The following is a 54,028-nucleotide window of genomic DNA, read 5'->3' on the forward strand; positions in this document are numbered from 1 at the left end:
AGCTCGTTACTTTAGTGACGAGTAGTTCACGAAAACATGTAAGAAATTAGTCTGCTCGTCATCATTGATGATTAATTGAAAGGATCGAGGAGATTATTTTGAAGAATCAGAAAACCCAAGCAGCTTTTACCCAAACACTAAAACATCTTCGAAGAGTAGCGTAATAGTTAAATTTAGTTATTTAAATAGCGCACCTGGTTCCCTCAACATGGGAATTCGGTGCGCTATTTTATATTGCCAAGAAAAGGCTTCAATAGTCCCAGTACAGTAACTGATGAAGACTTTCAGTAGGCCGAGCTACTCGGATTCCAACAGCCAATCGATAATATTAATAATTGGAATGCCATCTATTTCTTTAAATTCATAATGTTGTTGTGTAATGACAAGCTTGCGATAATTATCCTTGATCTCTAAAAGATTATCGGTTTCATGAGTATTTTTCGGCAGTTCATAAGTTACTTGGACGTAAAGGATCTCATCGATTTTTCTTGCAACAAAGTCAACTTCTTTGGTGTTGAGCTTACCGACGTTAACTTTATAGCCCCTACGGATTAATTCAAGATAGACAATGTTTTCAAGCTGACCACCATAGTTACCAGGACGGCGGCCAATTGCATTTCTTCTTAGGCCCGCATCCACTATGTAGTATTTACCACTAGTTCTGAGGTATTCGCGACCACGAATGTCATATTGGCGGGCACGATAAAAAAGAAATGCGTTTTCCAGAAGTGATAAATAGCGTTCAACCGTGTGATTAGTTGTCTTAATTCCCTCACTGGAAAGAGTTCTAGCAACCTTTGCCGGCTGAATGAGTTGACCAATATTATCGGCTAGAAAGGCGACTAAGGATTTAAGAATGTCAGTGTCCCTAACATTAGCCCGCATCGAAACATCGTTTAAAATGATGGTATCGTATATGCCAGATAAGATGGTATCTTTAATTGGCGTATCTGCTAAAACGACTGATGGGAACCCGCCATACTGCTCATATTCGGTAAACGATGAATCGACTTTTCTGGAATCTGGATCAATGTTTTTAGCCTGTAAAAATTCCTTAAAGGAAAATGGGTAAATTGGAATTTCTACGTAACGCCCGCTTAATAAGGTTGCTAACTCTCCAGAGAGCATGTGCGCGTTGGAGCCGGTTAGAACGATATCACTATCATAGCTCACCCGAACGCCATTAATCACGCGTTGCCAACCATCGACCATCTGAATCTCATCTAACAGTAGATACGTTCGAACGTTTTTATCAAGCCTATTTGCTAATAAACCCCGAAGCTGGTCTGCAGTTTGAATTTTAAGGAGAGAAAAATCTTCAAAGTTGAAATAGATAATGTTGTCTGCTGGAATTCCTTGCGATAACAAGTAATCCCGATAAAGCATTAGTAGCACCGATTTTCCTGCTCGGCGAACGCCTGTGATAATTTTGATGTTTTCGTTATCTTTAAGTTGGATTAATCGTTTTAAATAAGTTGGCCGCTGAATCATGACTGATCATCTCCAATGGAAGTATCCCTCCATTATAACTGAATTGATAGTGATATGGAAGTATAGTTCCATTTAATCACAAAATCCCAAAAAGTGGAAGGGTACTTCCATCTAACTGTTAAACTAAAAAATATGGAAGTATCCTTCCTAATTATTAATAAACGATTACTGATCTCTAGTCCTAATAAGTTATGAATCCTGTTGCTCAATATTGGTCATATCCAGTGGTTTCATCCACTTATCAAAATCAGTGCCACTTACATAGCCTAATTTGATTGCGGCGTCCTTTAACTTGGTACCATCTTGATGAGCTAACTGAGCGATCTCTGCCGCCTTATGATAACCAATGTGTGGCGACAGTGCCGTGACCGTCATCAGCGAATTATCCACGAGTTCCTGCATTCTGTCGGCGTTAACGGTCATGCCAGCCACTAGTTTGTCAGTGAAATGATGGAGAATGCCAGTGAGTAGCGTGGTTGATTCGAGAAAACTGAAGATAATTACCGGTTTGTACACGTTCATTTCGAAATTTCCTTGACTAGCAGCTACTTCGATTGTTGTATCGTTACCCATTACTCGGGTGGCCGCCATCGTGATGGCTTCTGCCTGAGTTGGGTTGACCTTGCCGGGCATGATTGAGGAACCAGGTTCGTTGGCGGGAATCGTTAATTCACCATAACCGGCCCTGGGACCGCTGGCTAAAAAGCGGATGTCGTTAGCAATTTTTAATAAGTCACCAGCCAGTGTTCTGATTGCACCGTGAGTGACCGTTAATCCGGAATGATTACTCAAGCCAAAAAATTTATTTTGAGTTCTAAACGGCAGTGAATAGTTATCGCTTAACATTGCAACCATCTTGGTATCAAATCCTGGTAAGGTGTTAAGGCCAGTGCCCACTGCAGTTCCGCCAATCGGTAATTCTAGTAAGGTATCACTGGTTTCCGTAATGTAGTGACGGTCGTGTTCTAGTGTGCTTACCCAACCACTGATTTCTTGACCAAAGGTAAGCGGGGTCGCGTCCTGTAAATGGGTGCGGCCAATTTTAACAACTTGCCAGTACTGTTGCTGTTTGTCTTTAAGAACCGCAATCAGGTGTTTGATTTCAGTTTCCAATTTAGTGACTGATTGATAGGCGGCAATGTTCATTGCTGAAGGAAATGTATCGTTAGAACTCTGGGAATGATTGACATCATCGTTCGGTAGGATTTCAATCCTTGAATCGAGTTGTTTGCAAAGGTTTGCGATCACTTCGTTCACGTTCATGTTGGTTTGCGTTCCTGATCCCGTTTGAAAGACGCGAAGAGGGAAATCAGCCATGAGATTTTGGTCAGTTAGTGATAATAATTGGCGGCAAACTTTTTCAATCAAGGTTGCTTTGTCAGCTGCTAAGCTACCCTGTGCTTGATTCACTTTAGCGGCAGCCAACTTAATGGTAATCAGTGATTTAATGATTTGAACGGGCATCACTGGCCCGGTTGGGAAATTATTGCGGCTACGTTCAGTTTGTGGTCCCCACAAAGCATTCTTTGGCACCTTTACTTTACCCAATGTATCTTCTTCAATTCGATAGTCAGTCATGTTGTTCGCTCCTTATTCATACTTTGGTTTCCATTTTACCGCATTGATGGCTGATTTGACCGATTGAATTGGCCGTTTATTTAATTTTTGGTCGATGGTACTTTGAGCAACGGCAATTTTGTTGGGTTGGAAACTGGGAAGATCACTGGGCGATCAGTGTGGGTAGCCATTCAAGCTGAATTAAGGAAAGCTGTTTTTGACAAGCAGTCTTAAATGAGGTATGTTATCAGCGAATTCTAACTATTTTATAATAGTGAAATTAGCCAAAAACGGATCGAGCTGGTGACATGATGAAGAAAATTTTAGCGTTTAATATCTTGGATTACGAAAAAGAATTCGTGGGTCAATGGGCGACTGACCACCCTGACGTTCAGGTTGATTTTAATCAGATTGAACTGCATGACGATACGGTTGACTTGGTAAAGGGCTATGACGGTATTGATTACCGCCAGCGCAGTAAGGTTAGTACAACACCGGATTTGTATCGAAAGCTTCACAACTATGGGATTAAGCAGCTGGCACTGCGGTCGGCGGGCGTTGATTCCTGTCAACTGCAATGGGCTAAACATTACGGGCTCACCGTTACAAACGTGCCGTCCTACTCACCAGAGGCGGTCGCTGAAATGACGTTGACCCACGCAATGAATTTGGTTCGCCACATTCCCCAATTTCAATCCAGAATGCAACGGAATGATTACATCGTCGAAGGTTTGAGATCCCGTGAATTATCGGAATTAACGATTGGCATTATTGGCGTTGGCCGAATTGGCAGTACGGTTGCCCGAATTTTTAACCAGTTTGGTGCCACGGTGCTCGGTAATGATTACAAAGAAAATCCAGCGTTAAAGGGGATTGTGACCTATACTTCCAAAGAAAAAATTTATCGAACAGCCGATATTGTGACGATGCACGTTTATATGAGCGAAGACAACTATCACATGGTTAGCAAGGAGCAGTTTACCATGATGAAACCATCTGCATTTCTGATTAACTGTTCTAGAGGGCCGGTGGTGGATACGGATGCATTGATTGCCGCCCTTGAAAACAAGCAGATCGCCGGTGCCGGCATTGATGTAATTGAAGATGAAACTCAGATTTTTAACCAAACCTTTGAAGGTCAGCGGGAAATTCCGTTGAAGGCTTACGAAAAATTAAAAGCCTTTGATAATGTCTTTTTGACACCTCACGTGGCGTTTTATACGGATATTGCCGTTGAAAATATGGTCAAGCAGTCATTGGATGACACGCTGAAATTAATTAGTGGTGGGCAGAGTGATCATGTGATTAAGGCGGTTTAGTAGTCTGAATGAGTTGAGTAGTATGACACTTAAAAATGGGAAGAGAGTCCTCGTGATGCGGGGGCTTTTTGTTTACGACAATTTGGGACTGACCTTAATGATATTTTTCATATCGAGTGTAAAAGTCATGTAAAAAGACACCTAATGAGTTAATTTACGGTTGCAAGAATAAAAACTAATGTTATAGTGTAGCAGTTATATATAACACTAGTATTAGTCCTAAAGCTAATTAATAGATTAGGTACTTTATGCTAATAAGAAGATATGGGGGAACATCAGCCAAAGGAGTGCGAGTTTTAAATGAAACGTTGGGTTAGAAACGTTGTATTACCAGTTGTCGGGTTACTAGCAATGGGCGTTAGTAGTCAGGCGGCTGCCGCCAAAGCACCGAATGCCATTGATAAGGCCTACAGTCAGGTGACTTCAGCGCCACTAATTAAGCCTGATCATGTGACTGCTAATACGGTAACGACGTTTGATATTGTGTTGCAGCCTAGAAATAAATCAGGATTTTTCAAACAAGCAATGGCGGTTAATACGCCGGGGAGTTCTCAATTTAAGCATTACCTGACGCCATCTGGTATTAGGGAGAGCTATGGGCAGTCTAAGCAGGTAACCAATCAGTGGCAAGCCTATTTAAAAAAGCGCCACTTAAAAGCGTTTGTTTATGATAATGGGTTGTTGCTGAGCGTTTCTGGCAAGGTTAAATATATTGATAAGTTATTTAAAGTCAACTTAAATCAGGCAACCTACCACACTGATCCACTGCAGTTTGGTAAAGCCAAGCCGCATATCCCTGATCGTTTGGCTAAAACTGTCTGGACGGTTTTAGGAATGGGTGACCATAACAAAAAGTTTGTTTTTCCAGACGCAAGCGTTCAAATGATGAAGAAAGCCAATCGCGTTCCAAAAGATGTGGATTCAACCAAGCAGTTTGCAAGTGATTACAACGTCAATCCGCTATATAAACAGGGATTAACGGGAAAGGGCCAAACGGTTGGTATCATCAGCTTTGGTGACCTAGTTAAATCAAATGCATTCAAATTCTGGCAAAACCAAGGTGCCAGCACTAGGCGAAACCGGCTAAAAGTTGAATCCGTCCCTGGAAATCTATTTAAAAAAGGCTTCATCAGTCGGGATGAATCGGAAACAACAATGGACGTTGAATATGCTGGGGCGGTGGCACCAAAAGCTAACATTAAGGTTTATTGGGAACATAATGTCGCCCCAACGTTTATGAATACCATCAACGCCTATTCAACAGCCTTCAATGAAAATCAAGTTGGATCAATCTCGAATAGTTGGGGACTGGCGCCGAGTTCAATATCTAACTTGTTAGTCCATCGAAAAGTACTGCCCACCAACTATCTACAGGTATTGAATCTCATTATTGCGCAAGGTGCCCTACAAGGAATCTCTTGTTTCACTGCTTCAGGAGATACGGGTGCGTTGATCAATTCAATCCATGGCGTTTCTGGTAACAAAGCGATCCTTAATCGAACCGTCAGCGATTCAGATCCAATTAGTGCCAATCCCTGGATAACGTCATGTGGCGGAACCATACCAGCGGAAACAAGCAAAAATCTCTGGTTAAATTCGATTAAATTAGGCAATGTATCAATCAAAAAGGAACGATCATGGGGATTCGATTGGGCGTGGCATTATCTTGAAAATCATTCAACTAATCGGGTGATGCTAAGAAGTGTTCATGGCTTTGCGGCTGGAGGCGGTGGCTTTAGTCATTTAAATCCGACACCAGCTTACCAATTAGGCGTTCCCGGGGTTAATACCTTTAATGCCCGCCAATATATTTCGTACCTGGCGCAGCCAATCTTTAATTCACCGCTAATTCACGGAAAAGATTCTGGCCGCAACTATCCAGATGTCTCAGCGAACACTGGTGGCTTAAAGGGATACCTAATTTATCAAAAGGAAAAGAAGCAGTCTCCCTGGGTTGAAGGGGGAGGCACCAGCATCGTGTCGCCACAATACGCGGGGATAACGGCACTGATTAATAGCCAATCAGGAAGACAACGGATGGGTTTTTGGAACGCTCAGATTTATCAATTAGCCCAGCAATCGGATTCACCGTTTCACCCGTTGAATGATACAACCAATAATTCGAATATGTACTATACGGGTCAGCCTGGGACCGTTTATAACCAGGCGAGTGGTCTCGGGACGACCGATTTTGCAAAATTATCAAAGGCTTACCAATAACTTTGAGACTTGGAATAGATATTTAAAGCCAAAATAAGCGGGTTATCCAGACAGTTGTGATTTTGACTGTTTGGATAACCCGCTTGTATTATGAAGAAGAGCTAACTATTTTTGGACTTGTAGATAGTTGGTTAATTAGACTATTTTTTGGCTGCTTCTGCTCGGTGGATAAAGTTTTTAAATAACGCGGCCATTTGCTCGTTGTTTTCAAACATAAATTCTGGATGCCACTGGACTGCCAGGATGAGATCGTCGTTCTCGCTCTCCAACCCTTCAATGACGCCATCCTTGGCGAGGGCAGTTAATTTAAGGCCGGGTGCCAGGGCTTTGACGGCCTCATGGTGATGGCTGTTAACCAGCGTCTGGTCGCCCCCGCCAATGATTGATTCCAGTTGGGTTTCTGGTGTGATTGAAATGGTGTGTGTCCCCTGATTCATCGGGGCCTTTTGGAAGTGTTGGAACGTTTGGCGGTCACGTTGACTTTCCAAGTCTTGGTAAACACTGCCGCCAAGGGCTACGTTGATAATCTGCATGCCACGGCACAGACCCAAGAGTGGCACTTTGTTTGCGGCTGCTAGTTTAACTAATTGAATTTCACTCTCATCTAGCAATGCGTCGGTGTCGCCAAGCTTGGATAATGGTTCCTCACCATAGAAACGGGGCGCAACATCTGGTCCTCCCGGTAGCATGATACCAGCACATAAATTAAGATAAGTGCTCATTAATTCGGGCTGGCGAGTGGGAATCGGCACGGCAACGCCACCGGCAGCAGTAACTGCGCTAATGTCAGCTTGATTAACGCTATTGCGTTGCAGGCCGTTAACGATGCGGATTTCGGCTGGGATGCCGATGATTGGTTTATGAGTCATAGTAGGACCTCCTTAGGGTTATATGAGTATCTGCTTGAATGGTACAACATATCTGCAACTAATGGGTAAATATGGAATGCAAACGGCAGCCAGATAGATCACCGGCTGCCGTCTTGTTTAATTATAGTAGGACAATTTCTAACCGCTTTGCTTTACTCACTCTTGTTAATCATTAACTAAGTTTACTCAGCTCTTCATCATAACCATCCAAGAAGTTGGCATATCGAGCCAGCATAAACAGATAGTCTGACAGCCGATTTAAGTAACTGAGACTATCAGCCGAAATTTCCTGTTCCTTATCGTTGAGTTCAATGACTTGGCGTTCAGCCTTTCGGGCAAGTGAACGGGCGTATTGAAGAGCAGCACCACTTTGGTTACCACCTGGTAAAATGAACGCCTTGATTCGTGGGAATTTAGTCGAAATGTCATCAATTTCATCTTCTAGCTGTTTGGTGGTGTCAGCGGTGATATTATGATGCCGCTTAACGGTGATGTCAGCTTGTAGCTCATAAAGATTACGTTGCAGCCGCTTTAGTTTGGGTGCTAGTTCTTGGGCTTTAGGTGACAGAATCGAAATGACGTAGCCGATCCATGATTCAAGCTCGTCAAGTGATCCCAACGCGCTAATTTGTAGGTCATACTTTGGAACCATTTTACCGGTGACTTGCTTGGTCTTACCATGGTCGCCGACCTTTGTATAAATTTTAACCATTGTGCATCTCCTCCGTTTCCAAATCCATTTTACAAAGAAAAACGGCCAAAAACAAAGTTATTTTTGGTCGTTTTTGGATAGTTAGAATGTATAGATATTATTCGCTGTGGTGGTGAACCATAGAACATACTATGCGGACGTTCTATGCAACATAGTAGAAACGTGCTACACCAGGCAGAAGCTTGCGCATAAGCACCTTTAGCAAAAATCCCAGAACCGGGGATTTCCGCTAAAGGAGACTTATGCTCCAGCTTCTAACCGCCTGGTTCCGCACTCTGACCGCTTTGCTCCGCTCACTACCTTATTGGGCAAGCACCGCCTGCACAATCAGTTTGATCTACCAACTCAACGTCCTTCTGATCATGATTATCATTTTGTTGGGCGAAGACCTTGGCGACGTCTCCTGAAATTTGGAGAACCCGTTTTTCGTATTCTTTTTGATCAATTGGTTCCTTAGGTGCTTGTTTGAAGCCGGCACCTGAGTAGGGCAGCAATGAAGTTGACTTTGTCGTATGCCGATATTGCTTCATCAATGGGGCGATTTGGTCGCCTTCTTCTGGTTGGAAGGTAACGGTACAACTAACCGCGTTATCTGACCAGTAAGTCTGCAAGAATGCTTGGGTTGCAAATTGTTCTGCAATCGAAACATTTCCGGCTGAAGCAAAGTCTTTACTGTCGGCGTGGGCAGCTCTAACTGGGAATTCAACGACCATGGTGTTCTTGGTATAAACATCTGGCTCAACCTTGTAACCAACGGCTTTAAGGGCTGGCAACAATGGGTCTGTGTCTTGGAAACGAATTCGTTGAATTAAGTAACCAGCATAGTGGAAATGCATCCCTTCGGAAACCCCTGCTAATTTGGCAACGGTTCCTGAAGGTTTAACTGTCGTGTGCTTGATTGAAGGATTGCAGCCAAGCGTGTCTGAATAGTCTTTATCAGCCTTAACAACGGCTTTGTACAAACCATCAAATTCTTTAACGGCATTCTGATCATAAATTGGCTTCTTGATTGCTTCACCAGTTTCAGGATCAGTTGCATCTTCATAGCCAGTCACAACCCGGTTACCGAAACGTGATAGGATCCAATCTTGAATGCCTGACATGGAGATTCCGATTCGGCGGTTCTTTTCAATGGCGTTACGTGAAACTTCCCAATCATAGTTACTGAAGGTTACTCGTTTTGAATAACGGGTTCCCAGGGTAAAGGCTTCGTTAAGATCCCAGCCCTCTTGTTCAGCAACCGTTGGAAAGACTTCAAACAGGTTGCAGGGTTCACCGTTTGCTAATGAAATTTCACCACATGGGTTAGTTCCTTCAACACTGCCATCAATGTTTTCTTGCCGACCGTCAATCTTACGGCCATAGTTTCTTGAAAGTTCCAAGTTAACAATTCCGGGTTCACCATTGTGACGAATTGAATCCGCAACCGGACCGTAGTTTGTAAATGATGAGTCAACGGCAACACTATTGTTAGATGCCCAACGATGGTGATAAAGCTTGTCTTTATCCTGCTTCATCGTAATGAAGGCTTCATCGTCGGCAGAACCCAATGCTAATTCGGCTGACCGACGAACGTTACCAGCAACCACTGTTTTACCAATTAAGTTACCAATATCAGTGCAGTCAACGGATGAAAGCTTCTGGCCAACGTGATCGTTCAAGAGGTTGTTAATGTCGAATAACATTTCGATTAATGGCATTGGACCAGAAGCGGTACCACCGAAGCCCTTGATCTTGGCACCCTTTGGTCGGATGTCGCTCATATCAAGTACAAGATCTAGCTGTTGGGTTGGATTGGTCTGGTTAAAGTGCTGGTCAATCAAATGCGCGTTTGAAACGACCCAACCTTCACGAGTATCTGGCAGTCGGTAGTAACGAACGTCCTTAATTGAGTGGTTCTTTAACCAGTCTTCACGATCAGTTGCGCCCATTTTGAGAGAGTCGTCATAAGAGGCACTGTTCTTATCGATTAAAACGGTTAAATTAATATTGAAGTCAACTTGGGGAATCTGTTCAACGTTATCTCTGGTGACAGAAAAACCGACCCCGCCGCCCTTCATCAATTGATCAAACATAAATGAGTAAGGCATTGAAACAGCCTTTTGACGACCATTCAAGTATTCAGGAATAATGTGGCTATCACCATATGGTTGTGGCCGAACGGCGATAAACCAACAGTTGTTCAGGGCATCACCGTTACGATCTTGATAGCTTGAACCAGAAATCCAAAGGTTCCGGCCGGATGGGGTGGCGCCAAGGCCATAAATTAACTTGTAGAGCTTTTGCGCTTCGTCAGTTAAATCGTCAACCACTTTAGGGTCAACGTTATCCTCATGCAAACGCGGATCTAAGTTGATGTTACCCTCAACGACTCGCTTAACGGTTTCATCCCAGTTTTCGGTTCGTTGCTTTTCTGGAATCCACCGAGCATACGTCCGTTTATATGTAACCCAACCTAATTCACCCCAGTGAGGTGTTACTTCATCTTTAATTTTGTTTATAAATTCGTCAGAGAGTGAGACTGACGAAAGTTTCATAGCTTGCATATTCCGTTCCTCCAGTACCTATTATAAATCGTTTCGTTTGAATTAACACTATATATAGTATCTCCTACACTTCCAATAAGCAATATATGGTATTTGAAGAAAAACTGGTTGTAGTCAGCATAATGGCGAGCCAACACGGTTTTGAGCAAGTAAAATTTTTTTGCTTTTTTGATTTGGACGGCAAAAATCTCACTTTACGTTACCTCAATGAGCACTAAAAAACGCCATCACCACAATATCTGGGGATGACGTCTTGATTGGAAGCTAACGTTTTGTTTTACTAATGAGCGGCCATTTTGCCCTTAATTTCGTGGGCTCTTGAGCGCATGTACACCGCTGCGACGATGTTAGCTAGCATCGCTGCCAGTAAGATGAATTGAACCCCTAAGCTCACCCGAAACTGTTCAGGAAGAACTTGGGGAGCAAACTCATTGAGCGTCAAAAAGATGAATAGAATGGTACTACTCATGGTTGGCCCAAAGAATTGATACAAGTGATTCCTCGATAGCTCTGCTAGTTGTTCCTTATCTTTATAATCATTCACGATACCAGATCCTTTCACCAACAAATTGTCTAGCGAAAGATGATAGAGTTGACTCAGATTAATTAGGCTTTCAATGTCAGGGAAGGTTTTGCCACGTTCCCAATTAGAGATTGTTTTGGGGGATACGTAAATTTTCTCGGCCAATTGTTCCTGGGTTAAATTGAAGGCTAATCGCTTCTGTTTCAACAAATCATTTAATGTCATCTTTCTGCCTCTCACTTTATGATTTTAGGGATCTGGTCACCACCCAATATACGTTAAGTTGGTTAAATCGTCACTAGAAAGCTGTTTCTAGTATGACAAGGTTTGCGCTAGTTTGTCATATAAGTTTTGCCAAAAACTGCCATCAGGAAACTCACCGTTAATGCCAGAATAGCAAATATTGAACCAATGGCATCACCCATAGCATAAGCGGAAATATTTGGCATTTGGAGTATCGTTAACATGATTAGTACCGCCAGAAATATCATTCCGATAGTAAAGAATGCAACCTTACACCGCTTATTGCTGAAGAAATTGTGAAAATCAAAGTAGCTGACTAACACAACTAAATTAATTAAAAGAAGCAACCCTGCGTATTTTAATTCGGGGTGTAAAAGTTTGGTTCGTGCTAAAAGGGTAACTAATAGTAGTAACACGTTTAAATAATAACTGCCTCTACCTAATAAAATATCGTGGCGAGTAGCTGCATTTTGTTTATCATAGTGTTTGATCATTGTTGAATCCTCCCGTAATAGTTTATCGAGAGATATCTGGTAAATGTCGCTAAGTTTGACTAAGGTTCCAATGTCCGGATAACTGCGACCGGTTTCCCAACTGGAGATTGTTTTTCGCGAAACGTGGAGCTTTTCAGCAATCTCTTTTTGAGTGAACCCATTGTCTTGTCTAGCTGCTTTAATTTTACTGCCAAAATCCATTTACCATCACCTCACTTTCAATATAGGGCCGACCAAGCGATGGCACAAGCTAAGAACTGTAGCCATCGCGAACTCAACCGGAAAGTTTGCGTTTTGTCAAAAGTTAAATTGCTAAGTGTTTATGCAACCATTAAGTGCTACTCATCTATCATATAATATGATTATACTGAAATCATCACAAAGGAGGCATCATCTTGAAAATCGCGGAACAGCTTCAAATGCAACGTCAAATTCATGGGTTATCCCAAACCGATCTGGCCGAAAAATTACATATTTCCCGCCAATCAATTTCTAAATGGGAGAATGGGACAACCTTACCGAGCTTTTCAAATGTGGTGGCAATTAGTGACTTGTTTGGAATTTCGCTTGATGACTTGATTAAAGGAGATGTCCAGTTAATGGAAAGATTAGAGAAGGACAACAGCGTAAACAAGGTTTCAAGGATATTATTGTTTGGTATCGCGATTGCTATTGTGGGATATACGTGTTATCAACTAGTTGGTATCAGTGCGAACACACTGGAAAGTTGGTTGGTTATACCGGTTCTTGTTAGTTTCTTCTTCATGCTCAGATCAGTTAAATGGCGTGAGTTTAACCAAGCATTAACCAAGCCAACGATTATTTGGGGTGCGATTTGGCTGGGGTTGATCTTGATTCCTGAAATTATTGGTTTCGTGAGTGGATATGTGCAAGGAATGAACGAATAATACTGGTTTCCTAGAGGCTACCCTATAGACAAAAATGCTTGTTAATTTGGATAAAAGCTGAAAATTAGTAATCGTCAGAACACTGATAATAAAAGGACTGAAATCCTGTTGTACAAGATTTCAGTCCTTATTTTTGTAAAGATATTCGCCTATTTGTCATTATCAAGTAAATCATGCTGTTTTCCTGTTCCATCTTCTAATTGATTGATCGACTTACGCAAGCTCTCTTGATTTTCTGTCGAATAAAATGGATCTGATTGTAATTTGAAAGGTATTTTTCCTTCGTTAACAATGGCCTTTGAAAACAAAGTGATCGCATCTGAGTAAGTTAATCCCATACTGCTCAACAGTTTTTCGGTTTCTGCTTTTAGGTGGGAATTTATTCTGACTTTGATGATATCTTTTTTCTTGGCCCCTATCTTTATCACCTCTATGGCTGATTTTAACAAAAGTTGCTATCTAAGAAATAAAAGTACGTTAACAAAAACGTTTCATAACCGATTGAATGACGCGGCTGATACCTCAACAGCCTTAATCCATCAACCGAATTGACCTCTGAATATTACTGGCTGCCCGGGTAATTTCATTGGTAGGCACCGAGTAGCCATTTTGGTTCAGCCACTTCGCAAGCCATTGGGTACTTTCATCAAGACTGGTCCCTCTATGGAAGAGAAAATGTTGCAGAATAGTGGCGCTTTCGTCCTGGGTCAGGCCAATTGTCAACTGGAAAGGTAATTCAAAGTTCGGGTCAGTTGATTTCAGCCGATCAACGATATCGACCATAACACTGTTAATTTGAAATAAAACTGCTTGCAATGCGACCTGACTTTTTGGATCAGGCAACTGAATCTCTTGCCAGTGGTTAGGCATCAATTCGACCTCCTCATAGTTGACCATGAACCATTTTCGGTAAGCATGGGTCATTCGTAAAACAAAGTCAGCTGGCATTTCGTAAATGTTGTTGTTAAGCCAGTTGTTAAGCCAAATTTGATTAGCGGTCAGACTGTCGTTGTGGTGATTGCTAAAATAGCGCGTTAGTGCGCGGTGGTCTGTCCTTGTCAGATTAAGATTGTCGATGAAAAAACCTGGGCGGTTGAACTTGGAACTTTCACCTTGGATTTCATCAATCAGGCTGCTAAGACCAACAGTTATTTGATATAGGGCGGCTTGTAGTTTCTCTTCAGATTGGGGATTGGGTAACTTGACGTCAAGATAGCTGTAGGGCATTAAAGCTACTCCTCTCTATTCAGGATGGGATGTGATGGTAAAGGCATCCTTCACTAGAAACGTGATGACAGCCGCAATGGTTCCCGGCCAGTAGGTTTGGGGAACGATGCCCAAAAATAAGTAAAAGGAAATCAGGATTCCAATTGCAGTTAGGCCGGCCCCTATCTTAGTGATTTGGTGGTGGTTGGGATTGTAACTGGGATGCATTTGGTACCAGTACTTGAAGCAGAAGTAATGGATTGGCCAGATTAGAATGGCAGTTAAGAGCAGCGCATCAGTTATATTGGTCAGGGCTTGGAGGCCTTGAATGCCTTGAAAGGTCTGGTTGGCCCATTCCTGAACATTTAATAAGCCAAAAATGATGAGGATAGGAATGTTGCGGAGAAGGCTATATTTCCAAGCCATTTAGCGACCTCCTTGATGACCTTGAGCCGATTTGGTAGTTGTAAAGACATCTTTCAGGAAGAAGGTTGCAATTAAAACTAATATGGTTGGAAGGTAGGCAGCCAACTGACTTCCAAAAAATAACAATGCTGCCGCAATTAGGCCAAATCCGAGAATCGCATAGCCGAGTTTCGTAAGGTGGCGATTAGCAGGATCATATTCAGGGTGTCGCTGGAACCATCGCCTAAAGGCAAGGCTATAAATGACCCAGAGTAAGCCAATGGCGAATAAAAGAATCGTCATGGTGTGAGATGAGATGGAAATCAGTTCTTGAATAACAACTAAAACAAAAATTAAAAATTCGGGAATGTTATTGAGAAGGCTATATTTCCAAGCAACTATCATGCGTTTCGCTCCTTTTTCATTGGCGCTTTAAATCCTTCCACGAGAATCATCATAATCGTGAAAACCAGAAAGAAAAGCTCACCGTTTTGAAGTAGTGAAAACGAAACAAGGACCAGCAAAATGACCGCGCCAATGATTAGACAAAGGTTGGCGGCCAAAGTGAATGTTCGGTTCGTTCGATCGTATTCGGGATGTTGCTTGAAGAATTGTTGACCAAACGATTTGCTAATGATCACTTCGACACCAGTGGTAACGGCGATCAAAATGATCAGGTTGATCAGATCATTGGTCCCAAATAATTGGATAACTGGGTATAGAATCAAGATGACATATAATAAGTAGTTTGTAATTAGAGCATATTTCAAATCAAATTGCATAATAATGGCCTCTCTATAAAATAAATTCTCCCCAAGTTCCCCTCAAAAAAGCTGTTAACAGCGTATCATGAGAAACCAAATTGTTGCAAGTCGACAACCGTGGTACACTTTGGGTATTCAAATGAGACCACTAGGGGTGCTATATGCTGAGATGGCGCAATGCCAATCCCTTTGAACCTGATTTGGTTAATACCAACGTAGGGAAGTGACAAAATTGAGAATAGGAATTACCAAGTCCGGTAACGGTTTATTTGAAAATTTTTGTAAGAGGAGTTTCACCCAATGAAATTTTCAGAGCAGTTACTGGCGGCTGGGCAGCCAATTTTACAGGAAATCTATCAACATCCTTTTGTCGAAGGGATTGGCAACGGGGATTTACCAAAAGCGGCACTGACCTTTTACGTGGGCCAGGACTACAATTACCTGAATGCGTTTATCAAAGTATACGCAGCGGCAATTCAGAAGTCGCAGACCCGGGCTGATATGGCGATCTTTGCAACCCAAATTGATTTTATTTTAAATAGTGAGATTCACCCGCACCATAATTTTTGTAATGTTGCCGGCGTGAAGTACGAAACTTTGCAGCATGAACCCCAGGCGCCGGGAACGTATCTGTACAATGAGCATATGTATCGAGCCGCTAGAACTGGGGATCTGATCGACATCGTGGCAGCAATGACCCCGTGTCCGTGGACGTATTTAGAAATCGCAAACCGGTTTGTGAAGCAGGGTAAGAATACTGATGATAATGTTTTCAAACCTTGGATTGATTTTTACGCTGATATGGGCGATAGCGAGGACAGCATCCTCCAACAAATGTATGATTTAATTGATCGGGAAGCCGTTAAATACGATCAACACCGTTTAGACGTGGTTAAAGAGGAATTCTTGAAGAGCTGTGAAATGGAATGGAAATTCTGGGATCAAGCTTACAAGCAAACGGGGTGGCGGTTTGTGAAACCGATGAAGCAGTATTATTAGATTAAGAGTGCGGAACCAAGCGGTTAGAGACTGGAGCCTAAGTTTTCTCCGCCAGAAATCCTGGGCTTGGATTTTTGGCGGAGAAGGCTTAGGTGCAAGTCTCTGCTTGGTGGAGCACGTTTCCACAATGTTGTTTAGAACCAGAAATCCCTGGCTTTTGAGAGAGTTACCTGAGGTGCTTACGCGCAGATACCTGCTTTGCGGAGCTATCCTAATCTATATAAGGGAGAATCTTCACGAAGTAATCCACTGCATTAACACAGATTGTATCCCTAGAATATGTTTCAGCTAAAACCAACAAAACCAACTATGAGTCCCAGGAGAAATCCTGAGACTTTTTTAATGAGGTAATGATTTAGAATCAAGTAAGCAGGATAATTATTTTAACATCTGCATTCCCACCCCGTTCCAGCAAGTAATAACCGTTCCATCATGGTACTATTAAGAAAAACAAGGAGGCGGTCGCATTGCTGGAAATTCAACATCTCCATAAACAGTTTGGCTCGGTAACGGCGCTTGACGATGTTAGTTTTAATGTTGAGGATGGTCAAATTACGGGTTTGATTGGTCAAAATGGATCGGGGAAATCAACAACGTTCCATAGTATTTTGAACTTCTTGAAGTATGACGGCACCATTCGCTGGCAGAATAAGCCGGTAACCGAATCGGTGTTTGATCGGATTGGTTATTTACCTGAGGAGCGCAGCTTGATGCCTAAGTTAACCGTTGAGCAGCAGATTGTTTATTTGGCACGATTAAAAAACAAACCAGCTAGAGAAATTCGGCCGCAAATCGATAACTGGCTAGAAAAGTTTGCGGTTAAGGGTAAGAAAACTGATCAGATTAAAAGCTTGTCAAAGGGAAACCAACAGAAGGTGCAGCTGATTGTAACCCTTATTCATCAGCCGGAATTAATTATTTTAGATGAGCCCTTTAGTGGCCTCGATCCAGTTAATGCCGATTTGCTTAAGAATGCGATCCTTGAGGCGAGAGATCAAGGTGCAGCAATTATCTTTTCCAGTCATAACATGGCAAACGTTGAGAGTGTTTGTGACCGGCTGGTGATGTTGCGGACTGGTGAGTTGGTGTTGAATGGTAGCATTGAGGAAGTTCGTAATCAATTTGGGAAGTCCGAAGTCTATGTCACGACCCCATGGCCCGAAACCCGGTTAGCGAAGTTGCCCCACGTTGTTCAAGTTACTCATATACGTGATCGGCGGTTTGTCTTACATTTAGATGATCCCACGGCTGGACCAGAAGTGTTTGAGCAGTTAACAAACGGCAAGTACATTGAAGAATTCAGTCAACAGCCGCCAACCCTAGATGAAATTTTTAGAATGAAAGCGGGGATTGACCATGAATAAGACTTGGATTGTAGCCGCGGAAACTTACCTGCGGCAGGTTAAATCGTGGAGCTTTGTGATTCTGGTTCTATCGCCGTTTTTCCTACTGGGAATTTCATTAGGGGTTGGCTACATGAGCGCTTCAACTGGCAGCAATCAGCAACGGATTGCGGTTATTTCGGATCGACCGGCGCTTCGCAAGCAGTTCATCAAACAAAATAAGGATGATATTGATGCGAAGGTCCAAACTGTGTCGGCAGCTAAGAAAAAGAGTGCTAAGAATAAGTTGGCAGGATACTTAGTTCTCTCGACCAACCAGCAGCGAGTCTCAGCAGTTTATCACTCGGATGATTCGATTGACAGCTCATTAAAGATCCAGATTACGAGCTTCTTAGGAAAAAGCCAGCAGATGCTGAACGTGCAGAATGCTAAGCTGAGTTCTAAGCAGTTGACCTCTTTGTCGCAACAACCCGTCTTCCAGCAAAAAATCAAAAAGCAATCAGGCGGCTCGAATATCGCTAAGATTGCTTCGTTCTGGATTATTGTCGTCATGATTTACATGATTATGGTCACCTATTCATCCGTAACCGCCCAAGAGATTGCTTCTGAAAAGGGCACCAAGATTATGGAGATTATTTTCTCGAGCACAACAGCTACCTGCTATTTCTTCGGTAAAATCATTGGCGTCATGATGGTGATTCTCACCCAAATTGTCGTCTACCTAGTTGGTGGGTTTGCGTTTCTTGAAGCCGCCATGCAACTAGATAAAATCAAGGATCTCATTAATCAGAACGCGTCGTTACTAAAGTCGATTGTGGGTAACTTGCTGAACGTTAACCTGTTGTTTATGTTTTTGGGAGTGGTGATTTACACGATTGTGTCAGCGTTTAGTGGCGCGTTAGTTGCCAAGGCAGAAGATGCACCGAAAGCAGCTCAGCCAGCAATTTATTTGAGCATGATCGCATTTTTCCTAACGATTCCATTTGAAAGTAACTCAGAAGCGTTAGTTGCCAAAATCCTGTCATACGTGCCATTCTTTTCATCTTACTTTATGCCGTTAAGAATTATCAATGGCAATGCGAGTGCCCTAGAAATCAGCATTTCATTACTGGTCCTGATCGTAAGTATTGGCTTGTTAATGACGTACATTAGCCGAATTTATGAGGGACTGATTTTGCAAACGGATGATACCAGTTTCTTTAGGCGGTTGAGAAGGGGGTTAAGCTATAAGTGAACGGAGCAAAGCGGCAAGAGTGCGGAACCAAGCGGTTAGAGACTGGAGCCTAAGTTTTCTCCGCCAGAAATCCTGGGCTTGGATTTTTGGCGGAGAGAGCTTAGGTGCAAGTCTCTGCTTGGTGGAGCACGTTTCCGCAATGTTGCCAATATTCTGGGATTTTTGCAGGAGTGACTTAGGTGCAGTTTCCTGCTTTGCGGAGCGTTTCTGCTCTATGTAGCAGTAAAGTGGGGCGCTGCACCAAATTGGTTAGGCGTTTTCCTATTCCATGTCACCAAGAAGACCAATTAATACAAACGTATAAATTCCAAAGGGCCTCGAGATTATCAATTCATTTCGAGGCTCTTTTTTGACGATGATGAAGTTACTATTGCTTTTTTCTCATAATCCTTTAACATGATAAGAAAAGAATGCTGTTGGAATGGTTAGAGACTAATAAACTGGTTGATACTTAATTCGTATAATCACCTGTTATTCTAATAATTTCTAGTTTAGGACAGCTGCGCAAAGCAAGGATCTGCGCGTAAGCACCTCTGCCGAAAATCCTAGAACCAGGGATTTTTGGTAGAGGAGACTTACACCCCGATCCTTAACCGCTTTGCTCCGCTCACTTATTGTTAGGACAGCTCCGCAAAGCAGAAACTTCCATATAAGCACCTCGACCAAAAATTCCAAAACCAGGAATTTCTGGTCGAGGAGACTTATATTCCAGTTTCTAACCGCTTTGCTCCGCTCACTTATTTTCAGAAAGGAATTCATATGATCAGAAAGCTCTATGCACTTAGTAAGTTTGAAACGCGGATCGTCCTGAGTGATAAGGCGATATTTTTGTTTACCCTCATATTTCCAACTGTTTACTTTCTATTTATTGCCTTGACGAGAGGTGTTAACGCGTCAGGCCAGGCCTTTTACAGCGTTATTCCAGGTTTTTGGACGTACATGGTTTTGGTGGGGGTTGTCAATCAGATTACGTCAGCAATTGTTACAATGCGGGAGAATAACTTCTTAAAAATGTTTACGTTCATCGCTGGGGATAAACGATTAATTTATTATGCAAATTTAATTCCGCAAGTCGTCATTATTCAAGCTGAAATTTTAATTTTTGACGTGGTGGCGGCAGTTATCTACCATGCGAATCCAGCGGTTTTAAAGTTCATGGCAGCTGCCTGGCTAGCCAACTTTATCATTATTCCGGTTGTCTCGTTCTTCACTAGCCTAATCCTAATTATTCCAGTTAAGGTTCAAACAATGGGGGCATTGATGACTGGTTATATCTTTCTAGGGCTAGCATTGGCCTATGTTCAAACAAGTTCAATGACTATCAAGACATTATTGACGGCTATCAACCCAGGCAACTTTATCATTAATATGTATTTACTACTGATTCCCGGTAATGGTCGGCTTGACAACTTAGTGATGCTAGTTGTGGTTGCGATTGTTTATTTGGCTGTCAGCAATATTGTCATTTCGCGAATGAGCCTGAATTCAGCAACTACTCGCGCCTAGAAGGAGAAGTTATGATGGAAATCACTAATTTTAATTATGCCTTACCGGATGGCCGGCAACTTTACGATAATCTAAGCGCAACCTTTGTGGATGATAAGGTTAATGTCTTATTGGGGCCAAACGGGGTGGGAAAAACAACGTTATTAGATTTCATTTCCACCGTTAATTTACGTCCTGATGAGAACTTCCTTGGGTTCCCAGCCTTCAAGCAAATTGCATATCAATTACAGGGAGTGCCATTTATTCCAGAAGCAACTGTGGCTGACACATTTAAAATGGTAATGGCAATCGAAAACCCAAAGAATCAGTTTGCGATTGACAATCTGCCCGATGGGTTGGTAAAAGTTGCGAACACTAAGTTTGGTCAATTGTCTGGTGGGCAAAAACGGTTAGTGATCATTGATATTATTTCCCAACTGAATCGCGAACTATATTTGTTTGATGAACCAGAAAGTGGCTTGGACCCTCAAATGGCAAGTCAGGCAATTGCAAGGATTCATGACCTCAATCAAAAGGGGAAGAAGGTCATTATGACCTCGCATCAATTTCAAAATATTAATAATGATGATTACAACCTGCTATTCATGGCAGAAGGTAAAATTCGGTTTAACGGCACGCCAACGGACTTCCTCCATGCAAAGGGAACGGACAATCTCGTGGATGCCTATATTAAACAAGCGGGCATGATGGGGTGACTTCTGATATTTCTTGCTGACCTGGCAATAGAATCTGATAGAATAGGAATGAGGAATGGAGTGGAACACAAGTTGATTTCGCCTTATTTCTCAACACTATTTTGAAGGAGTGTTACCGTGTTAGCTAATCTTAAGCTGCATCGTTTTACATACATAGTTTTACTTATCTGGGCCATTCTCATTATTGCTTTTTGTGTCACAACTTATAAAATGCAGCCACTGACGGTTATTTTCATGAAAAATGATAGTCGAATCCTGCAGGGGTTATTGCGAGGCAGTTTGTTACTAGTGGTATACATTGCCTTCTCGATGATTCCGCTTCGTTTTGCGATTTTAATTCCTAATTTAGCCTATTTTGGATTGCTCATTGGTTATATTTGGCAACTGGTTTTCGTTGCTTTAGGTAGTAGCGTTGCTGGGATCGGTGCCGATATTGCTTTTGTTTTGGTATACGCATTACTAGTGTACTGCGCGACCGTGACCGCTTTTCAAATTATTGAGCGGGTCAAATCACACCATCGAGCCTATTATTTTCATAATTGGCTAGTGACGACCAAAAAAGTTGTCCGGGCTCATTGGCTACCCTTAGTTGTCCTAGTTTGTGGTTATGCGTTTTTATGGGCAACGGTTAGTCCACGTTAGCTAACTGGCCAAAAAGAAGTCACCAGGGGGGCGATTACCCCGGTTTCTGTAGCGCGTCAAAATAGTTAACCATGGGGGATTATAATGAAAAGATTTGTCATTATCGCAGTTGCGGCATTGAGTGTGTTGGCTGCTGGATGCAGTTCAAAAAAGGCCACTAGCAAGCCGGCCGCGGATCGAATTGCCCAGACGGCTGCCAGGAAGGTTAAAACCATTAATAGTGGTCATACACGCCTGGTGATTAAAACAATCTCAACCGGGAAAGTAACGACTGGCCTCATTGCCGGTAAATTTCATTTAGGCCCAACAATGATGAAAGTGACCGTGGGCAATGGCGGTAAATTAGTCGATCATTATTATTTTGACAAGAACGAAATGTACATGAAATCTGAAAACACCTGGTACAAGGGTAAGGTTGACGAGAAGAGTGAATTGGTCAAACAAATAAAGCGTCAATTGACAGGCTCTGCCAATGCTCAAGTATTGACGAATTTAAAGCAAGATCTGAAATTAAAAGAAAACGACAAAACGGATACCCTTTCATTTAAGGGGGTTAATCCGGTCGGGGTAAAGGCTGCTAAGCAAGTGATTCTTTCCGAAGCGGGCAGGCAAGCCCAAAAGACGCTCAAGGATGTTCGAATTACTCACTTTGAGTATCGATATACGTTGGATAAAAAGACGTTTTTGCCAACCAAGACGTTTATCTCGATGAAATATCGAAATACGCGGACGAAAAAAGCCGTTACCGAAAAAGTAACGGGAACCTTCACAGATATTAACCATGTTCAAAAGTTTGGTGTCCCGGCCTCAGTCCGGCAAAATATCCAGAACTTTTAATGCCGACAATTAACAAAGTTTAATTCAAATCTAATCAGGCTGGAATCCTAACAAGCTATACTATTCTTAAAACACATAGTTATAGGGGATAGCGCCATGACAATCGATCAATCATTAATTACAAGGCATCCACAAATCAAACAGCTCATTTCACGAACACCAATCTTTTGGCAAAACCCGGATTACGGGCAATCAGCCAACCTGCCGTTCAGCAAGGCGGATATTTTTGATGCGGTGGCCCGCTGGGAAAGGTTTGCGCCATACCTAGCACTTGCATTCCCGGAAACTGCTAAAATGCACGGTGTCATTGAATCGCCGCTCATTGAACTAGATCAGATGAAACAACGGTGGAACGAAGATCATCTTAATAAGTTGGCCGGTCAATTGTATTTGAAAGCTGATAATCAACTCCCGATTTCTGGATCCATCAAATCCCGGGGTGGCATTTATGAGGTTCTTAAGTTTGCCGAAAAGGTGGCCATGGACCATACTGACCTTGCCTATATGGATAACTACGCCGTTTTAGCATCTGATCGGTATAAAAAGTTGTTTGCCAACTATGGGATTGCCGTTGCATCGACAGGTAACCTGGCGTTAAGTGTCGGCATTGTAGCGGCCACCTTTGGTTTTAAGACCACGGTCTATATGTCACACGACGCTAAGCAATGGAAAAAGGACGAATTGCGGGCAAATGGCGTGACGGTCATGGAATACGATACGAATTTTTCAGCGGTTGTTTCGATTGCCCGAGCAGCGGCCAAGCAGGATCCCAAAGTTCATTTTATTGATGACGAAGGCTCCATTGACTTGTTCTTGGGTTATGCGGTCGCTGGGGTTCGGCTACAGGAACAGCTGAAACAGCACCACATTAAGGTCGACCGTGACCATCCAGTTGTGGTCTATTTGCCGGCTGGAGTTGGTGGTAGCCCAAGTGGGGTTACATTTGGGTTAAAGGAAATTATTGGTCCGTATATTCACGCGGTATTTTGTGAGCCAACCCATGTGCCGTCGGTGACGTTAGGGATGATGACTGGGTTAAATGAGAAAATTTCCGTTTATGATATTGGCTTGGATGGGTTGACTGCCGCAGATGGCTTAGCAGTTGGTAGGCCATCCCGTTTGGCAGGAAAGGTGATGCGGACTTTGCTGCTTGGCAGTGTCACCTTTGAGGATAACGTTATTTACCGCTACCTCACGCAATTAATGGATACGCAACAAATTACCGTGGAGCCTTCCGCAGCAGCTGGATTTACGGCAATCGAACCGTTAATTGATCACGTCCCCGCATTTAATTCCCAGAATGCGACTCACATTGTTTGGGCAACCGGTGGTGATATGATGCCTACAGATGAGCAAAAGGCTGATTATTTGAAAGGCCAGGCACTTCTAAATAAATAAAGGAAATCAATTAAGGAATCGGCTGGATAAACAAAATTAGCTGGTTTCTTTTTTTGTTTTCACTTCTTTGTGTCGTTCTTTGTCAGTAGGTAGTAGGTGCCAAAGCCTCCGATCAGTGCCGCGATGATGCAGAGGGGAATCATAATCCATAGGAACAATGATTTTGGTAGCAGGGGTTTTGTTAACCACTCATCAACAACGGGAAGTCGGGTGCCGATGCCTAAAAGGGCGTAAATGCCGATAACGGCGTAGATAATTGTTGCTGGGAGGTCATGATGAAAGACTTTGATATAAAGGTATGTGGCGAAGATAAACAGAGCGGCAATCACGCTAATGCCAATCCAGCCATTTAGATGAAGGACAACTGGTGTTTTGATAAATATTCCACCAATGCTAATGATTATAAAAGCGACCATGCCAATGCCGTAACCAAGTATCTTGAAGGCCCGTCTCTCTTGATAAATACTTTGGTTAATAAGCCGGAGAACAAGAAGCGCAAACGCTAATCCTAATATTGCCATGATTGCTAAATTACCCAAATCAAGGCCAGCTACCGGTGAAATTAGTGCGGGGATTGCAAAAACGAGCACGTAACAGGCGATTATTGCGAGACCAAATTTAAGGCTTTCAGCAAAGCTTCGTGGCAAGGACTTTAGAATGGCATCTGCGGACGTTTTTGGATCATGACCAAAATAGTTGCGGGCACTTTGACCATTTGATTGAGCATCAATGATATCTGTGAGGATGTCAAAAAGGATCTGTTCAATGTCACTTTCACGTTTGAAGGTTGATTTACTGCGAATATATACCATGAGATCTTCGTAATATTTCTTGTTTTCCGATGTTAATTCTTCTCTTAGCTGATTGTTTCTAGTGATGAGAGTTGCTGAATTCATGATTACTCACTTCCTTTATGGATTAGGTTATTGACGCCTGCTGAAAGGGTTGCCCATTGGTCGATGAACCGATCCTTTTCTGTTTTCCCTGCGTCAGTTAGGTAGTAATATTTTCGCTGGGGGCCTTCGTTGGATGGTTGGCGTTTTCCCCAAATAAGCCCCTTTTTTTCCATACTAATCAGCAGCGGATAAATGGTGCCCTTGGGGATGTCCGCAAAGCCAGATTTTGAAAGTTCTTGGCTAATTGAATAACCGTAAAATGGCTTTTCGTTAATTAAAATCAGAAGGCACCCTTGTAAGATCCCTTTTAGCATTTGGCTTGATGGATCAGTTTGTGCCAAGTAATCACTTCCCACTAGTTTGTAATGCATATTAGCAGGTTATCTTATTTTTAGTAGTTTGTAAAGCAAGATAGTCAATTAACAAAAAATCAGTTCAATTTACGAACTGATTTCTTAGCTTGGTACCCTTGAATCTTAAAGATGAACCCGAAAAGTTCGTTGCATCACGATCAAAATGCCAATAATAACAAGTCCAATTGATCCAAACGCCACTGAGAAGCCGCTACGCTGGACCAACCAGCCCATAATCGGGAACATGCCAATCATCACAAATGAGAATAGGATGCTGGCAACGCTTAATAACGTTGCCCGTTGCTCAGAGGCGATCATGGTGTTGTAGTAGTTGCTAAAAATTGGCGTGATGAGTGATCCCAACAACTGTGAGGCTAGGAATAGGGCAATTAGCAGCGGTGTCCAGGTTATCCAGCTCAAAATGAGGACAATTGCCAAACTGCAGCTCAATAGTAAAATTAAGGCTTGTTTTGAAAATTGCCTTTGGATTCGTGGTGTCAACCGGATGCCAATAATATTAATCAAGGCGGACAGAACCATTAAAGCTGAGATCATCCACCCAGAAAAATGAGTGGTTTCCATAAATGATTGAAAATAATAAAAATAGGTTGTACAAACGCCGGCAAAAAAGGCATCGAACAGCATTAAATTTCGTAGCTGCTGGTTTCGTTTAAATACTTGATAGGCCGTTTTCACGATAACGCTAATAGTTTGCTTATCGATTGGGTTAGTTGATTTACCAACTTGAGGTTCTTTGAAGAGCAACACGGTGATAATACCAAAAATACTAGTAAAAATCGCAATCACGTAAGTTAATTCAAAATGCCAGTGGACGAGAAACCCAGCGATGACAACCCCACCCGTTTGGGCAAATTCAATGACAACATCGATATTGCTGGTAACTTGGGGGTATTTGGCGGTTAGCTTATCCGTGATTAGCGAATCATACAGTAGCGCGTCGATCGTACCAGATTGTAAATTATATGACAATGCGCTTAAGACGAACCCCAATGCAAACAGCCAAAAATGATGACTGAGTAAAATAATCAAGGCAGATGCAATCGCTGCTACGCGACCCCAGAAAAGGCCAAAACGATACGAGAAACGATCGGCAATAATGCCTGAAGGAACTTCGAAGATAAAGCTAGCTACGTGAAAAATACTTTCGCATAGCCCGACTTCGACTAGGTTTAAGCCCTTGGTTTGCAGGTACATGACCCATAGGCCTGTAATCCCAAACCATGATAAAAAGCTGTACGTGTAACCTTTGGCAATGTTTGCCGGATATTTAGTTTTCATTTAAATGCACTCCAGTTCAGATGATGACTTAGAAAAATAGCAACTGAAGTGCACGAAGCTCTGTGATGCTATGTTGCAGTCCTATCCAGGCAAGCAAAAGATCATCTCATTTATAATTAGTCACTATTGATAGCTTATCATCTAATCGAATTCACATCAAAATAAAATAAAGCTATCATAACAAATCACCTTTTATGCCTTGTATCTGTGGCTAAAATTGATATACTAAAACTTGTTTTTGATGAGAAAAAACAATCAATATGTGTAAGTTATTAATCTATCCCAGTTAATGCGGTACAATTATTCGTAACGGGTCTTAGTGAAGGAGTGATACTATCTTTGATTCAAAAGTACTGGTTGCCGAGGACCTTTCGGCGGTTGGACGGATGTCAATGACCGCTGCCCTTGCGACCTTTGCGGCGTTCGGAATTCAAACGGCTGCCGTACCAACCAAAATTTTATCAACTCAAAGTGAAGGATTTGGCCAACCCGCTGGACTTGATGTGACTAATTGGATGGATCAGGCTTTTACTCATTGGCAACAAATTTCTGATTTGAATATTAGTTCTGCAGTTGTCGGTTACGTTGGGGATTCTAAAACATGCCGTCAGTTAGGAAATCAATTGGCCAATTTAAAGTTGAAACGGGTGTTAATCGATCCAGTAATGGGGGATCGGGGGAAAATGTACGCTGGCTTTGATAATGATTATCTTGATTCAATCAAACAGCTTGTCAAGTTTGCGACCGTCATCACCCCTAACGTGACCGAACTAGGCCTGTTAAGTCATGTAACGGTAACGGAACATTCTGACGACGCCCAACTTATTAAGGCAATTCGAGCTTGCAAGCTTACCGCCACGATTATTGTGACGGGCATTAAGCGTGATGGTGCCATTGGTAGCTGCTTTCTAAGTGATGGTAAGCTTATTTGGATTAGTTCCCCGCTGATTCCCGGTCACTTTTATGGAACGGGGGATTTGTTTGCGGCCTTATTATGCGGTTATTTAGCCTTTGAAATGAACTTTGAGGCGGCGGTTAAACGGGCGGTTTTTGGTACCTATGAGGCGGTCGTGCAAACAAATCAATTACCAGAGAATGAACGGAAGTACGGGTTAGACTTAACCAAGACCCTATATAACGTTGCTAGATTTACCCTCGGTCAAAACCGGGAAGAAGTTTGATTAGTTACTAAAATGGGTCATTATGAGAAATAATAGATTGGAGAATCAGTATATGGATCGAAAAAGTGTAGGTGGCAAGGTCAGTACGGATGTTTTTAAAGTGGTACTAACGGCGATGTTTATTGCGGTAACGGTGGCGATTAGCCGGTTCTTTATCATTCCGGTGCCGATGACTCACGGCAACGTTAATCTATGTGACGCGGGAATCTTTATTAGTGCGTTGCTATTGGGACCAAGGGTCGGTGGTGTCGTTGGTGGCGCCAGCGGATTCTTGCTGGATTTGATTTCAGGTTATGGTCAATATATGTGGTTCTCACTCATTGTCCATGGCGCTGAAGGCTTGGTTGTTGGCTCAATTGCTGGGAGAAAAGCCGATAAAAAGTGGACAAAATTAATTGCGGTAACTGTGGGAATTGTCATTATGGTCATCGGCTACTTTGTCGCTGATTCCATTTTGTATACCATGTACGCGGGCTTTATCGGGATTGGGACTAACCTCATTCAGGGATTGGTCGGCGCGGTGATTGCCTACTTAGTAACCCCTAAATTGAAGAAAAGAATTTAATCATAATCACTCAGAAAGGCTGATTTAAGTGCAAAATCCAGATAATACATTGGGCAGTAAGGACTTTACCCAATTACATAAAGACTTTAAGAATACACCAAAGAGCGATTTGTTAACCCGAATTGTGGCTCAAAACGGGATTAATCAAGCGGCTCAGGATCCAGATGCGGCAGTTCGGTTGGATCCCGTCTTTTCGGTTGACCTCCAAACTGGTACGGTCACGAATCAAAAACAGAGTGGGCGCTGCTGGTTGTTTTCTTTGGTGAACACGTTACGGCATGCGTTTGCTAAAAAGTACAAGGTGAAAGACTTCAACCTATCCCAAAAGTATTTATTCTTCTGGGATAAAATTGAAGAAGCTAATATTTTCTACGACCATATCTTAGCAACCGCAACCCGGCCAGCTGATGACCGGGAAGTCGCATTTTATCTCAGCCTTCCTGGCGGTGATGGCGGTCAATGGGCGATGGCAGCTGCTCTGGTTCAAAAGTATGGTGTTATGCCAGCTAGTCAGTATCCAGAAACTAGTAACGTTGAAAATACCGGGGCATTTGATACGGTGATGAGCCGGAAGTTGCGAATTGATGGCATGAAACTACGGGATATGGTTAATGCTAAGAAGACCGACAAAGAGATTGCAGCCGCTCGTAAGCAAATGCTAAGTGAGGTTTACCGAATCACGGCCTATTCATTTGGGGAGCCGCCAACAACGGTTAACTTTGAATATCGTGATGATGATAAGAATTATCATCAAGTTTCGGGTTTAACTCCTCAGAAATTTTATGATCAGTATTTTGGCGTTGACCTGGACGATTACGTGGTTGCCACAAATTCGCCGGATAAGGCGTTAAACAAACTGTATTCAATGCCAAGTGAAGATAACGTGGTTGGTGGTAGGCACATTGAATTTTTGAATCTCCCAATGATGACGCTGAAAAAGGCCGCCATTGCACAATTGCAAGCCGGTGAAACGGTTTGGTTTGGTAATGACGTGTTAGAGCAGATGGATCGCAAAAAAGGGTATTTGGACAGTCATTTGTACCGCTACTCTGAGTTATTTGATGCTGACTTGGAAATGGATAAGGCTAAACGCTTGGCCTACCATCAGGCAATGGTATCACACGCCATGACGTTAGCTGGTGTCGACTTAGTAGCTGGGAAGCCAACCAAGTGGAAGGTGGAAAATTCCTGGGGTGATAAGAATGGCGTCAAAGGGTACTTTACGATGAGTGACGACTGGATGGATGACTATGTTTATGAGGTTGTTGTTCATAAGAAGTATTTGAGTAAAGCGCAACAAGAATTGTTGAAGCAAGCGCCCATTGAGCTGCCGGCTTGGGATTCATTGGCGTAGAGTGTGGAACCAAGCGGTTAGAGACTGGAGCCTAATCCCTCCCCGCCAGAAATCCCGGTTTTGGATTTTTGGTGGGGAGGGATTAGGTGCAAGTCTCTGCTTGGTGTAGCACGTTTTCGCTATGTTGCTACGGCATTCCCACAACACGGTGTTTACGCGCAGTTCCTGTTTTGCGCCAAGCAGGCTAGGCGTTCTGCGGCCGTTGGAGCGTTCCTAATCTATGTAAGCATAAAACGACATTCAAACGGTTTCCGTATTGAGCCGTTGTTACTTATAGAGAAAAGAGAATTAACCATACTAACAAAACAGTATTCAAATCAGACACTACCCGGACGCACCAGTCATCCCGAGTAGTGTCTTTAGTATTTTCTGGTTCAACTAATGATTAACTAACACATTATTGTGCAGTTGCACTGAGGTAGATTGATGCAATTGTAATCGGTTTCGCATATGGGTAAACTGAATTCGTGAGACTAAATTTATTGCTGAAGAGGGAAAATCATTATGCAAAAATCATTTGATAACGTCAAACTTCATTCAATTTCGAAGGAAGCCCAGACAAAGATGCAGGATAAGCTGGATAATTTGTCAAAGCCAATTAAAGGACTTGGACAGCTAGAATATTTAGCCGATAAGCTGGCCGGGATTGAAGGGACTACTGATTTAAAGATCGCTAAACGGACTTGCTTGGTTTACGTAGCGGATCACGGGATTGTTACCGAAGCGGTATCAGCAACTTCAGAACCGATTTCAAACGTCTTGTCAGAAAACGTTGCGGAAGGCCATGCTTGTGTGAATGCCTTAGCAATGCGGAACAATTGTGACGTCAAAGTGATTGATGTCGGCTTAGCTGGCGATTACAAAACAACCAAAATGGCTAACGAAAAGATTCAACGGGGAACTAAGAATATGCTGACAAGTGATGCCATGACCAGAGAAGACGCCGTCAAGTCAATCCAGATTGGCTATGATACCGCTAAGCAAGCGATTGCTGACGGCAACGAAATGCTGTTGCTAGGCGAAGTTGGCCTTGGTAATACCAGTGCGTCATCGGCAATTGTTGCGACAATGCTGTCTCTGACAGTTGATGAGGTCGTTGATAAAGGATCGGATATTTCCGTTAAGCAGTTTGAACACAAAAAGCAAGTTATTAAGGATATCTTGGCGGCTCGCAAGCCTGATCAATCAGACGCACTGGGTGTTTTGAGCAAGGTTGGTGGGTTTGAAATTGGGGCTACCATTGGGACAATGATTGCCGGTGCTGAGACCGGTGTGCCAGTTGTAATGGACGGGTTTATCTCAGATGCTGCCGCGGTTTTGGCAAAGGCCATCTACCCGGAGATTGCTGACCATCTGATTGCATCGCATCTATCTGGTGAAAAGGGTGCTCAACGGGTTCTCGATTACCTGGGATTAAAACCATTATTGCAACTTGGAATGGCAGTTGGCGAGGGTTCTGGTGCAGTGGTTGCCTTAGCATTAATTGACGACATTCAATCCGTTTTGGTTAATATGAACACACTACAGGATTTGAATTTTGAGTATGAGAATTAACCAGTCATGATTCTGCTTATTTAAGCGAATTATTAATAAAATTATGTGATAAAAGCATCACTTTCAACTCATTGATTTAAGTGAGCTAACAGTGATGCTTTTTTGAGTTATACAGGAGGTCCTAGTTCCAAGAAAAACGTTGAATAACATTTAAGACGAGTGAGGCAACTACTGTGGCCAAAATGGTAATTCCAATTGAGGAGAATGAAATAATTGCAATTCCCCACCCGAAAGTTGAAGCTAGGATAGCAATCGCAAGGTTGGCCGAAGTTGCGGTAAGAACCGCGCTGCTGGGCCGTCCCAACCAGAATAATTTGGTCGTTCGGGTCATTAGGATTGTTAACATGGCGCTTGCGATTAGAAAGAGGAATAAAATTGAACTGATTTTACTTGCTGGCAGATGCTGAACGAGCATTACCAAGATCGCGAGCGCCACAACGGTCCAGCCAATTGTCAAAACGCTGGCTTGGTTAATTATCTTCTTGAAGCCCCACTTTTCTGGATGATACGTAATTTGGGTATTATCAGTCCCCAGTACCATTGTTACAAGGTCGTTCAAAATAGCAATTAAGACTAGTGCATTCAGTGAAAGGGGGATGAACCTAAAGAACAAATAGCCAAGGGTTAACAGGATGGTTAATTCAGCGGTCCTGACAAGCTTAGTGATGGTCCAAGTCATCATTCGTTGATAAACACGGTGCCCGCTATCAATGATATTGGTGATTGATAGGAGGCTGTCTTTCATTAAAATTAGCTTAGCTGCCTGCTTTGCAATATCAGTTGCGTTGGCGGTTGCAATGCCAATGTTTGCTAGCTTCAAGGCTGGTGCATCGTTGATACCATCGCCAATCATCCCAACGGTAAAGCCGAGCTCCTGGCACTTTTTAACAGCGGCTAACTTGTTTTCAGGTAGTACCTCAGAAATTGCTGTGATACCGTCGATGGACTTTAAATGATCAAGTTCTTTACCAGTAATGACCTTACCGCTCAAACCAGTTTGTTGGATAATTTGTTCGGTTGATTGATGGTAATCACCTGTTAAGATCATTATTCTAACTCCTCGGCGCTTAAGCTTCTCAAGCGTGGATAGCGCATCCGGGCGAAGCTGGCTGCCTAAGATATAAAACCCAAGGAGCTGATTGTCTAAGCTTAGAGCTACCGTGTGGCCTTGAATATCGGTATCATTAACTTCTTGCCCACTCTTTTTTGCTAGGATTTTTAGCGATCCTAATCTAACCCGTTTCTTTTCATGATTAACGTTAATTGTTGCGGCAGAGTAGCCGATATTCGGATTGAATGCCTGGTAGGACTTAATTGCTAGGTGGCTGGTATTTGGACCAATAAAATTTAGTAGGGCTGTATCTGTTTGGCTGGGTTGACGTGTATCCATTGCCGCTAGCGCCAACTGGTTAATTTCAGATTGGCTGTAATTACTAAAGCTATGAAATTCTTTAACCGATGTCGGAGCGGTTGTGATCGTCCCGGTCTTATCCATTAGCAGCAAGTTCATATTGGCTGCCTCCTGAATACCAGTTAAGTCCCTAACTAATATTGATTGATTGCTTAGAACATTTGCCTCAATTGAATTTGCCACCGAGAAACTTGATGGCATTGCAATTGGAATGGTCGCAATGACTAGCATTGCCAAGAATGGCATGAGTGAAACGATGTTTTCATGTCGAAGTAGGGCAAAAAGCAGTAGGATCACAATTAGACAGGCGTCGAGAATCGCTAAATATTTGATGACCCTGCCCAATAAAACTTGAAGTTGACCAGGCGCTTTAGCTTCTAGAGTTAGTTGGGAAGTTTTTCCCGCCCGGCTCCTCAAACCGGTTTGACTAACGGTTGCCAGGCAGTTTCCGCCGAGAACTTCTGTTCCTGAAAAAGCATTGGAGCCAGCCGCTCGGGTGACCGGTGTAGCTTCGCCGGTGATACTACTCTCATTGACGTAAATAGATTTGTTTAATACTTTGACGTCGGCCGGAATAATATTTCCGGGTTTTAAACTAATTAAGTCGCCGGGGACAAGCTCTCTTGAAGGAATCCTCAACCAATGATTATCCCGTTTAACTGATATAAATAGGGTCAAGTTATCTGATAGTAGGTTGAGAACGTGATTGGATCGGTACTCTTGAATTGCACCGTTGACGGCGGCAAAGAGTAACATTAACACAATGAAAACCGCTTGGATTTCTTTCCCAAGAATTAATTCAAGCAACAGGGCAAGCTCTAAAATCCATGCCGTGGGTTCCCAGAGCCGATTGAGAACGGCCTTGTAAAAGCTAAAGTGGTATTTGGGGATTTCGTTATAACCCTCAGATTGAAGCCGACTTTTAACGGTTTTACTTGAAAGGCCAGCTGCTGATTGTTCCATTATTTTCACCTCAAAAAATAAAATGACGTCTACCGTAGTAAAAGCTCACTACAGTAGACGTCATCAAATTAGAATTAATTATTACGCGAACGTCATCGCGTTTTGCTATGAATATATGCATAGCTTAGCATACTTTAGTTATTTAGCAAAGGTGGTGTTTTTTGGAAGTAAGTTTCCAACCGCTTTGCACCGCTCACTATTTGGATAATGATAATGTACTTTCCTGAACTTTCAGGCTACTATAATGGTGGTAACGGTTCCATTTAAAATGTTTGAAAGAAGGCTAGTCTATGTTCTTTATTGATACGTCTAGAAATGGTAAGCCAGTTTACGATCCGATTGTGAATCAATCGTTAGATAATTACTTAGTGAATGATTTAAAGCTACCTGGTCATGGGTTGATAATGTATGTTAACCAACCAGCGGTTATTATTGGGGTTAATCAAAACGCTTATGCCGAAGTTAATCTGCCATATTTAAAAGCAAATCATATCAAACTCGTTAGAAGAACATCCGGTGGTGGTGCAGTTTATCATGATTTTGGAAATATCATCTTTGAAAATATTGTGATTAATGACGATGAGCATTTTGGTGATTTTAATTACTTTGCCCAACCGATTATTAATGCGCTTCATGATATGGGCGCTACGGATGCCCAGATGCGTGGGCGCAATGATATGGTGATTGGTGATCAGAAGTTTTCCGGCATGACCATGTTTAAAGTCGGCAAATCATATGCGGCTGGTGGCACGTTGATGTTTGATTTGGATATGGACGTTGCAACTAACGTGTTGACGCCAGAAAAGGATAAGCTGGCATCAAAGGGTGTCAAATCCGTCCACAGCAGGGTAACGAATGTTAAGCCGTTTTTAAAACCAACGTACCAAAAGCTGGATACTGAGGGCTTTAAAGAGCAGCTACTACTAAGGCTGTTCAACGTTAAGTCAATGGCCGATATCGAAACTTATCACTTAAACGACCACGACTGGTCAATTATTGATGAACGGTTGCAAGGAAAGTATGATACCGATGAATGGAATTACGGTAAGAATCCTGGCTTTGATTACTATGTTTCTAAGCATTACGATATTGGGACGGTAAGTTTCAATTTCTCACTGAAGGGTAACAAAATTTCTGATATCAAGCTGTACGGTGATTTCATTACTGGTGGCAACGTTGATGTGATTGAAAAAGCGCTGGCTGGTGTTACATTTGAGCGAAAAGACCTGGTCCACGCGTTAAGTCAAGTGGATATTAAAGGTAATCTAGGTGACATCTCACCTGAAACATTGGCAGATCTATTATTAGAAAAAACGCGAGTAACTAAATAGAAGCTGATAAAAACACCTTGATTCCAGAAAGTAGTGGGATCAAGGTGTTTTAGTTAGTAGTTAAAAAATTTTGAAGAATGGGCGAAACGGATCAGAGATACCTTATTTCGCTCACTTAGGTGTCACAAGGACCTGTTTGGCCGGATCATCATCCAGATTCCGGACAACTTGATAACCGGTAACTTTTAAGTTAGCCGCCTTATACGTTCCGGCAACTTCACTCTTAACGGAAACGGTTTGATCCATTGGAATGTCCGATAGCTTACCCTTCATATAAATGACTGGTTGGCTATCAGAATCATTCTTAAAGGAGTAGGTCAAAGTTCCTTGCTTATTTAAATCATTAGCCTTTTTGGCTTCATTATAGGTCTTATACATTTTATTGACACTGTAGATGGTGACCGTATTAGCTTGCTTATCAAATTTGTAGGCGTCGATGCCGGATTTGCTCTTGTAATTAATTGAACCATTCATGTACCAAAGATTGTCGTTAGAGACTAATGCCTCTTTAGCAGGTTTATCCTTAACGGGATTTTGCATGCTGGCTTTACTACTATCGTTATCAGCAGATCCCTTTTTGGAAGCATTCCCGCAACCGGCAAGAAATAAGCTAAGGGTGGCAACTAGTGCTAAAATAGTGGCTAATGATCTGTTTTTTTTCATATTCGTAATCACCTCATATGATGAAATTATCACACAATACTTGCAAAATCTAGTGGTTTGGCTGAATATTAACAAAAGATAAAATAAGTGAGCGGAGCAGAGTGCGGAACCAAGCGGTTAGAAAGCGGAGCCTAAGTTAGGCCGTTCAGAAATCCTGGGCTTGGATTTTTGAACGGAGTGGCTTAGGTGCAGCTTTCTGCTTGGTGTAGCACGTTTCCACAATGTTGCATGATGATTGCCCTTCCCGGTTCTGGGATTTTTGTCGGAGGTGCTTATGTGGAAGCTTCTGCTTTGTGGAGCGGTCCTAAAGTGAGTGAGCGGATCCAGGTGCTTATATGGAAGCTTCTGCCTGGAGGAGCGGTCCTACTCCATGAAGCCCCGGAGACTAGCTCAAGGTAAAATAGAAATAAGCTCCCAATTCTAGGAATTTTGTTAGTGGTGCTTATGCGCAGATCCCTATTCTTTTAAGTAATCCTACGCCAGCGTATTTAAAACGCAACCACTACCTAAACCAGAAATCACAGCTACAGTTTTGCATTCCAGACTTACAATACATAAAAAATAAAGAGATGAGAGGTACAAAGTGATGGCGACGATTCGCGATATTGCTAAAAAAATGGGATTATCGGTTTCCACCGTTTCAAGGGCCTTAAATGATAATCAACGGATTAGCTTGCAAACTCGAAGACAGGTTAAGGAAGTTGCTGAAGCGCTTGGTTATCAGCCTAATTATAATGCCCGGAACTTGACGAACCAGGAAGCCAATTCGGTTGGCGTGATTTTTCCGGTTAATAATCGGGTGGTTGATAATATTTTTTACGTTGGCCTGCTACGGGGAATTAACGAACAGCTTAACGCCAGGAATTATGTGTTGGCCGTTGCGGTCGGTGAATCTAGTGATCAAGTTTTGGAAAATGTCCGTTCAATGATTAACCGGGCCCAGATCAAGCGGTTTATTTTGCTATATTCGCATGTCAATGATCCGGTTATTGACTTATTAAAAAGTGCCTCAGTTGAATTTGTGACCGTTGGGAAACCAGCTGCTGGCCAGGACTGGCTTTACGTTGATAATGATAACGTGGAGGCTGGAGCGGATGGAACCAGATACCTAATGAAGAAGTTGCACGTTAGTACACCGGTATTTGCTGAGTCAACAAATGATTGGCCCTATGAAGTTGATCGGAAAACCGGCTATCTGCGAGAGATGAGCTTGGCTAAGAAATCCCCAGTAGTTTTTTCCGTTCCTGATAACGATGATTCGGTTGTAAATCAGTTTATTGAGGAGAACCCGCAGATGGACGGGGTTGTCGCTGTTGACGATTATACTGGGCTTAAAGTTTATCATCGGTTCAAATTACTTCACCCAGGAAGAGAGATTGAAGTGGTTGGCTATAATAACTCCCTCCCCAATGAATTAACTGACCAACACTTTCACTCAGTTGACTTAAACCCCAATGAAATGGGGCGGGCGGCGGTTAAGCTATTATTTCAACCAGAAACAGAAAAATTGCGACACATCATCGTCAGTCACATTATCCAAAAGAGCTGACTTAAAGGGGTAGATAGGCACAATGAAACAACAGAATCAATGGATTTTACTGATGTCAACGTCGATCGTCTCGTTCATGTCGACGATTGATGCCAGCATTGTTAACATCGCGATTCCCAAGATGTCCCGTGATTTGAACGTTCTTAATAATCAAGCTGAGTGGATCGTTTCAGTTTATTTAGTATTGATTTGTGTTCTGCTGCTTTTCTTTGGCAAGCTGTCAGACCAAATTGGGCGGGTCAGAATCTTTCAAATCGGGACATTAATTTTTGTGTTGGGGTCACTTTTCTGTGGCCTCAGTGTTAATTTGCCAATGATTTTGGGCTCAAGAGTGGTCCAGGCACTTGGCGCATCGATGACCATGGCGACTAATTTTAGTATCATTACCGATATTTTTCCACCAAGCAGGCATGGACTGGCACTTGGGGTGAACAGTTCTTTTGTTCAAATTGGCAATATTGCCGGCCCCGGTGTCGGTGGTCTGATCCTGACGTGGTTTAACTGGCACTTTATCTTTTTTGTCAACGTACCGATTGGCATTATTGCTTACATATTGGGCCATCACTTCTTCCCCCATACGCCGTTACAGCGTCACCAAGTTAAGATAGATTTGCCAGGATTTTTGGCGTATGCGGCGATGGTAGTCTCATTTTTTGTGATGATCTTCTGGGGTCAAGTAGTGGGCTTTACTGATCTGAGAATTGTTGGGCTGCTTGTATTAACTGCGTTTTTGGTAGCGGGATTCATTCTAATTGAACACCGTGTTTCAGAACCGATGATTGAGTTGCGGGTATTTCACAATCTCGGATTTAGCTTCGGTATTCTATCGGCTATGCTAGTATACGCCTGTGGGTATTTCAATAACGTCATCATGCCATTCTATCTACAAGACCGCTTGTTATTGTCGTCAGCGGCTGCGGGTGTTATTTTAATGGCCGTTCCCTTGCTAAATATTTTCAGTGCGCCGACCGGTGGCTACATTGCTGATCGGATTGGGGCCGAGAAGGTTTCGTTTTACGCCTTATTTATCTTTTTGGTGCCAGAAGTTATTTTTATCTTAGTGCGACCTCAATGGTCAATTATTTGGCTAATCGTGGGTTTAGCAATGTTTGGCACGGCAAATGGTGCGTTTCAGAACAATCCAATGATTATGGGGAATGCTGCTCCGGAGTTTCAGGGGATTGCTGGATCAATTGCTGCACTGGGTCGAAACCTGGGGATGGCAATTGGATTGGCTTTGGCAACGTCGCTACTGTACTTTGGAATTAGCCAGCAAGGTGGTAAACGAATTACAACGTATCCTGATGCTCACCCGGATTGGTTTGTTGATGGTATGCATTTTGCTTATCAAGTGGCTTTAGGGATGATCTTAGTCGCAATTTGCCTGCTGGCAGTTGTATTGAAGAGAAAAAAGAAAGCGGAATAATAAAAATCGGCAATGTGAACATCAATTTGTTCATCATTGCCGATTTTATTATGAGCATTTGTTAAAGCGTTAGGGTTATTCTTTTACAAAATTTTCTAGCACTTTACCATCTTCAACGGTCAGTAGGGTTTGTTTGGATGGGATTGGGGCAACCACTCGGAACTTATACCCCGAGCCGGCAGTCTTTTTGATGACCAGGCTAGTTTTAGTGAATCCTTTGACACTGGCTGGCCATCGAACGGTTTTTGACTGACTCGGATTGGCTTTAAGGTAAGTCATTGCTTTATTAAAGTTAGAATTGGTAATCGTTAAGGTATAGACTCTTGTTTTGACATTGAAGGAAATTTTTCCCAACTTGCGATAACTGCTAACGAGCGTTTTCTCAACATTAGCTTCGTTCAATTGCCGGCGGGCCGCAGCCTGTTTTCGCTGGCCAGCGTCAAAGACAAGGTTATTGTTATGGCTGGTCATTGACGACATTTGTTTTCGTTGCTGTGTTGGGGGCGTTTCTTTAGATTGGTGCTGGTCCCGAATGGCGCCGGGCATGATGGCACCACCAATGCCAATCATGATAACGGCCGCAGCCATTAATCCAATAATAAGGCCGCGGCTTTCATTTTTATAGGTTGCGGTCCGAAATGAGAAGATCCCAAGTAAGATCATGATAACACCGACAACGCATAAGAAAACTGATAAATATAGCAAATGACTTTCCCCCATAAAGTGATGGCCTGCTTTAAACCTTAGGCCGTTTTAGTAATACAAAGAGCATATAATATTTTGGGACGGGTGTAAAGATAAGTGAGTGGAGCAGAGTGCGGAACCAGGCGGTTAGAAGCTGGAGCATAAGTCTCCTTTAGCGGAAATCCCCGGTTCTGGGATTTTTGCTAAAGGTGCTTATGCGTAAGCTTCTGCCTGGTGCAGCACGTTTCCACCATGTTGCCAATTGTGACATCTCCCCGGGTTTGGATTTTTGTTGGCGGTGCTTACGCGCAGCTATCCCATCAACACGAAATAGAATAACCACGAGGAACACGATTCTGACATGCTGGCTGCTTGATGAGAAACATGTTTCGATCAACTGACGCTAACAGAATGAAGATTCCAATCAAACTTTAAAGCCAGGATGCTATTTTATATTCAGCAGCACTCCCCTTATATAGCGGAAACGCGCTCCGACAGCCCTGATCCCTACCACATAAAGCAAAAGCACCAACAATGAGCAAAAACCGCTCATCATTGGTGCTTTTACTTTATGCTCCGGGATCAACCCGGGCTTAGTCGCGCTCTACACGATTTGGCAGAACTCAATCGTTTCTTCATTTGGTCCCAAGATGTTAAAGAACTTAATCCCGTTGTCCCAGAATGATGGGATTGATTGAATTTCGTCATTCACCATACGTAAACCTTGAGCCTTTGCATCGGCGAACGCCTTTTCTACGTCCGTTGTGTTCATTGAGATATGGTTGATTGCACCAGCTTTTCTAGCAGTTGGGTCGCCTTCCCATGTTTCAATGGTGAGATTGCCGAACCGCATGAAGGCACAACGGTTTTCGCCGTTATGGAATAAGCCAGCTTGTTCAAAGCCAAGTGATTTGTAAAATTCGATTGTTTTGTCTAAATCAACTGAAGGAATTCCAACGTGTTGGAGTCCTGTAATATCGTCTTTAATTGCCATGATTAATTTGCCTCTTTTTTTATTTTTCTACTGTAGCAGTGGGTTTACCAACGTCTAACGCTTGATGCTTTAGATGTGGGAAGATTGATTTATCCGCAATTCCTGTAATGCCACCTTGGAATAAGAACGCAAAGATGGTCCCGATTCCGAAGTTCGTAAATTGATGAGTGATTACTAATGCTAAGATTGCCATCAACGTCGGTGGAATATACGATGCCCACATCGCTAGATTGGCGTTTCCTTTGAAATACTTAAACCGCAAGATCTGCATCAAGTCATCAGCAGGGTGTAATACCAGGTTAACCCGTTGATAAATTGAAATGGCCGTCGCAATCATCGCGACACCGACAAAGTTTAGCAGGATATAGAAACCAACCATCAATGGAGTGGTAGCATCTGGAAGCCCCGCAAAGATTGGGTACTTACCGAGGAAGAAGTCTTCAAAGATCTGAATCAAAGCAGAGAAGGGAACCATGAAGATTAGGTTACCAAGTGCGCGCCCCCAATCCCAGTGACCCACTAAGATCGCGTTTAGGACAGTAGTTAAAATTCCTAAGATTAGGAATGTCCAGAACAAATTCCAGCCAAAAGCAACACTCAGGTTAGCTTCAGCGGCAGTCCAGTAGGCTGATCCTAAGAATGACGGGTGAATTTTGGCACTGGTAACCAATGTCAAAACGTTTCCGGCAGAGTTAATGATCAGGGACAGAATGAAGAAGGAAACCGATGTGGTCATCGAAATCGTTCTGGTTGAGGATATCTTGTTAGTTGATTGTTCAGTACTATTCAACATTATTCACCTACTTTAACGACGGCCTTTGAAACTCCCTTGATGTTTCCTTGCAAGAATGATTCAACTTGTTCCAAAGGTAATTCATGACTGATGATCGCTTCAACGTCTAACTTACCGCTTTGAAGTAATGCGATTGAATCTTCAAATGCGTTAGGGTTGATGAATGAACCTTGAACAGTCAATTGTTTTTGATAAACTTCGTAAGTGTTCATTGAGAAGTGAGCATCAGGAGCGCCAACACCGAACATTAATACTTGACCACCCTTACGAGTAGCTTCGATTGCTTGTTCCTGGGTCTTTGGTGAACCAACGGCTTCGATAACGATGTCGTAGTAGTTAGTTGGCATATCAACTTTGTTAGTGTTGAAAGTATTTGTAACGCCTAACTTCTCACGGTTAAGATCAAGCTTCTTATCTGAATGACCAGTCAAGTCAACTTGGTGGATACCGTAAGCTTGTAAGATTTGGGCGAATAATTGACCTTCAAAACCATCACCAATAACTAATGCACGTTGGTAAGGGGTAACGTTTAATAATTGAACACCATGAACGGCACATGAAATTGGTTCGATAGTTGCGGCTGCTTTAAATGAAATGTCATCAGGAATTGGGTAAACGACTGAAGCAGGAGCAGTGAAGTATTGTTCCAAGCCACCGTTTCTAGTAACCCCAACGGCTGATAAGTTTTCACAAAGTTCTGGACGGTCAGTATGGCAGTAGAAGCATTCGCCACAGTAGATGTTAGGGTCAACCGTTACCCGGTCGCCAACTTTAACGTTTGTGACTTCTGAACCAATTTCAGAAACAACGCCTGAGTTTTCGTGACCTAATACAATGGGAGGAACAGCGTCGGCAGAACCTGGAAGGCCGTTATAAAGGGCGTGGTCAGTTCCACAAACCCCAGCGTACTTGGTTTCAACTAATACTTCACTTGGTTGAACCTTTGGCTTGTCGATGTCTTGAATTTCCATTTTCTTTGTAGCGGTTAATACTAATGCTTTCATTATTAAATCTCCTTATATATATATGAGTGAGCGGAGCAAAGCGGTTAGAGTGCGGAACCAAGCGGTTAGAGACTGGAGCCTAAGCCTTCTCCGCCAGAAATCCTGGGCTTGGATTTTTGGTGGAGAAGGCTTAGGTGCAAGTCTCTGCTTGGTGGAGCACGTTTCTGCTAGATAAGCACGAGCCACGAAAAATTCTCGAATCTCAATTTTTCCTCGACGGTGCTTTTATACAGATTTCTGCTTTGCGCAGCTGTCCTAAATTTTCCACAAAAAGTGCGGAATTCCTAAATTATTAAGTTACTTGTTGAACTCTTTAAGTGCGAGTGCGAAGTTACCAACGGTCGCTGACCCATTATTCTTAACGAGCGGCATCACGATATATTTATCAATATCACCAACGTCAACGTAATCATTCATGAGTTCAGTAAATTGGCTGCGGACCTTTTTCAGAAATGCTTCACTGACGACGCCACCGCCAAAGACGATCTTAGCAGGCCGAAGCATCAGTGTGACTTGGAGGGCTGCTTGAGCAACGTAGAACGCCATGATGTCCCAAACATGATCGGTCAACGGAACGTCTTTACCGCTCTTACCTAAACGGGCTTTGAAGGTTGGCCCGGAAACTAGGCCTTCCAAACAGTCGCCGTGATAGGGGCAGATCCCCTTGAAATCAAGGTCGTCTGGATGAGGCTTCAAGCGGACATGGCCCATTTCTGGATGGCCGATGTCGCCAATAAAGTTACCGTTAACGATTGCGCCAGCACCAACACCGGTTCCAATCGTGTAATAAACGAGTGAGTTAATCTTCTCATTAAACAGGGTTGCCATGATGTATTCACCATAGGCAGAACCGTTAACATCGTTTGTCCAGTGGATTGGCAGGTCAAAATCCTGCTTCAATCTACCAACAAAGTCCGTATTGGACCAGCCAACCTTTGGTGTATCTGTAATATACCCAAATTTCGGCGAGTTTTGCCTGAGCTCAATTGGGCCAAAGGATGAAACTGAAATTGCTTGGAGATCTTTAAACTGTTTGAAGTAATCGACCGTCTTTTTTAGCGTTTCCTCTGGCGTGGTCGTTGGGAAATTTGTAATATCTAAAATTCGATAATCCTCGTTTCCAACTGCACAAACGAATTTAGTTCCGCCCGCTTCAACACTACCTAACAACATTTAAATGTCACCACCTTAAGATTTATTCCTCAACAATTAGTTGTGAATTCTTGTACAATATACCACGTTTAAAAAATAATGCACTGTAAAAGCCTATGTCAAACGTATGACATATTTTCAAAAATAAAAAATGTCTAGACCATAAAAAGGAATTTTGATGAAAAAAGCAGCGAAAACTTTTTTTATTTATTTTTGATGTGGGCTGTAATTCCTAAAGATTACCAACTAAAAAAGCATTTTTGTGCAAACGGTTGCAATATTCGTGTAGCAATGTCATAATACTAAATGTAAACGTTATTATTTTGAATTGGAGGAGCAGAATATGGATGAACAAAGTAGTGCTGCAGCCACTAAAAAATCGGGGTTACCTAAGCTGCCCGCTAGCACCATTTGGATGATTAACTTTGGCTTCTTGGGTGTGCAAATGGCATTTACCCTGCAAAGTTCGCAAATGAGCCGGATTTTTCAAACAATTGGGGCGGATCCAAACAAATTAGGTTGGTTTTTCATTTTGCCACCATTGGCTGGATTAATCGTTCAACCAATTATTGGCTATTATTCAGATCGAACCTGGGCACCTAAATTAGGCGGTCGGCGGCTACCTTACTTGGCCTTAGGAACATTAATTGCAATTATCGTGATGTGTTTACTACCTAATTCCGGTAGCTTTGGCTTTGGTTACGCGTCAATTACGGCCTTACTATTTGGGGCGGTTACCGTTGCCTTACTGGATGTGTCATCAAATATTGCCATGCAACCATTTAAGATGATGGTTGGTGATATGGTTAATGATGATCAGAAGAGTTATGCTTATGGGATTCAAAGCTTCCTATCAAATGGTGGGGCGGTTATCGCGGCCATTTTCCCATTCCTATTTACGGCATTTGGGGTTGCTAATACTGCTAAAAAAGGGGTTGTTCCCCAATCAGTTGTGATTTCATTCTACGTTGGGGCAATTATTCTGTTAGTAACAAGTCTCTTCACTATCTTCAAAGTTCATGAATACGATCCTGCTACTTATGCAAAGTATCATGGGATTACCGAAGAAGCTAATTCAACTGGTGGTAATTGGTGGACGTTGCTTAAGAAGGCCCCAAAAGTATTTTGGATGGTAACGTTGGTTCAATTCTTCTGCTGGATTTCTTTCCAATACCTCTGGACTTATTCAGCTGGGGCAATTGCCAACAATGTTTGGAATACCACTAATGCTGCTTCATCGGGGTATCAAGCTGCTGGTAACTGGTACGGTGTTTTAGCCGCCGTTCAGTCAGTTGCTGCCGTTATTTGGTCATACGTTTTAGCTAAGTTGCCTAATAATCATCACAAGCTAGGCTACTCACTGAGTTTGGCACTTGGTGCGATTGGGATGTTGTCAGTGTTCTTTGTTCATACACAGTACATGCTAATTGTTTCATTTACATTAGTTGGGATGGCCTGGGCTTCAATGAATACTTATCCATTAACCATGGTAACCAACGCTTTGTCTGGTGAACACATGGGCACTTACCTTGGCCTATTCAATGGGTCAATCTGTTTGCCACAAATTGTGGCCTCGCTTGCTAGCTTTGGGTTGTTCCCACTATTGGGTAACGCCCAGCCAAACATGTTCATCCTTGCCGGCGTTATTATGGCATTAGGAGCAGTTTCAGTCGGATTTATTAAAGAGACTTATAAAGCATAGGAAAGGATATCTAAATATGAAGAGAACGTTTGAAGTACAACCTTGGAATATTGTGACCCACGACTTTAAGCCTGACGACAAACGTCTGCAGGAATCCATGACCAGTATTGGTAATGGTTACATGGGGATGCGCGGGTTCTTTGAAGAAGACTATAGTGGTGACAGTCTTGCCGGCCTTTATCTTGGAGGTGTTTGGTATCCAGATAAGACTCGGGTTGGCTGGTGGAAGAATGGCTACCCAGAATACTTTGGGAAGGTTGTTAACGCGGTCAATTTTATTAAGATGACAATTAAGATCAATGGTGAGAAGCTTGATCTTGCTAAGGATACGTTCAGTGATTTTAACTTGGACCTCGATATGAAAAAAGCGTTGCTCACCCGTTCGTTTGTCGTTACTAAAGGGGCTGCGAAGGTTAAAGTAACCTTTGAGCGCTTTGTCAGCGTTGCCCAACAAGAGCTTTCGGTGCAACGGGTAACGTTGAAGAACGTTGGCTCAAGTCAGGCTGCAATTGTGATTGATTCCGCAATCGACGCCGACGTTAAGAACGAGGATGCGAACTACGATGAGCGTTTCTGGGAAGTTGCTTCAACTGACCAAGAAGCTAACACTGGCAGCGTGGTTGCTGAAACGACATCAAATCCATTTGGCACGCCACGGTTCACTTCCGCAATGGAAATGCGCCACGTAACTGATTTAAAGAACGACAAGGTTGCCCAGCCAAGTGATAAAGAAGTCGTTAATGAATTTAGCGGCGAGTTGGCTCCTAATGAAACCACCCAGCTTGAAAAACGGGTGATTGTGGTGACATCGCGTGACTATGATTCAAATGACGCTTTAACGAGTGCCATGACTAAATTGAGCGATCAGGTTGCGGCTCAGAGCTACGATCAATTGTTTGATGCGCACGCTAAGATCTGGGAAGACCGTTGGAACAAATCGGATATCCAAATTGATGGCGATACAGAAGCCCAACAAGGTATTCGGTTTAACCTATTTCAATTATTCTCTACCTATTACGGTGAGGATTCACGACTTAATATTGGTCCTAAAGGGTTCACTGGTGAGAAGTACGGTGGCGCAACCTACTGGGATACTGAAGCCTTTGCGGTACCAGTATACCTAGGAATTACTGATCCTAAGGTAACTCGCAATCTGTTAATGTATCGTTACAAACAACTGGATGGTGCTTATCATAATGCTAAGCAACAGGGCTTAAAGGGTGCGTTATTCCCAATGGTGACTTTCGATGGGATCGAATGCCATAATGAATGGGAAATCACCTTTGAAGAAATTCATCGAAACGGCGATATTGCCTTTGCTATCTATAACTACACCCGATACACTGGTGATGATTCATATGTCTTGCATGAAGGGTCTAAAGTGTTAACCGAGATTTCCCGTTTCTGGGCTGATCGGGTTCACTTTAGCCAACGGAAGCAACAATACATGATCCACGGTGTTACTGGTCCCGATGAATATGAAAACAACGTTGATAATAACTGGTACACGAATATTCTGGCTCAATGGACGTTGAAGTATACTTTGGAAATTCTTAACAAGGTTTCTCCAGAGCAGGCTAAAAAGCTTAACGTGAGTGATGCTGAAAAGAAACAGTGGCAAGACATTGTCGACAAGATGTATTTACCATACGATAAAGATTTGAATATTTTTGTTCAACACGATGGTTTTCTCGACAAGGATCTCAAGCCAGTTTCAGAAATTCCGGCAGATCAATTGCCAATTAACCAGCACTGGTCATGGGATAAAATTCTGCGGTCTCCTTATATTAAGCAAGGGGATGTGCTTCAAGGAATCTGGGACTTTATCGACGACTATACGCCAGAACAGAAGAAAGCTAATTTTGATTTCTACGAAAAGTACACTGTTCATGAATCAAGCCTGTCACCAGCCATTTATTCAGTGCTTGCTGCTGATCTTGGCTATGAGGACAAGGCCGTGGAATTGTATGAACGGACGGCGCGCCTCGACCTTGATAACTATAACAACGATACGGTCGACGGCTTGCACATTACTGCGATGACTGGTGGTTGGATTGCGGTTGTCCAGGGCTTTGCGGGTATGCGGGTTCGTGATGGCAAGCTTCATTACGCACCGTTCTTACCAAAGAAATGGTCCCACTATTCATTCAGGCAAGTCTTCCGTGACCGCCTGATCGAAGTTGACGTTGATAAAGAAGGTGCCCACTTCAAGTTAGTGAGTGGTGAGCCGATTACGATTGATGTGGCTGGTAAGAGCATCGCGTTAAAGTGAGCGGAACAAAGCGGTTAGAGTGTGGAACCAAGCGGTTAGAAAGCGGAGCCTAAGTTACTCCGTTCAGAAATCCTGGGTTTGGATTTTTGAACGGAGTAGCTTAGGTGCAGCTTTCTGCTTGGTGTAGCACGTTTCCACCATGTTGCAGGCTGTGAAAATTTGTGTCGGAGGTGCTTACGCGCAGATCTCTGCTTTGTGGAGCTGTCCTAATCTACATGCGAATAGAATTGAGGCGTTGGCTTCATAAATATATAATTGCCGAACTACCAAATTTAAATCATTCACCCAGGGCATCACACGACCTATTTTAAAATATGTCGTGTGGTGTTTTTTGAGTTCCAAACGGACGAAATCTTTGATTATCCACTGCACGTATTAGATACTAAAAGTAATTAAAAAAAGGACAGCTGCGTCAGGCAGAAACCTGCGTATAAGCACCTTGGCCAAAAATTCCAAACCCGGGAATCCTTGTCCAAGGAGACTTATACTCCGGTTTCTAACCGCCTGACTCCGCTCACTTTTTATTAGGAGGAATTATTTTGACATTATCAATTGGTATTATTGGGGCAACCGGCCGAGCCGGTAGCGCGATTACAAAAGAAGCAATTAGTCGGGGACTTAAGGTAACAGCGTTTGTTAGGAGCGCCGACAAAGCAAAAGATATGTTTGGTGATCAGGTTACTGCAATTCAAAAGGATGCTTTTGATATTCAGAAGAAGGATATTGCTGATTTTGATGTGGTAATAGATGGGTTTGCGACTCGGAATGCGGAGAAGGCTTATCAGCATGTCGATTTAGCGGCAAAGTTAATTGAGCTTGTCAAAAACCAATCAAAACCAAGGCTATTCTTCATTTTGGGCGCAGGAAGTTTGGAAATTGGTAATGGTCAACGTTTAATTAACCGATTGGAAAAGATGCCAAACAATGAATCATTTATTTCGATTCCCAGGGAACAATTTAAGGAATATGAGATGCTGATAAATGCAAAGGACGTTAATTGGGTAGCAATTTCCCCAAGTGCCAATTTTGTCCCAGGTGATTTTGCGGATTATGAACTTGGTGATAATGACTTATTACGAAACGCTGCCGGAAAATCAGAAGTAACAATGGGGACGGTTGCCAGAGTAATTGTTGATGAGATTGTGGAACCTAAGCATCGCAATGAGCGGTTTACGGTGGTGAATAAGTAAGTGAGCGGAGCAAAGCGGTTAGAAGTCGGAGCCTAAGTTGCATCACGCAGAAATCCCCGGGCCTGGGATTTTTGCGTGATGTAGCTTAGGTGCAGACTTCTGCTTTGCGGAGCGGTCCTAATCTATGTAGGATGATGCAACCACTAAGTAAGGCTTAGGTGCAGCTTTTTGCTTGGTGGAGCATGTTTCTGTAATGTTGCCAAGAATGAAATCCCCGGGTTTTGCCAAAGCACCAGTGCCATGGATAATCCCCTGATTTTGAGGGATATTTACGCACGAATTGTGTTCCCCCCCCTAATTTACGTAGTCAGAAAATACTAAACATGATTTTTGGACATAACAACGATTCCAATGATGTTAATGAAAGCTCAAAACACCTCAAAGGAAAATACCATTCTTCGAGGTGTTTTTAAGTGGGTTCATGCGGGACAACACCAATGTTTCATTTGTCACACTTATGTAACGCCATTGACATAATACATTAAAAAGTGTACCCTCACACTAGTTTGAACCCAGTGAATTATAATAAACATAACAATTCTGATGGGTGTTCTGAGGAGCCAATTTGAATAACTATTGGGGTAAATTCAAATTATAGGGAAGAAGTTGTTGAAATGAAGAACGCAAAAAGATGGTTAGTTGGGCTCATAAGCTTTGCCGTATTATTGGCAATGGCGCCGAGCACGCAAGCTGCCACCAAGAAGAAGACCGCCGGTAGCGATCCATACGGGATTAACAAGATTTTAAAGCAGTTAACCCAAAAGAAGAAGGTTTCACCAAATAAATATGTCTATTTAGACGTTGTCTTGAAGCCAAGGAATGAAGGTCAGCTTAGTGACAAGGTCTATGCGGTCAACACCCCTGGCAATTCAGAATTCAAGCAATTTTATACGCCAGCTAAGTTTCAATCCGAATTTGGTCAGCCGGCGTCGGTAGTTGGTCAGTACAAGCCATTTTTTAAGAAATATCATTTGAAATCGCAAAGCTTTAGTAATGGATTGATCATCAAGGTATCTGGGAAAGTAAAGAACGTTAATAAGGCATTCTCAACGAATATTCAAAGTGCCAAGTATCATTCAAATCCAGTTCAGTTTTCCAAAAAGAAACCGGTGATGCCCGCAAAGTTAGCGAATAATGTGCTTACTGTGCTAGGAATCACGACGATTAAGCAGGGGTTGGGAGCACTTGCTAAAAAGCAAGGTGACAGTTCAAAGGTGAAGGCGAAGTACGCCCCAAGCAAGTTTGCCAAGCACTATCAATTACAATCACTGTATGGCAAGGGTTACGAAGGTCAAGGGCAAACCCTGGGCATTATTTCGTTTGCTGATGTTAATAAACGTGACCCCGAGCATTTTTGGAATTCTGAAAAAATCAACACGAAATCTAATCGGATTAGCGTGAAGAAAATTGGGAGTCCAACATCGCTGGCTACCAACGATGCAATCGGGAAACTTGAGACGACCTTTGATATTGAACAATCTGGGGCAATTGCACCTCAGGCTAACATTCGGGTTTATCAAGCTAACTTTAGTGATGTCGGCTTAGTGAATGCCTATTCAACGGCTTTTGAAGAGAATCGCGCAAGTTCCCTGTCGATGAGCTGGGGCTTAAGTGAATACTTAACGCACTATCTCAAGACGCAGCGATTATTAACACCAGTTTATGGCCAGGTGCTAAATACTGTGATGGCGCAAGGTGCGCTGCAAGGGATTTCTACGTTCGTCTCTTCTGGTGATACTGGTGCCTACAATCGTGGCATTGGTGCTAAGTTAGGGCCAATTTCACTTCCAAATTACAGTACTTACGGAACTTTTCCTGCAGATAACCCGTGGGTAACCGCAACTGGTGGGACAACGTTACCGTTTAGTAAGAAGTTAGGTGACGGCATCAACATTTCCGTCGATAAAGAACGGGCATGGGGTGGCGATTACATGTTCAAGGCGTTTGCGAAGAATCGTAAACTGTTTTTGAGTAACGTTTCCGCTTATCAAGCAATGTTAGCTGGTGGCGGTGGTGGGATTAGCCATCTTTATGGGACACCGCAGTATCAGCAAGGCGTTCCCGGTGTCAATACGTTTAATGCACGTTCGTACATTTCGAACTTAATGCAGCCTAGGATGAACCCAGTATTAGTGAGTGGAACTGATTACGGCCGAAACTTCCCAGATGTTTCAGCAAACGCTGATCCAATGACCGGTTATCAGGTTTATTCAGGTGGTAAGTGGCTGGTAATGGGTGGTACGAGTGCGGTAGCCCCACAGTTTAATGGTGCGACGGCCGTAATTAACAGCGGTAAGGGGAGTCGGATGGGCTTTTGGAATCCCCAGATTTATCAGCTAGCTCAAGACAAAGATAAAACGCCATTTACTGTGTTAGATAGTGACTCAAATAATTCAAACCTTTACTATGTTGGCCAGCCAGGTAAGATCTACAACCAGGCAACGGGGCTGGGAACGGTTAATTTTGAGAAGTTGTTTGATGAATATCAGTAGTGAGCGGAGCGATCCTAATCTATATAACACAGAACTATAACCAAGTAACACGAAACTCCCTCAAGGCAATTGACGCACAGATCCTATTTTCCGAAGCGACCTAATCTGTGCCCAAGATGCCTCATTAATAAACGGAAACCTGATTTTAAATCAAAAAACACTCTAGCCTGGAGGGTTTTGCATCATATTGCAAGTTTCTGTTACAAGAAAAAGTGTGCTCGAACGTGAAACCCTTAATTTCTCATTAATAATAGCTGCTAAAGCGTCATAACAAAAGGTAGCAAAAGCGTCACAACCAACGAAGTAGATTAGTAATTCGTTGAGTGGTGGCGTTTTTGGTGTTTCTTAACACTGATGGCATTGTATAATTAGAAAAAGAAATTATGATTGGTAACAACATGAACTAAAGTAGGACAATAATTACAATTATAAGGAGTGAAGATTATGACTGACAAAATCCAACCAAACGATGCCTGTGCTTGGCAACCGAACAAAGCAACTGAAACGCCATTTTCTAAGAAATTTTCAACTGGTGAGCTGCCAGTTGAACCAAACCGTTACCGGTTAATTTGGGGGCGCTTTTGTCCTTGGGCGACGCCGATTGCAACAATGCTTGATTATACCGGTCTGGATAACGTCATTTCAAAGGGCGCAATCTATTCGTTAAGGCATGCTGGGGTTGACGATAATTGGTTCTTTGGCAAGGGTGATGAAACAGACCCAGTTTTAAAGACAACTAGTCTTCGTGAGAATTTTGAAAAAACGGATCCAGAATTCACGGGCCGGCCAACCGTGCCAGCGCTCGTTGATATTAAGACAGGTAAAGTTGTTAATGATTCCTCTCAGGGGATCATGAATGAACTTGCATCGGCTTGGAAGCCATATTTTAAGCCAGGCGTTAAGGACGTCCTGCCTGAGTCAAATAAATCAGCCGTTCTTGAGATGGCTAACACGATTATTGAAGATATTACGGCTATCCCTGGCAAAATTGCGGGGGCTCAGTCACAAAATGAGTATGAAAAGCTGGCTAAGCAGTATTTTGATCGTTTGGAATGGCTAGACGAACGATTGGCAGATCAACAATACTTACTTGGCGAGCAGATTACGGTTCCCGATTTCTGGCTGGTTGTTAGCCTTATTCGATTTGACACGGTCTTTTATTTCAAGAGTAAACTCAACAAAAAGGCGCTGACCGACTTTCCCAATCTCTGGCGGTACGCCAAAGAATGCTATCAACTGCCAGCCTTTAAGCAAAATACCGATTTTCAAGCGATTAAGGAACACTTCTTCAAGGTGAGTGATGATCCAGTTAGGTCGATTGACCGGATGATGCCAGTTGGTCCGGATGAATCGAAATGGAACGCGTAAAAAGCCACCTGATCTTTATGCTAAAATGGGGATTAGAGATTTTTCAATAATAAAGATTGCGAGGCACGGGTTTCATGAGTGATGAAACAGGTTCACAGACAGATTCACTAGGCACGCGTTTGATTACATTTGGCAAGAAGTATTGGATAACGGCGATTGCCTTTCTAGTATTCAGTATCATGAACGTTATCCTGCTGTTCCGGTACAACTGGTTGTTCGGCGGCCAAGACCTCCAGTTTCACCTTCAACGGATTGATGAAATGACTCATAATTTGCTTGGAGGCAATCTTAACCCTTATCTGGCAACGTTTAATTTGAATCAACTGGGGTCAGCGGTTATGAGCCTGTACCCTAAGCTACCACTATATCTCTTTGCGGCAATCCGGTTGATAGTTGGGAACCCAATTACTAGCTTCTATCTCGGGATGATTTTAACAACGTTTCTGTGCTTGTGGATTAGTTACGCGGCCTACCATTCTGTTAGAAAGACGGATACACTGGGGGCTTATATCTTTGCGATTGCCTACGCACTATCCGGGTTAAACGTCACTTATAATTTCTTAATGGCAGACATCGGCATTAGTTTTACCATTATTGTGCTTCCATTAGTCTTTGCGGGTTATTATCATTGGATTACCGCCGGAAAATATAAGATGTTAGCGGTGGGGATGACGCTGGTTTGTCTTAGTCACGTTTCCTACGATTAGTCAAGGCATTTAGTTAGGGATTTGGTAACCTTGATTATTTGGGTATGGTAATTGTCGTAGAGGGCTACCATACGAACAAGGGTTATAAGAAACAAAGTTTTTTGGGGTAAACTTAATAAGCCTCACCAAACGCTGGTTTAAAAAGCAAACGGTGTGGATTATACTCAAAGTATAAGATCTTTGGATCTTATGGGACTACGAGTCCGTGGTATGTGTAATCATACTTTTGGTTAGCTTGGACCATTGAGAACAGACAGTAGAGCGTCTTGTTCATACAAGCAACAGTGGCGACCTTATTCCGCTTTGGAATGGGGCCGTTTTTTAGTTGGTAGTAGTAGTCCACAATATGGTTGGGGGCTGCGTGTTGCGCTCGAATCATGTTCTTCACAATTAAATACAAAATCATGCGGGCTTTAGGATCACCACGTTTATTAATATGATCTTGTCGAAGATACTTACCGGACTGGTATCGATTAATATCAATCCCAACAAATGCGTTGAGCTGATTAGCATTGTCAAAGCGTTGAATATTACCAAGTTCACCAATCAATTCCGCCGCACTTTGTACGCCAATTCCTGGCATTGAAGTTAAGACATCAAACTCAGGCAGGTTCTGAGCCAAGACGACGAGCTGCTTAATCAAATGTTCTTTTTTGATCGTTAAGTTAATCAAGGCGCGACAGTAATAGCGGACAGCTTGAACTTGGACACTGTCCGAATTAACGGCTGGATAACTGTCTTTGGCCAAACTTTGAAGTTTCTCAGCATATTTCAAGCCTTTTGCCTTGGACAGTTTCTTGTCGGTACTCTGCATGAGACGATTCTTTAAAACCGTCCGTGAAAGCCCATTGACTAGATCAGGGTGGGGAAAAAGACTGACAATATTTAGGGCCAATTTAGAAACCCGACTGGAAAACAGTTGTTCAAGTTCAGGAAAAGTTTGTTGGAGTTGAGTATGGAGCAGTACATGTTTAACGTGCATATCAGCTTGAATTCGTCCATGAAATCGCGTTAATTCCCTCAGTCTCGTATAGATCACGGTTCGGGGTTGGGTAATGCGGAAATCATTACTTAAGGCCGCTCTAGCAATTCTATGAGCATCTTGTGAATCGGTTTTTAGCCGCCGAAGGCCATTGGTCTTCAGTTTTAAATCCAACGGATTTAAGCGACAATACGGCAAGTGATTATCACAACAAAAGCGTTCTACCGGACGC

47 protein-coding genes and 2 riboswitches are annotated in these 54,028 nt (G+C 42.8%); of the genes, 24 read left to right on the plus strand and 23 right to left on the minus strand.

All coding sequences use genetic code 11. The features are described 5' to 3' along the window. Positions 1-297: 297 nt before the first annotated feature. Entirely contained in the window at positions 298-1,491 is a 1,194-nt protein-coding gene (locus FC98_RS09800; protein ID WP_008857256.1) for an ATP-binding protein, read from the minus strand. A 189-nt stretch (positions 1,492-1,680) separates the two neighbouring features. Next, the gene (locus FC98_RS09805; protein WP_056949504.1) at positions 1,681-3,069 is read right to left on the minus strand and encodes a class II fumarate hydratase; all 1,389 of its coding nucleotides are present in this window, start codon (positions 3,067-3,069) and stop codon (positions 1,681-1,683) included. Positions 3,070-3,359: 290 nt separating this feature from the next. On the opposite strand from FC98_RS09805, the gene FC98_RS09810 reads away from it, so the two are divergent. Continuing rightward, complete coding sequence (locus tag FC98_RS09810; RefSeq protein WP_040471696.1) at positions 3,360-4,367, plus strand: D-2-hydroxyacid dehydrogenase; 1,008 nt, start codon at positions 3,360-3,362, stop codon at positions 4,365-4,367. Positions 4,368-4,667: 300 nt separating this feature from the next. Then, on the plus strand, positions 4,668-6,587 hold the full coding sequence (locus FC98_RS09815; RefSeq protein WP_056949505.1) for a S53 family peptidase: 1,920 nt from the start codon (positions 4,668-4,670) through the stop codon (positions 6,585-6,587). A 140-nt stretch (positions 6,588-6,727) separates the two neighbouring features. On the opposite strand, the gene FC98_RS09820 is transcribed toward FC98_RS09815, so the two are convergent. From FC98_RS09820 to FC98_RS09840, 5 genes are all read right to left on the minus strand, one after another. Then, the gene (locus tag FC98_RS09820; RefSeq protein WP_008857315.1) at positions 6,728-7,456 is read right to left on the minus strand and encodes a gamma-glutamyl-gamma-aminobutyrate hydrolase family protein; all 729 of its coding nucleotides are present in this window, start codon (positions 7,454-7,456) and stop codon (positions 6,728-6,730) included. Positions 7,457-7,628: 172 nt separating this feature from the next. After that, a complete protein-coding gene (locus tag FC98_RS09825; RefSeq protein ID WP_008857316.1) occupies positions 7,629-8,168 on the minus strand; it encodes a cob(I)yrinic acid a,c-diamide adenosyltransferase in 540 nt (179 codons plus the stop codon). A 296-nt stretch (positions 8,169-8,464) separates the two neighbouring features. Further along, complete coding sequence (nrdJ, locus tag FC98_RS09830; RefSeq protein WP_056949506.1) at positions 8,465-10,714, minus strand: ribonucleoside-triphosphate reductase, adenosylcobalamin-dependent; 2,250 nt, start codon at positions 10,712-10,714, stop codon at positions 8,465-8,467. A gap of 280 nt (positions 10,715-10,994) precedes the next feature. Further along, positions 10,995-11,462, minus strand: coding sequence for a helix-turn-helix transcriptional regulator (locus tag FC98_RS09835; RefSeq protein ID WP_008857320.1), 468 nt, complete (start codon positions 11,460-11,462; stop codon positions 10,995-10,997). Between the two features lie 107 nt (positions 11,463-11,569). Beyond that, positions 11,570-12,175 carry a helix-turn-helix domain-containing protein gene (locus FC98_RS09840; RefSeq protein WP_054655371.1) on the minus strand — a complete coding sequence of 202 codons (606 nt, stop codon included), beginning with the start codon at positions 12,173-12,175 and terminating at the stop codon, positions 11,570-11,572. A 194-nt stretch (positions 12,176-12,369) separates the two neighbouring features. Here FC98_RS09840 and FC98_RS09845 point away from each other — a divergent pair, with 194 nt between their 5' ends. Continuing rightward, on the plus strand, positions 12,370-12,882 hold the full coding sequence (locus tag FC98_RS09845) for a helix-turn-helix domain-containing protein (protein WP_082602866.1): 513 nt from the start codon (positions 12,370-12,372) through the stop codon (positions 12,880-12,882). 149 nt (positions 12,883-13,031) lie between these two features. Here the strand turns inward: FC98_RS09845 and FC98_RS09850 are convergent, their stop codons facing one another. The 5 genes from FC98_RS09850 to FC98_RS09870 form a co-directional block, all read right to left on the minus strand. Then, positions 13,032-13,331: a type II toxin-antitoxin system RelB/DinJ family antitoxin gene (locus FC98_RS09850; RefSeq protein ID WP_008857323.1), complete on the minus strand. Its 300-nt coding sequence runs from the start codon at positions 13,329-13,331 to the stop codon at positions 13,032-13,034. A gap of 82 nt (positions 13,332-13,413) precedes the next feature. Further along, the gene (locus FC98_RS09855; protein ID WP_054655375.1) at positions 13,414-14,109 is read right to left on the minus strand and encodes a hypothetical protein; all 696 of its coding nucleotides are present in this window, start codon (positions 14,107-14,109) and stop codon (positions 13,414-13,416) included. A gap of 15 nt (positions 14,110-14,124) precedes the next feature. Continuing rightward, on the minus strand, positions 14,125-14,514 hold the full coding sequence (locus FC98_RS09860; protein ID WP_054655377.1) for a hypothetical protein: 390 nt from the start codon (positions 14,512-14,514) through the stop codon (positions 14,125-14,127). Beyond that, a complete protein-coding gene (locus FC98_RS09865) occupies positions 14,515-14,898 on the minus strand; it encodes a hypothetical protein (RefSeq protein ID WP_008857327.1) in 384 nt (127 codons plus the stop codon). Continuing rightward, positions 14,895-15,275 carry a hypothetical protein gene (locus FC98_RS09870; protein ID WP_008857328.1) on the minus strand — a complete coding sequence of 127 codons (381 nt, stop codon included), beginning with the start codon at positions 15,273-15,275 and terminating at the stop codon, positions 14,895-14,897. Before FC98_RS09870 ends, FC98_RS09865 begins: the two co-directional genes overlap by 4 nt. 122 nt (positions 15,276-15,397) lie before the next feature. Further along, positions 15,398-15,496, plus strand: a riboswitch (TPP riboswitch). Positions 15,497-15,557: 61 nt separating this feature from the next. Here FC98_RS09870 and tenA point away from each other — a divergent pair. From tenA to FC98_RS09915, 8 genes are all read left to right on the plus strand, one after another. Further along, entirely contained in the window at positions 15,558-16,256 is a 699-nt protein-coding gene (tenA, locus tag FC98_RS09875; RefSeq protein ID WP_008857329.1) for a thiaminase II, read from the plus strand. 467 nt (positions 16,257-16,723) lie between these two features. After that, on the plus strand, positions 16,724-17,620 hold the full coding sequence (locus tag FC98_RS09880; RefSeq protein WP_008857330.1) for an ABC transporter ATP-binding protein: 897 nt from the start codon (positions 16,724-16,726) through the stop codon (positions 17,618-17,620). Further along, positions 17,613-18,833 carry an ABC transporter permease gene (locus FC98_RS09885; RefSeq protein ID WP_054655382.1) on the plus strand — a complete coding sequence of 407 codons (1,221 nt, stop codon included), beginning with the start codon at positions 17,613-17,615 and terminating at the stop codon, positions 18,831-18,833. Before FC98_RS09880 ends, FC98_RS09885 begins: the two co-directional genes overlap by 8 nt. 759 nt (positions 18,834-19,592) lie before the next feature. Next, positions 19,593-20,339: a hypothetical protein gene (locus FC98_RS09895; protein WP_054655386.1), complete on the plus strand. Its 747-nt coding sequence runs from the start codon at positions 19,593-19,595 to the stop codon at positions 20,337-20,339. An 11-nt stretch (positions 20,340-20,350) separates the two neighbouring features. Next, a complete protein-coding gene (locus FC98_RS09900) occupies positions 20,351-21,034 on the plus strand; it encodes an AAA family ATPase (protein ID WP_008857335.1) in 684 nt (227 codons plus the stop codon). Positions 21,035-21,151: 117 nt separating this feature from the next. Then, complete coding sequence (locus FC98_RS09905) at positions 21,152-21,676, plus strand: hypothetical protein (RefSeq protein ID WP_008857336.1); 525 nt, start codon at positions 21,152-21,154, stop codon at positions 21,674-21,676. Positions 21,677-21,760: 84 nt separating this feature from the next. Beyond that, positions 21,761-22,513 carry a DUF6612 family protein gene (locus FC98_RS09910; protein WP_054655392.1) on the plus strand — a complete coding sequence of 251 codons (753 nt, stop codon included), beginning with the start codon at positions 21,761-21,763 and terminating at the stop codon, positions 22,511-22,513. 96 nt (positions 22,514-22,609) lie between these two features. Beyond that, positions 22,610-23,911, plus strand: a complete 1,302-nt coding sequence (locus FC98_RS09915; protein WP_056949507.1) for a D-serine ammonia-lyase — start codon at positions 22,610-22,612, stop codon at positions 23,909-23,911. A gap of 59 nt (positions 23,912-23,970) precedes the next feature. On the opposite strand, the gene FC98_RS09920 is transcribed toward FC98_RS09915, so the two are convergent. The 3 genes from FC98_RS09920 to FC98_RS09930 form a co-directional block, all read right to left on the minus strand. Next, complete coding sequence (locus tag FC98_RS09920; RefSeq protein WP_008857340.1) at positions 23,971-24,807, minus strand: DUF1129 family protein; 837 nt, start codon at positions 24,805-24,807, stop codon at positions 23,971-23,973. A gap of 2 nt (positions 24,808-24,809) precedes the next feature. Then, complete coding sequence (locus FC98_RS09925) at positions 24,810-25,178, minus strand: PadR family transcriptional regulator (protein WP_008857341.1); 369 nt, start codon at positions 25,176-25,178, stop codon at positions 24,810-24,812. Positions 25,179-25,283: 105 nt separating this feature from the next. After that, positions 25,284-26,459, minus strand: a complete 1,176-nt coding sequence (locus FC98_RS09930) for an MFS transporter (RefSeq protein ID WP_056949508.1) — start codon at positions 26,457-26,459, stop codon at positions 25,284-25,286. 392 nt (positions 26,460-26,851) lie between these two features. Here FC98_RS09930 and FC98_RS09935 point away from each other — a divergent pair, with 392 nt between their 5' ends. From FC98_RS09935 to cobT, 4 genes are all read left to right on the plus strand, one after another. Beyond that, positions 26,852-27,640, plus strand: coding sequence for a bifunctional hydroxymethylpyrimidine kinase/phosphomethylpyrimidine kinase (locus FC98_RS09935; protein ID WP_235803614.1), 789 nt, complete (start codon positions 26,852-26,854; stop codon positions 27,638-27,640). A gap of 52 nt (positions 27,641-27,692) precedes the next feature. Further along, positions 27,693-28,205, plus strand: a complete 513-nt coding sequence (locus FC98_RS09940) for an ECF transporter S component (protein ID WP_054655401.1) — start codon at positions 27,693-27,695, stop codon at positions 28,203-28,205. Positions 28,206-28,233: 28 nt separating this feature from the next. Then, a complete protein-coding gene (locus FC98_RS09945; RefSeq protein WP_056949509.1) occupies positions 28,234-29,559 on the plus strand; it encodes a C1 family peptidase in 1,326 nt (441 codons plus the stop codon). Between the two features lie 504 nt (positions 29,560-30,063). Continuing rightward, positions 30,064-31,113 (plus strand): nicotinate-nucleotide--dimethylbenzimidazole phosphoribosyltransferase, encoded by a 1,050-nt coding sequence (cobT, locus tag FC98_RS09950; RefSeq protein WP_082602873.1) that lies wholly within the window; start codon positions 30,064-30,066, stop codon positions 31,111-31,113. A 121-nt stretch (positions 31,114-31,234) separates the two neighbouring features. Here the strand turns inward: cobT and FC98_RS09955 are convergent, their stop codons facing one another. Continuing rightward, positions 31,235-33,487, minus strand: coding sequence for an HAD-IC family P-type ATPase (locus FC98_RS09955; RefSeq protein WP_056949510.1), 2,253 nt, complete (start codon positions 33,485-33,487; stop codon positions 31,235-31,237). 47 nt (positions 33,488-33,534) lie between these two features. Continuing rightward, a riboswitch (Fluoride riboswitch) is annotated at positions 33,535-33,596 on the minus strand. A gap of 181 nt (positions 33,597-33,777) precedes the next feature. On the opposite strand from FC98_RS09955, the gene FC98_RS09960 reads away from it, so the two are divergent. Further along, positions 33,778-34,818 carry a lipoate--protein ligase gene (locus tag FC98_RS09960; RefSeq protein ID WP_008857350.1) on the plus strand — a complete coding sequence of 347 codons (1,041 nt, stop codon included), beginning with the start codon at positions 33,778-33,780 and terminating at the stop codon, positions 34,816-34,818. Positions 34,819-34,929: 111 nt separating this feature from the next. Here FC98_RS09960 and FC98_RS09965 read toward each other — a convergent pair whose 3' ends face one another. Further along, positions 34,930-35,481, minus strand: a complete 552-nt coding sequence (locus FC98_RS09965; RefSeq protein ID WP_008857351.1) for a hypothetical protein — start codon at positions 35,479-35,481, stop codon at positions 34,930-34,932. 586 nt (positions 35,482-36,067) lie between these two features. Here FC98_RS09965 and FC98_RS09975 point away from each other — a divergent pair. After that, positions 36,068-37,030, plus strand: a complete 963-nt coding sequence (locus FC98_RS09975) for a LacI family DNA-binding transcriptional regulator (RefSeq protein ID WP_008857353.1) — start codon at positions 36,068-36,070, stop codon at positions 37,028-37,030. 22 nt (positions 37,031-37,052) lie between these two features. Then, on the plus strand, positions 37,053-38,456 hold the full coding sequence (locus tag FC98_RS09980; protein WP_008857354.1) for an MFS transporter: 1,404 nt from the start codon (positions 37,053-37,055) through the stop codon (positions 38,454-38,456). Between the two features lie 75 nt (positions 38,457-38,531). Here FC98_RS09980 and FC98_RS09985 read toward each other — a convergent pair whose 3' ends face one another. The 5 genes from FC98_RS09985 to scrK all read right to left on the minus strand — a co-directional run bounded on the left by FC98_RS09985 (position 38,532) and on the right by scrK (position 43,104). After that, complete coding sequence (locus FC98_RS09985) at positions 38,532-39,176, minus strand: hypothetical protein (protein WP_008857355.1); 645 nt, start codon at positions 39,174-39,176, stop codon at positions 38,532-38,534. A 568-nt stretch (positions 39,177-39,744) separates the two neighbouring features. After that, positions 39,745-40,134 carry a VOC family protein gene (locus FC98_RS09990; RefSeq protein ID WP_008857356.1) on the minus strand — a complete coding sequence of 130 codons (390 nt, stop codon included), beginning with the start codon at positions 40,132-40,134 and terminating at the stop codon, positions 39,745-39,747. 19 nt (positions 40,135-40,153) lie between these two features. Then, a complete protein-coding gene (locus FC98_RS09995) occupies positions 40,154-40,927 on the minus strand; it encodes a DUF6198 family protein (RefSeq protein WP_008857357.1) in 774 nt (257 codons plus the stop codon). Beyond that, positions 40,927-41,931: a zinc-dependent alcohol dehydrogenase family protein gene (locus FC98_RS10000; protein WP_008857358.1), complete on the minus strand. Its 1,005-nt coding sequence runs from the start codon at positions 41,929-41,931 to the stop codon at positions 40,927-40,929. The genes FC98_RS09995 and FC98_RS10000 overlap by 1 nt, the downstream gene beginning before the upstream one ends. A 297-nt stretch (positions 41,932-42,228) precedes the next feature. Then, the gene (gene scrK, locus FC98_RS10005) at positions 42,229-43,104 is read right to left on the minus strand and encodes a fructokinase ScrK (protein ID WP_056949511.1); all 876 of its coding nucleotides are present in this window, start codon (positions 43,102-43,104) and stop codon (positions 42,229-42,231) included. Positions 43,105-43,426: 322 nt separating this feature from the next. Here scrK and FC98_RS10010 point away from each other — a divergent pair, with 322 nt between their 5' ends. From FC98_RS10010 to FC98_RS10035, 6 genes are all read left to right on the plus strand, one after another. Continuing rightward, positions 43,427-44,785: an SLC45 family MFS transporter gene (locus FC98_RS10010; RefSeq protein WP_056949512.1), complete on the plus strand. Its 1,359-nt coding sequence runs from the start codon at positions 43,427-43,429 to the stop codon at positions 44,783-44,785. A gap of 16 nt (positions 44,786-44,801) precedes the next feature. Continuing rightward, entirely contained in the window at positions 44,802-47,057 is a 2,256-nt protein-coding gene (locus FC98_RS10015; protein WP_056949513.1) for a glycoside hydrolase family 65 protein, read from the plus strand. Positions 47,058-47,596: 539 nt separating this feature from the next. Then, a complete protein-coding gene (locus tag FC98_RS10020; protein ID WP_008857384.1) occupies positions 47,597-48,247 on the plus strand; it encodes an NAD(P)-dependent oxidoreductase in 651 nt (216 codons plus the stop codon). A gap of 614 nt (positions 48,248-48,861) precedes the next feature. Further along, a complete protein-coding gene (locus FC98_RS10025; RefSeq protein WP_054655408.1) occupies positions 48,862-50,739 on the plus strand; it encodes a S53 family peptidase in 1,878 nt (625 codons plus the stop codon). A 444-nt stretch (positions 50,740-51,183) separates the two neighbouring features. Further along, on the plus strand, positions 51,184-52,107 hold the full coding sequence (locus FC98_RS10030; RefSeq protein WP_056949514.1) for a glutathione S-transferase C-terminal domain-containing protein: 924 nt from the start codon (positions 51,184-51,186) through the stop codon (positions 52,105-52,107). A 74-nt stretch (positions 52,108-52,181) separates the two neighbouring features. Next, complete coding sequence (locus FC98_RS10035; RefSeq protein ID WP_056949515.1) at positions 52,182-52,814, plus strand: hypothetical protein; 633 nt, start codon at positions 52,182-52,184, stop codon at positions 52,812-52,814. A 187-nt stretch (positions 52,815-53,001) separates the two neighbouring features. Here FC98_RS10035 and FC98_RS10040 read toward each other — a convergent pair. Further along, positions 53,002-54,028, minus strand: a 1,027-nt coding sequence (locus FC98_RS10040) for a transposase (RefSeq protein WP_156637286.1), incomplete at its 5' end; no start/stop codon positions are given.

Origin of the sequence: Lentilactobacillus kisonensis DSM 19906 = JCM 15041, assembly GCF_001434135.1 — a bacterium.
Classification (GTDB): domain Bacteria; phylum Bacillota; class Bacilli; order Lactobacillales; family Lactobacillaceae; genus Lentilactobacillus; species Lentilactobacillus kisonensis.

Excerpts from the sequence above, each read along its gene's own strand:
- FC98_RS09810 (WP_040471696.1), top strand. The coding sequence starts at position 3,360 with ATGAAGAAAATTTTAGCGTTTAATATCTTGGATTACGAAAAAGAATTC.
- FC98_RS09870 (WP_008857328.1), bottom strand. The coding sequence starts at position 15,275 with ATGCAATTTGATTTGAAATATGCTCTAATTACAAACTACTTATTATAT.
- FC98_RS10030 (WP_056949514.1), top strand. The coding sequence starts at position 51,184 with ATGACTGACAAAATCCAACCAAACGATGCCTGTGCTTGGCAACCGAAC.
- nrdJ (WP_056949506.1), bottom strand. The coding sequence starts at position 10,714 with ATGCAAGCTATGAAACTTTCGTCAGTCTCACTCTCTGACGAATTTATA.
- FC98_RS10000 (WP_008857358.1), bottom strand. The coding sequence starts at position 41,931 with ATGAAAGCATTAGTATTAACCGCTACAAAGAAAATGGAAATTCAAGAC.
- FC98_RS09935 (WP_235803614.1), top strand. The coding sequence starts at position 26,852 with ATGACCGCTGCCCTTGCGACCTTTGCGGCGTTCGGAATTCAAACGGCT.
- FC98_RS09840 (WP_054655371.1), bottom strand. The coding sequence starts at position 12,175 with ATGGATTTTGGCAGTAAAATTAAAGCAGCTAGACAAGACAATGGGTTC.
- FC98_RS10035 (WP_056949515.1), top strand. The coding sequence starts at position 52,182 with ATGAGTGATGAAACAGGTTCACAGACAGATTCACTAGGCACGCGTTTG.
- FC98_RS09865 (WP_008857327.1), bottom strand. The coding sequence starts at position 14,898 with ATGATAGTTGCTTGGAAATATAGCCTTCTCAATAACATTCCCGAATTT.
- FC98_RS09820 (WP_008857315.1), bottom strand. The coding sequence starts at position 7,456 with ATGACTCATAAACCAATCATCGGCATCCCAGCCGAAATCCGCATCGTT.
- FC98_RS09925 (WP_008857341.1), bottom strand. The coding sequence starts at position 25,178 with ATGCATTACAAACTAGTGGGAAGTGATTACTTGGCACAAACTGATCCA.
- FC98_RS09815 (WP_056949505.1), top strand. The coding sequence starts at position 4,668 with ATGAAACGTTGGGTTAGAAACGTTGTATTACCAGTTGTCGGGTTACTA.
- FC98_RS09940 (WP_054655401.1), top strand. The coding sequence starts at position 27,693 with ATGGATCGAAAAAGTGTAGGTGGCAAGGTCAGTACGGATGTTTTTAAA.
- FC98_RS10010 (WP_056949512.1), top strand. The coding sequence starts at position 43,427 with ATGGATGAACAAAGTAGTGCTGCAGCCACTAAAAAATCGGGGTTACCT.
- FC98_RS10015 (WP_056949513.1), top strand. The coding sequence starts at position 44,802 with ATGAAGAGAACGTTTGAAGTACAACCTTGGAATATTGTGACCCACGAC.
- FC98_RS09895 (WP_054655386.1), top strand. The coding sequence starts at position 19,593 with ATGATCAGAAAGCTCTATGCACTTAGTAAGTTTGAAACGCGGATCGTC.
- FC98_RS09800 (WP_008857256.1), bottom strand. The coding sequence starts at position 1,491 with ATGATTCAGCGGCCAACTTATTTAAAACGATTAATCCAACTTAAAGAT.
- FC98_RS09835 (WP_008857320.1), bottom strand. The coding sequence starts at position 11,462 with ATGACATTAAATGATTTGTTGAAACAGAAGCGATTAGCCTTCAATTTA.
- FC98_RS09915 (WP_056949507.1), top strand. The coding sequence starts at position 22,610 with ATGACAATCGATCAATCATTAATTACAAGGCATCCACAAATCAAACAG.
- FC98_RS09975 (WP_008857353.1), top strand. The coding sequence starts at position 36,068 with ATGGCGACGATTCGCGATATTGCTAAAAAAATGGGATTATCGGTTTCC.
- FC98_RS09920 (WP_008857340.1), bottom strand. The coding sequence starts at position 24,807 with ATGAATTCAGCAACTCTCATCACTAGAAACAATCAGCTAAGAGAAGAA.
- FC98_RS09955 (WP_056949510.1), bottom strand. The coding sequence starts at position 33,487 with ATGGAACAATCAGCAGCTGGCCTTTCAAGTAAAACCGTTAAAAGTCGG.
- FC98_RS09885 (WP_054655382.1), top strand. The coding sequence starts at position 17,613 with ATGAATAAGACTTGGATTGTAGCCGCGGAAACTTACCTGCGGCAGGTT.
- FC98_RS09825 (WP_008857316.1), bottom strand. The coding sequence starts at position 8,168 with ATGGTTAAAATTTATACAAAGGTCGGCGACCATGGTAAGACCAAGCAA.
- FC98_RS09995 (WP_008857357.1), bottom strand. The coding sequence starts at position 40,927 with ATGTTGAATAGTACTGAACAATCAACTAACAAGATATCCTCAACCAGA.
- FC98_RS09910 (WP_054655392.1), top strand. The coding sequence starts at position 21,761 with ATGAAAAGATTTGTCATTATCGCAGTTGCGGCATTGAGTGTGTTGGCT.
- tenA (WP_008857329.1), top strand. The coding sequence starts at position 15,558 with ATGAAATTTTCAGAGCAGTTACTGGCGGCTGGGCAGCCAATTTTACAG.
- FC98_RS09990 (WP_008857356.1), bottom strand. The coding sequence starts at position 40,134 with ATGGCAATTAAAGACGATATTACAGGACTCCAACACGTTGGAATTCCT.
- FC98_RS09805 (WP_056949504.1), bottom strand. The coding sequence starts at position 3,069 with ATGACTGACTATCGAATTGAAGAAGATACATTGGGTAAAGTAAAGGTG.
- FC98_RS09860 (WP_054655377.1), bottom strand. The coding sequence starts at position 14,514 with ATGGCTTGGAAATATAGCCTTCTCCGCAACATTCCTATCCTCATCATT.
- FC98_RS09965 (WP_008857351.1), bottom strand. The coding sequence starts at position 35,481 with ATGAAAAAAAACAGATCATTAGCCACTATTTTAGCACTAGTTGCCACC.
- FC98_RS09855 (WP_054655375.1), bottom strand. The coding sequence starts at position 14,109 with ATGCCCTACAGCTATCTTGACGTCAAGTTACCCAATCCCCAATCTGAA.
- FC98_RS09980 (WP_008857354.1), top strand. The coding sequence starts at position 37,053 with ATGAAACAACAGAATCAATGGATTTTACTGATGTCAACGTCGATCGTC.
- scrK (WP_056949511.1), bottom strand. The coding sequence starts at position 43,104 with ATGTTGTTAGGTAGTGTTGAAGCGGGCGGAACTAAATTCGTTTGTGCA.
- FC98_RS10025 (WP_054655408.1), top strand. The coding sequence starts at position 48,862 with ATGAAGAACGCAAAAAGATGGTTAGTTGGGCTCATAAGCTTTGCCGTA.
- FC98_RS09900 (WP_008857335.1), top strand. The coding sequence starts at position 20,351 with ATGATGGAAATCACTAATTTTAATTATGCCTTACCGGATGGCCGGCAA.
- FC98_RS09930 (WP_056949508.1), bottom strand. The coding sequence starts at position 26,459 with ATGAAAACTAAATATCCGGCAAACATTGCCAAAGGTTACACGTACAGC.
- FC98_RS09960 (WP_008857350.1), top strand. The coding sequence starts at position 33,778 with ATGTTCTTTATTGATACGTCTAGAAATGGTAAGCCAGTTTACGATCCG.
- FC98_RS09985 (WP_008857355.1), bottom strand. The coding sequence starts at position 39,176 with ATGGGGGAAAGTCATTTGCTATATTTATCAGTTTTCTTATGCGTTGTC.
- cobT (WP_082602873.1), top strand. The coding sequence starts at position 30,064 with ATGCAAAAATCATTTGATAACGTCAAACTTCATTCAATTTCGAAGGAA.